Below are 55,762 nucleotides of genomic sequence, written 5' to 3' on the forward strand. Positions count from 1 at the left end.
ACCGGCACCGCCCATGCCCGCGCTGCCGCCGGCACCGCTCGTACCGGTGCTGCCCGTACCGGGGGTGCCCATTCCGGTGCTACCGGTACCGCTGCCGGTACTGCCCATTCCGGTGCTGCCGGTGCCGCCCGTCGCGCCGCCGCCCATGCTGCCGGTCCCCGCGCCGGTCATGCCGCCGGGCTTGCTGCGCACGTCCGGTTGACCGCGCGGACCCGCGCCGCGCGGCGCCTGCATACGGGTCGCGGGCGGCGGCGCGGCCGTGTTGCCGTTCGACAGGTTGCCGCCGCTGCCCTGCGCCGACGTGTCCGGCGGCGACAGGATCGGCGCGCCGGTGCCCTCGTCGGAACGTTGCGAATTCTGTGCCCATGCGGCCGGTGCGGCCGCGACGAGCGCGACGGCCGCGCACGCGAGGATCCGGCGCGCGGCAGATCTCGATTCGGATGCTGGCTTCATGGAGCGCTCTCCCTCAATGGAACCACCGTAGTGGAATGGCCTGCGCCTTCGATTCAGCAAGGCCCGTGCCGCCACCGACAGGCGGCACGCGAATTGCGGCACCACCCGGACACCCAAGACCCGCGATTCCATCCCGATTCCATAGGGAGAGCCCTGCCATGCCTTCAGCTTCCGCTTCCCATCCGCACGGCAAACGCGCGACGCGCCGCCCGGGCCGTGCGCGCAGCAACGATCCGCAGCACCGCAAGCGCTGGTCCGCCGATGTCATGCAAAGAAGCGATGCGCTCGACATCGAGCCCGAGATCTTCAAGTCCGACGACCCGGGCAGGATCGCCGCGTCGCTCAAGCGCTCGGCCGAACACAGCCGCCGCCGCAAGGGGACGCCGTTCCAGTCGGCGATGTCAATGCTGAACTTCTACGTGAACCGCGCGGGCCGCAACCTGCCGAAAACGCGCCGCGCGACGCTCGAACGCGCGAAGCGCAAACTGCGCGAGGCGTTCGGCCGCAAGCCGTGACGGCCCCCGCCGGTTCGCCGTCGACCTGCCCGGCCTGCCCGCATGCATGAAACGCTGTGGTATCTGATCATCGGCGCGGTGCTGATGGGCATGGGCATCGTGACGTCGGCGCTGCGTCATCTGCCGTGCAGCAGCGCGATGATCTATCTCGCTCTCGGTGTCGCGCTCGGCCCGTCCGGCGCCGGGCTCCTGCATCTCGACATCCAGCGCGACGCGCCGCTGCTGCGCGAGATCGTCGAGGTCGCGCTGCTGGTATCGCTGTTCGCGATCGGGCTGCGGCTGCGCGTGCCGCTGTCCGACCCGCTGTGGCGCGTGCCGTGCCGGCTCGGCCTGCTCGCGATGACCGTCACGGTGCCTCTGCTCGCCGGCTGCGCGGTCCTGACGCTCGGGCTCGGCTGGGGCCCCGCGCTGCTGCTCGCGGCGATCCTCGCGCCGACCGACCCGGTGCTCGCGCACGACGTGCAGGTGCATGATCCCGGCGATCGCGACCTGGTGCGCTTCGCGCTGTCCGGCGAAGGCGGTCTGAACGACGGCATCGCGCTGCCGTTCGCGCTCGCGGGCCTCGCGCTGTGCGGCGCGTCCGATGCGCCGCATGGGCCGCCACCGCTGTCGGGCGCGTTCGCGCTGGCCGCGCTGTGGGGCATCGCGGGCGCGGCCGCGATCGGCGGCATGCTCGGCGCGGCGACCACCACCGCGATCGGCTGGCTGCGCACCCGTCATGCGCAGGCACTCGGGTTCGAAGGCTTCTTCGCGCTCGCATTGATCGTGCTGTCGTTCGGTGCCGCGCAGCTCGCGCATACGTTCGGCTTCATCGCGACGTTCGCCGCGGGCGTCGCGATGCGCCGCGTCGAGCATCGCGCGAGCGGTGACCGCCGGCCGCGCGAAGTGATCGGCCGGGTCGATTCGGAAGACGTGGTCGCGACCGAGAAGCACCCGGAGAAAGCGCATGCGTTCATGACCGAATCGGTGCTCGACTTCACGATCGAGCTCGAGCGGATCGCCGAGGCGCTCGTGATGACGATGATCGGCGGCGTGCTCGCCACGCTGACGACGCCGCTCTTCACGTGGGGCTCGGCCGCGCTCGCCGTCGCGCTGTTCGTCGCCGTGCGGCCGCTCGCGGTGCTGCCGGCGCTCGCCGGCTCGCGCGCGACGCCGGCGCAGCGCCGGCTGCTGGCATGGTTCGGGATACGCGGGATCGGCTCGTTCTACTACCTGCTGTTCGCGCTCGAGCACGGGCCGTCCAGCGCGGTGCGGCCGCTCGCGGCGCCGGTGCTGGCCGTCGTGTCGGCGTCGGTGATCGCGCACGGCGTGTCCGCGACGCCGCTGATGGACTGGTATCACCACCTGCAGCAGCGTCGGCGCTGACGACACCGTCACGACATGCCGAGACGCGCACGCATCTGCGCGGTGATCCGCTGCCGCGTGCCGGCATAGTCTTCCCAAGGGTCGCGCTTGAGCCGGTCGAGCCGCTCGTGCAGCGTGTCGATCGTCCATTGCGCGCCGCCCGTGGTGGTTGGCACCTCGTCCCAGCGCAGCGGCACCGACACGCCCAGCCCGGGCCGCGCACGCACCGAATACGCGGCGATTGTGCTCGCACCGCGGCCGTTGCGCAGGTAGTCGATGAAGATCTTGCCGCGCCGGTGACGCGCGCCCATCGTCGCGGTGAAACGGTCGGGCAGCGCGCCCGCGACATGCCGCGCGAGCGCGCGCGAGAAGTCCTTCGCGTCGTCCCAGCCCAGGTGCCGCGCGATCGGCACGACGACGTGCAGCCCCTTGCCGCCGCTCGTCTTGCAGAACGACGCGAGGCCCAGTTCGTCGAGCAGCCCGCGCACGAGCTGCGCGGCGTCGGTCATCGCGCGCCACGGCAGCGCCGGATCGGGATCGAGGTCGAACACGATCCGGTCCGGCCGCTCGATGTTCGACGCGTGCGCGTTCCATGTATGCAGCTCGATCGTGCCCATCTGCGCGGCGCCGAGCAGCGCGTCGACGCTGTCGAGCGACAGCAGCGGACCGTGGCCCGGATCGAGTCCTGCGTGCTGCGTGACGAACGGGATTTCGCGGCGCTCCGCGTGCTTCTGGAAGAACAGCTCGCCCGCGATGTCGCCGGGCGCGCGCACGAGCGCCACGGGCCGGCCCTTCAGGTCCGGCAGCAGCCACGGCGCGACCCATTGCCAGTAATGCGCGAGATCGATCTTGCGCGTGCCGCTCTGCGGATCGAGCACGCGCTCGGGATGGGTGATGCGCACACGGCCGAGCATGTCGGAACCGATATCGTCGCGTGCTGCGTGGGGGGACGGGCGTGAACGTGCGTGGTGCTTGCGATCGCTTGGGTCGTGCTCGGCATGCTCGGCGTGCTCGGCGTGCTCGGCGTGCTCGGCGTGCGACGTATGCGACGTATGCGACGTGCGATCGACGTGCTCCGCGTGCTTGCGTTCGCGCTTTTCGTGATGCGTGGTCTGGCGTCGCTCCATCGCCCCCTCCGTTTCCGGTTGCTTCGGCACTTCGCGGACGATCTGCGACGCCGGCTTGTCCTCGCGCAGCGCGATGAACGCGGCCTGCCGCACGATGCCGTCGCCGGTCCACTCGGCGAATTCGCATTCGGCGACGAGCGTCGGCTCGATCCAGTGCACGCGCGTGCGCGAGCGTTCGCGCGGCGGCGGATCGAACGGCGTCGTATCGCGTTGCTGCTTGCGCAGGATCGGTGCGAGCCGGTCGAGCATCCGCGTGTCGAAGCCGGTGCCGACGCGGCCGACATAGCGCAGCGGCGCAGGCCCGCGCCGCCGCTTGCCGGCCGCTGCCGGCTCGTGCACGCCGAGCAGCAGCGCGCCGAAGCCGTGCCGGCTGCCCGACGGCTCGGTGTAACCGCCGATCACGAACTCCTGCCGGCGCCGGCATTTGAGCTTGATCCACGCGGGCGAGCGACCGCCGCGATAGCGCGATTCCGCGCGCTTGCCGATCAGCCCTTCGAGGCCGGTATCGCAGGCGCTCGCGATCAGCGATGCGACGTCGTCGCCGAGATCCGGCGAAAAGCGCAGCCGCGCGGGGTCGCTGTCGGCGAGCAGCGCTTCGAGCAGACCGCGGCGCGCGGTGAGCGGTGCGTCGCGCAAGTCGTAACCGTCGAGACAAGGCAGGTCGAACACGAACAGCGTGATCGCATCCGAGTGTCCGGCGCCGATCGCGTTCTGCAGCGCCTGGAAGTCGGGGAGACCGTTCCTGCCGAGCACGACGGCCTCGCCGTCGAGCCAGGCGTCGTCGACGTCGAGCGCCGCGAGCGCGTCGCGCTGCGCGCGCAGCTTCGCGGTCCAGTCGCGGCCTTCGCGCGTCATCAGCTTCACGTGTCGGCGGGCGCCCTTGCCCGCAATGCGCGCGAGGATCCGGTAGCCGTCGAATTTCAGTTCGTAGCGCCAGTCGCCCTGCGTCGGCGGGCCGTCGACCAGCGTCGCGAGTTGCGGCGCGACGCGCTCGGGCAGCGGCGCGCGTACCGCACCGTCGATCTCGGACGGATCGGCGGGCCGGCGGGCGCGGCTTTCTCTGCTTTCTCTGCTTTCTCGGCTGTCGCGGCTGTCGCGGCTGTCGCGGCCATGATCGTCATGCGCTGCGGCACGCATGTCGGTCGAGTCGCGCCGGCCGCGTTGCGCTCCGCGCGCGCGCGTCGAGCGGCCCGCGGCATCCGCACGCGTCGCCGACGCCGCCCCGTCATGCACACTCCCCGGCAGTTCGCCGACGACGTCGAATTCGGCCTCGCTGCGCGCGTCGTCGTCGCGCTCCTTGATCAGCAGCCACTGCACCTGCCGCCCCTCCTGCCGTCCGCTGCGCACGAGCGCCCAGCCGCCGTGCAGCTTTTCGCCGTCGAGCCGGAACGTCAGCTTGCCCGCGCGATAGCCGTCGCGTGCCTGCGCGAGGCCGCCGTCGGGCGTCCACGTGCCCTCGTCCCATACGACGACCGCTCCCGCGCCGTAATGCCCGGCCGGAATCTCGCCTTCGAACGACGCGTATTCGAGCGGATGATCCTCGACCTGCACGGCGAGGCGCTTCACCGACGGATCGACGCTCGGCCCCTTCGGCACGGCCCACGACTTCAGCGTGCCGTCGAGTTCGAGCCGGAAGTCGTAATGCAGGCGCCGCGCGTGGTGCTCCTGGATCACGAAGCGCAGCGGGTGGCCGGCACGCCGGGTCGCCCGCCCGGAAGGTGTCGCGTTCGCCTTCGCGCGCCGCCGCCCGTGCGCGCCTTCGGGTTCCGGCGTCGCGTCGAAGCGGCGTTTGCGGCGATAGGGATCGAGCTTGCCGGCCATCGTGTCACCTCGCGTCGCCGCGCATCATGCGGCGTGCTTGCGGCGCGCGGCGGTTTTCTTCGCCGCATGCTCGCCGGTCGCGGCACGTTTCGCGGCCGTCCGCTTCGCCGCCGGCGTCTTCTCGGCGGAGCCCTTCGGCGCGGCCTTCGAAGCCGGCTTGCGGCGCGCGCCGCCGCGCGACGACGCAGAAGAAGACGACGCGGAGGAAGACGACGCTTCCGCCTCCGCGCCCTCGTCGTCGCCCGCATTGCGCGGGCCCGCCGCGCGCGCGCCACCGCCGCCGCCCTTCAGGCTGCGTTTCAGCAGCTCGGTCAGGTCGACCACGTTGGTCGCCGCGCGGCCCGTCTGCGCAGGCCGCTCCTCGATCTCCTCGATCTTGCCCGCGCGCACCTTGCGCTCGACCAGCTCGAGAATGTCGTCGCGAAACGTGTCGTGATACTCGTCCGGCGTCCACTTGCCCGCCATCTCGTCGATCAGCTTCTTCGCCATGCCGAGCTCGCGCGCGGTCACGCCCGCGTGTTTCGCGTCGTCGGCCGGCACCGTCAGTTCGTCGAGCGGCCGCAGTTCTTCCTGCCAGCGCAGCGTGTCGAGCGCGAGCAGCGGCCCGACCGGAATCAGCGCGCCGAGATGCTGGCGGTCGCGCATCACCACGAGCGCAATGCCGATCTTGCCGCTGTCCTTCAGCGCGTCGCGCAGCAGCGCATAGACCTTCTCGCCCTTGCGGTCCGGCACGAGGTAGTACGGCGTGTCGAGATACAGGAACGATACCGCGTCCGCGTCGACGAACGTCAGGATGTCGACGGTTTGCGTCGATTCCGGATTGGCCGCGCGAATCTCCTCGTCGGTCAGCACGACGTAGCGTTCCTTCTCGTACTCGTAGCCGCGCACGATGTCCTCGCGCGCGACCTCCTTGCCGGTGCGCTTGTTGATCTGCCGATAGCCGACCGGGTCCATCGAGCGCTTGTCGAGCAGCCGGAACGACGGCTTCACGGTGCGCGTCGCGGGAAACAGCTGCACGGGCACGTGAACGAGCCCGAAGCTGATCGCGCCTTTCCAGATCATCCGCGATGCCATGCGTGTTCTCCTTTGCCGGGTGCGCGAGCGCGTGGCGGCACACACCAGAAGCCGTCACGGGCAGGGACGCGCCGCACGGCGCGTGTCGCGACGGCAGCTAAAGCGTCGATGCGGGTTGCGTCGGTCAGGGCGCGCGCAACGCGCGGTCGAGTTCGGCGCGCGTCACGTCGAGCGCGACGCTGCATTCGATCTCGGCGTCCTCGACGCGCGGCTTGTGCTCGTCGACCGCGCGCCGCGCGAGGTCGCACAGCTGCGTGCGCACGCGCAGCCGGTCGGCCGCGCCGAGCGACGCATAGCGCGTGAGCACGTCGGGATCGAAGCGCAGGTCGACCGCGCAGCGCCATTGACGCGCGTCTTCATCGGACGGCACGCGCACCCACGACACCTGGATCGTCAGCCGCCCGGACGCGTCGTCCGCATGCACGACGACGGTCGACTGCGACGGAAAGCCGTTCGCGAGCGCATGCTCGATTTCCGCGATGCGCTGCGAACGGTCGGGGGCGGTCGTCATCGCCTGACAACCCCCAGCAGCAGCGTGACCAGGAAGATCACGACGAAGATGTAGAACAGGATCTTCGCGATCTCGGCCGCGCCGGCCGCGATGCCGCCGAAGCCGAACAAGGCGGCGACGAGCGCGATGATGAGGAAGATGATGGCGTAACGAAGCATGAATGCCTCCTGGAGTCCTGAAGAACGGTGATCGCCGATGCGTGTCGCCGTCGATCACGAATCGTGCTTGTGCCTGGGTTTGCCGTGGACCGGCGTCGAAGCCATTTTTTCGAGTTCCTTTTCGCTCATCGACTTGGCCATCGACTTCGCAGGCGGCTTCAGGTCCTTCATTTTCGTGTCGCCGCGCTTGGCCGACAGGGCGGCTCCTGCGGCGCGTTGCTGTGCCTGGGACTTGGCTGGCATGGCTTTCCTCCTCTCGGTGGCGCGCGACGTCCGTGTGGCTCACGGGCGGGCCGCGCGCGGTTCGGACGGTATCGTCATGCGGCGTCGCGCCGGCGCAGGTCGGCCGGCGGAATCTTCATCGCCTGGCGATACTTCGTGACGGTACGACGCGCAAGAAGGATGCCGCGGCCCGCGAGGTTCTGCGCGAGCGCGACGTCGGACAGCGGATCGTTATGGCGCTCGGCGGCGATCATGTCGCGGATCAGCACCTTCGCGGCCGATGCCGAGCACACGCCCTTGCCGGCCGCCTCCAGCTTGCGCGGGAAGAAATGCTTGAACTCGAACGTGCCGTGCGGCGTGGCCATGTACTTGTTGCCCGTCGCGCGCGAGACCGTCGATTCGTGCAGGTCGAGCTCCTCGGCGATGTCGCGCAGCACGAGCGGCTTCATCGCGATCTCGCCGTAGCGGAAGAAGTCGCGCTGCCGGGCGACGATGCATTCGCCGACCCGCTGGATCGTGTCGAAGCGCTTCTGCACGTTGCGGATCAGCCAGCGCGCTTCCTGCAGCTGCTGGCCCAGCGGCGAATCGCGCTCGCCGCTCGACTGCGCGAACAGCGTCGCGTAGCGCTCGTGCAGCCGCGCGCGCGGCAGCACGGCCGGGTTGATCGTCACGATCCATTCGTCGCGCACCTGCCGCACGATCACGTCGGGTATCACGTAGTCGCCGCGCGTGCTGCCGTAGTGATTGCCGGGGCGCGGATCGAGCGCGCGCACCAGCGCGCAGGCGGCCTGCATCGTCGCCTGGTTGCACCCGAGGCGCCGCTGGATCTCCGCCGTCTCGCGGCGCGCGAGCCGTTCGAGATGGTCGCGCGCGATGGCCTTCGCTTCCGCGAGCGCCGGCGTGCCGGCCGGAATCGCGTTGAGCTGGAGCAGCAGGCATTCGGACAGCGAGCGCGCGGCGATGCCCGGCCGGTCCAGCATCTGCACGAGCCGCAGCGCGACCGTGAGATCCTGTTCCGACAGCAGCCGCGCCGGATCGGCCGCGACCAGCAGCTCGCCCAGCTCCTGACGCAGGTAGCCGTCTTCGTCGAGCGCGTCGATCACGATGCGCGCCGCCTCGCGGTCGCGCCGGTTCAGCGGATAGAGCCGCAACGCGTCGTGCAGCTGCTGGTGCAGCGACGGCTCGGCGGCCATCCACTCGCCGGGCGACTGGTCGCCCGCGTCGTCGGCCTGTCGCCCGGTGCCGCGCGTCGTCGGCGCGGCCGTGTACGACACGTCGCCGTCCGGCGGGCGCACTTCCTCGTGCTCGGGTGGCGGCTCGGGCGGTGCGGCTTCGGCCTCGGGCTCGGGCGCGTCGGCGACTTCTTCGTCGCCCTGCCCGTCTTCGAGAAACGGATTCGAGTCGAGCGCCTGTCGCAATTCCTGCTGGAATTCGAGCGAAGACAACTGCAGCAGGCGAAGCGACTGCTGAAGCCTCGGCGTGAGTGCCAGATGCTGTCGCATCTGGAGCGCAAGCGTGACGGACATCGATGCCCTCCTGACGGTGTGCGGAATGCGTTTATGCGAATCCATGCAGCTACCGTGCCAGGGAGGCGAAGCGCCGTCCGGCGGGGCTCTCGCGCGTTCGTACCCCGTCGGCCGCGGCCCCGGGCGCCCCCTTTTTTACAAGCGCCAGCAAGTTAGGGGGCACGGCATTCGCTCCGCGCGGATACGCCGTCGCCGTCGCGCGAATATGTCCTCGCAGGCAGTATCGTTGCGCGGCATCCGTGCAGGGTGCCGCGGTCAGTACTGCATCGGCGGCGGCGTGCCCGGCAGCGTTTGACCGCCCTGCACACCGTTCGGCCCCGGCGGCGGCACGTCGACCGGCTCGCCGCCGGTCGCGCCCGGCGGCAGCGTGTTGTACGGCGACGGGCGCGTGTCGTAACGCGTATTCGCGTCCGGCATCGTCGTGGTCGGCGACGCGCCGTGGCCGTCCGGCGGCGCCGGCGGTGCGCCACGCGTGCCGTAGGGGCCCTGCGGTTGCGTGCATGCGCCCAGCGCGCACGCAGCGGCGAACGCACAGGCGCACACGCGTATCGTCTGGATCGGTTTCATCGGAACCTCCTCCGTGAAGTGCGGTGCGCGGCACCGGGCCGGCCGTGACGGCACGGCTCAGAGCCGGTTGAAATGGAAATCGCCCGCATACGCGTTCGGTGCGCGGCGCGCCATCATCGTGTCGAATTCGGCCGCGACGCGCATCAGTGCGCCGCGTTGCCGCTCGATACCGGCCTGCTCGAGCGCCGCGAACGCGTCGGCGTCGAAGGTCACGGTCAGCGACGCCGGATGACCGTCGACGCGAAAGCCGAAATGCAGCGCGCCGGCCGGCTGCTCCTCGGCATGGAACGGCATCGCGCGCGCCTCGAAATGACGGCCGAGCGTCTCGGCCACGTCGCGCAGCATGCCGGGTTTCACGCTGATGCTCATCGTGGGCTCTCCGTGGGTGGGATGGACGCAATCGGCGGCACGCTGGTCGGCGGCGTGTGGATCGGCGGCGCGTGAATGGGCCGCACAGGAATCGGCGGCGCAAGAATCGGCAGCCCGTGGTTCGGCCGCGCGTGAATCGGCGGCGCCCGCGTCGGCGGCTCGCGCTCCGGCGGCGGATGCCCGGGCGGGTCGCCTTCCGGATCCTGATAAGGTTCCGGCGTGCCGGGCGGCAAGTCATCCGGCGCGGGCGGCTCGGGGTCCGGTTCGACGTCGGGGATCGGCGGTTCGGGCCGGTGCAGCGACTGGGCGGGGTCTCGGTTCATCGGGGGGCATTCGATCGTTGCGTCGTCCTCGCGGGGCCTGATCGATTGGCGCGGCGTGCGCCGCCCGATCGTCCACGAAAGGCAGGGCCGCAAGCTGCGTGCCGTCTGCGTGCCGGCGTGCACGCCGCCTCGCACGCCGCCTTTCCGCGCGCCGGCGCGCGGTCGCGCGCGCCACCCCGCCGTACGCCGTGCCTTCGCTACACCGCGCGCTGCAATTCTTTCAAGGGCAGCGCGCTACGCGTCGTACGCAGCCATCACGAGCCACAGCTCGTGGTCGTCGTCGCGCACCCGCGCGGCGAGCGCATACGGATCGGCCGGCTCGCACGCGCGCTGCAGCGCGAACCGCGCCGGCTCGGTCGAGCCGAACGTCTCGTCGCCGAGCGGCCGCACGTCGGCCTTGCCTTCGAACATCCGGCGATCGGGCCGGTAGATCAGCGGCTCCTGTTTCCACGCGCTGAAATGGCTCTTCACCGACTCGAACCCGCCGCCGCATACGTTGATCTCATAGCGCACCCCTGGCCGCCGTTTGGGAATCGTCATCGTGCCTCCCGCTTGATTTGCGTGTGTGTGTGCGGAGCATTGCACCGCGCGTTGTGGCCGGCATCCTGCGTCGTCGTCCTGCGTAGTCATCCATCGAAGAAGCGGCAAGTCCCGTGCCGCGCGGTCGCGACAGGCACGGCCGTTGCGCGATCACCGCGTCATCGTCACCGCCTCGGAGCCCAGCCATGAAGGAATCGACCCGAACCGGCCGCGACGCGCCGCACCAACCCCAGCGCGATCCGTCGCCGCCGTTGAAGGACCAGGATCAAACGAAGACGCGCCACTCGGAGCGCCATATCGACAAGCAACTCGAGGACACGTTCCCCGCGAGCGATCCGCCCGCGACCGGCGGCGTCACGCGCATCGAGCCCGACACGCCGCCGGGCACGCACGACGACGGCCCGTGGCAGGACCCCGCCCGACGCCGCGACGAATGACGGCCGGCACTCGACGGACCCCGCCGCCGAACGGCACGCCGCTTGCTGCCCCGCTTGTTGCCCCGCACGGCCCGGACTCGCCGACTCACACGGCCCGGATTCAACCCGCAAGGAGGACTTCATGCAACGCGTCAACGAAATCATGTCGCAGGACGTCGTGCGCATCGCGCCGACCGACTCGATCCGTCATGCGGCGCAATTGATGGAGCGCTATGACATCGGCGCGCTGCCCGTATGTGACAACAACCGGCTGATCGGCATGGTCACGGACCGCGATCTCGCGGTGCGCGCGATCTCGGCCGGCAAGCCGCCGGAAACGCGGATCCACGAAGTCGCGTCGGGTCCGATCGAATGGTGTTTCGAGGACGATTCGCTGGAAGAGATCCAGCACTACATGGCCGACGCGCAACTGCGCCGCCTGCCCGTCGTCGATCACGACAAGCGGCTCGTCGGCATGCTGTCGCTCGCGGACATCGCGACGCGCACGGCCGGCCCCGCACGCGACGACGTCGCGAACACGCTCGAAGGCGTGTCGCAACCGAAGCAGACGTGACGGGGCCATTCGCGCCCCGCCCCGACTACCCGCGCGACCCGCAGGGCCCATCCCGGGCACGGTCGCGCTCCACGCAGCCAGGAGGACAACCATGCAGACTCAAGGACAGACCCGCATCGTCGGCAAGGGGGCCGCGACCGCGGCCGGGCCCGGCCCGGACGTGATGGCAGCCGACACGCTGGAAGGCGACAAGGTCTATACGACCGATGGCGACGACGTCGGCAAGATCAAGGACATCATGCTCGATGTGCGCTCGGGCCGCGTCGCGTACGCCGTGCTGTCGAGCGGCGGCCTGCTCGGCATCGGCGACAAGCTGCTTGCGATTCCGTGGAGCGCGCTCACGCTCGATACCGAGCGCAAGTGTTTCCTGCTGTCGGTCTCATCCGAGCGAATCCGCAACGCGCCGGGCTTCGACAAGGATCACTGGCCGGCGATGGCCGACCCGCAATGGGCCGAGCCGCTGCACGAGTACTACGGCAGCACGCCGTACTGGAGCGCGGGCGACGAGCTCGGGCTGACCGATCCGACCGAGGACCTGAACGATCCGCGCGCGCGCGACCAGCATTGATCGCTCTCGATTTGCCGGTGTATTAGCCGACGTGCCCCGCGAAAGCGGGGCTTTTTTTGGGCTTTCTTCGTGACGGATCGCCGGGCCGGCCCGGTGCTGTGAAGCCGGCGTCGCGGCCACCTGCCGGGCGCGCGACAGTCGTGGCGCGCGCCGCCCGATTGATAACCAAACAACATCAATCCTTCCAAAATTCGCACTTAACGTTTCCCCGTCTCCGGGCGAACATTGCCAAAACGACAATCGGTCGCGCCCCGCGCCATTCCCGCATTCTCTGGAGACACCCTGATGCACCCCTCGCCCAGCCTTTCGACCGGACGTTCGAAGGCCGCCGCGGTATTCCGCGTGACGGCCGGCAACTTCCTCGAGCAGTTCGACTTCTTCCTGTTCGGCTTCTACGCGACGCAGATCGCCGCCGTGTTCTTTCCCACCGCGAACGAGTTCGCCTCGCTGATGATGACCTTCGCGGTCTTCGGCGCCGGCTTCCTGATGCGGCCGCTGGGCGCGATCGTGCTGGGCGCGTACATCGACGACGTCGGCCGCCGCAAGGGCCTGATCGTCACGCTCGCGATCATGGCGAGCGGCACCATCCTGATCGCGTTCGTCCCCGGTTATGCGACGATCGGCCTGCTCGCGCCCGCGCTCGTGCTGATCGGGCGACTGCTGCAGGGCTTTTCGGCAGGCGCGGAACTGGGCGGCGTGTCGGTCTACCTCGCCGAAATGGCCACGCCCGGCCGCAAGGGCTTCTTCACGAGCTGGCAGTCGGCCAGCCAGCAGGTCGCGATCGTCGTCGCGGCCGGCCTCGGCTTCGCGCTCAATCAATGGCTGAGCGCATCGGCGATCGCCGCGTGGGGATGGCGCGTGCCGTTCTTCGTCGGCTGCATGATCGTGCCGTTCATCTTCATGCTGCGCCGCAACCTCGAGGAAACGCAGGAGTTCAAGGCGCGCCGGCACCGCCCGAGCATGAAGGAAGTGTTCGGCACGCTGGCGCACAACTGGGGTGTCGTGGTCGCCGGCATGATGCTGGTCGCGATGACGACCACGAGCTTCTACCTGATCACCGTCTACGCGCCGACGTTCGGCAAGACGGTCCTGCACCTGAGCACCGCCGACAGCCTGCTCGTCACGCTGTGCGTCGGCGTGTCGAACTTCGTGTGGCTGCCGATCGGCGGCGCGCTGTCCGATCGCATCGGCCGCCGACCGCTGCTGGTCGGCATGACGGTCCTCGCGATCGCCACCGCGTACCCCGCGCTGTCGCTGCTCGCGCATGCGCCGTCGTTCATCAACATGCTGCTCGTGCTGCTGTGGCTGTCGTTCATGTACGGGATCTACAACGGCGCGATGGTCGTCGCGCTGACGGAAGTGATGCCCGTCGAGGTGCGCGTGGCAGGCTTCTCGCTCGCCTACAGCCTCGCGACGGCCGTGTTCGGCGGCTTCACGCCCGCCATCTCCACGGCGCTGATTCACATGACCGGCGACAAGGCCGCACCCGGTTACTGGATGAGCCTCGCCGCGGTGTGCGCGCTGCTCGCGACGTTCGTACTCTATCGCCGCCATCCGGCGACGCTGACACCGGCGCACTGACGCCGCATTCCGAACCCCTGCCCCGACTTCGCACGACCCAGGCCACGACCACGACCATGAAGAACCTGCTCCTGAAACTGTGCGCGACCGCACTCGTCGCCACCTCCGCAATCGCCGCGAACGTGCAGGCCGCCGAGCTGCACGTGATGAGCTCGGGCGGCTTCACCGCCGCCTACAAGCGGCTCGGCCCGCAGTTCGCGGCCCGCACGGGCAACACGCTCGACACCGCGCTCGGCCCGTCGATGGGCAAGTCGCCCGAAGCGATTCCGAACCGGCTGGCGCGCGGCGAGCCGGCCGACGCGGTGATCATGGTCGGCTACGCGCTCGACGACCTGATCAAGCAAGGCAAGGTGATCCCCGGATCGCGCGTCGAGCTGGCCGATTCGCGGATCGGCATGGTCGTGCGCGACGGCGCGGCGAAACCCGACATCAGCTCGGCCGACGGCCTCAGGGATGTACTGCTGCACGCGAAGTCGATTGCCTACTCGGACAGCGCGAGCGGCGTCTACATCGAGCGGGAATTGTTCAAGAAGCTCGGCATCGAAGACCAGGTGAAATCGAAGGCGAAGATGGTCCCGCGGATCCCGGTCGCCTCCGTGGTCGCGAACGGCGACTACGAAATCGGCTTTCAGCAGGTGAGCGAACTGCTGCCCGTGAAGGGCGCGACCTTCGTCGGCAAGATTCCCGAAGCGCTGCAGTCCGTCACGCGCTTCGCGGCCGGCATCCCGGTCGGCGCGCAGCATCCGGAGGAAGCGAAGGCGCTCCTCGACTATCTCGCGTCGCCCGACGTGCAGGCGGAAGTGAAATCGACCGGGCTGGATTCCGTCTCCGCGCATTGAGCCCGCAAGCCGCGAAGGCGCGCGTCAGACCGCCTTCCCGTCGCGCCCGGCGCCGGCCCCGGCATCGTCGGCGCCATTCGGGCCTTCCGGCCCGGCCGCGTTCAGCACCCGCACGAGACGCGCACGATCGCACGCCCCTTCCCACGACGATACGAAGATCACCGCGCACGCATTGCTGATCACGCTCGTCAGCGCACGCGCCTCGGACATGAAGCGATCGATGCCGACCAGCAGCGCGACCCCCGCAACCGGCAGGTCGGGCATCACGGCAAGCGTCGCGACGAGCGCCACGAGCCCGCTGCCGGACACGCCGGCCGCGCCCTTCGACGTCAGCAGCATGACGGCCAGCATCGCCGCGATCTGCGGCGCGGACAGCGGCACGTCGCACGCCTGCGCAATGAACAATGCCGCGAGCGTCAGATAGATCGCGGTGCCGTCCAGGTTGAACGAGTAGCCGGCCGGCAACACGAGCCCCACCACGCCCTTGTCGCAACCGAGCGACTCCAGCTTGACGATCAGCCGCGGCAACACGGGCTCCGTGGACGAGGTCGCGAGGACGATCAGCAGCTCCTCGCGCAGGTAGCGCAGCAGCCGCCACAACGCGAATCCGTGCAACCGCGCGAGCGGTGCGAGCACCAGCGCGACGAACAGCCCGCAGGCCACGTAGAACGACAACATCAGCCGCGCGAGCGAGCCGACCGAGCCGATGCCGAAGCGGCCCACCGTGAAGGCCATCGCGCCGAATGCGCCGAGCGGGGCGAACCGCATGATCATCGCGAGCACGCGAAAGACGATCTGCGCGACGCCGTCGATCAGCGCCAGCACGGGCCGGCCGGCCTGCGGAGCCGCATTGAGCGAAAAGCCGAACAGCAGCGCCAGCAGCAGCACCGGCAGCACCTCGCCCTGCTGGAACGCGCCGAGCATCGTGTCCGGGATCACGCTCAACGCGAACTCGACCAACCCGCGCGGCGGCGCATGCCGCGTATAGGGCGCAAGGACGCTCGCATCGAGATGGCGCACGTCCACGTGCATGCCGGCGCCCGGCTGCAGCACGAACGCGGCGACGAGCCCGAAGGCGAGCGCTGCGGCGGTCAGCAGATAGAACAGCACCAGCGCGCGGACGATCGTGCGCCCGATGGCGGTCCCGTTCGCCAGCGACGTGATGCCCGACACGATCGTGCAGAACACGACCGGCGCGATCATCATCCGCATGAGGCCGACGAAGGCATCGCCGAGCGGCTTGAGCATCGCGCCCGCCGACGGCCAGAAATGGCCGACGCTTACGCCGAGCACCATCGCCAGCAGAACCTGCACGTAGAGCGAACGAAGCGGTCTTGCCAGCGTCACGATGCGGTCTTGCCCGATGTTCCGGCCGTATTCGCCGCATGCGCCACCTGTTTCGATCCATCGCCGCGCTTCGCATCGACGACCGCCTGGTGGAACGCTTCCGCGGCCGGTGTGAGCGGGCGTCCGCGCCGTTTCACGATGCCCACGCGGCGCTTGACCGCCGGCTCGACGAGCGGCACGCTCGTGAGCAGCGGATGGTCGTGCCCGGGCATCGCCATCGACGGTACCGCGGCGACGCCGAGCCCTGCCTCGACCAGCCCGAGCATGGTCGTCACGTGGCGCGTCTCGCACACGCTCGGCGCCCGCGGCGCGACGCTCGTCAGCGCCTGGTCGAGCAACAGGCGGTTGCCGGACGTCTTGTCCACCGACACATACTCGTACTCGTAAAGCTCGTTCCAGGTCACGCGCTTCTTGCGCGCGAGCGGATGGTCGCGCCGGCACGCGGCGACGAACCGCTCCTGCAGCAGCAGCTTGAATTCGACCTCGGGCTCCTGGCTGCCCATGAAGCTCACGCCGAAATCGGCCTCGCCGCTGATGACGGCGCTCAGCACCTCGTTCGCGCTCGCGTCCAGCAGCTTGACCCTGATGCGCGGAAAGCGGCGGTGATAGCTGGCGATCACGTTCGGCAGAAAGTAGTAGGCGACCGACGGCACGCACGCGATCGTCACGTGACCGAGCCGGCTCGACGAAACGTCGCGAATGCCGAGCAGCGCGACGTCGAGATCGTCCAGCAACTGCTCGGCGCTCGGCGCGAACACGCGGCCGACGGTGGTCAGCGAGACGCTGCGCGTGGTGCGCTCGAACAGACGCACGCCGAGCGCTTCCTCCAGTTTGTCGATCCGGCGGCTCAACGCGGGCTGCGAAATGCTGATCGCCTCGGCGGCCTTCCGGAAGCTGCCCAGCTCCACCACCGCGCGAAACGCCTGCAAATCGGTCAAATCGAAGTTGATTCCCACGGGCCGTGTCTCCGCATCTCGAATGCCCGGTATTTTGCATGATTCGGGCAGCCACACCCAGCCCGGAGACGCCCGGCTCCGCCGCCCCGCTACGCGCGATGCCGCAACGCATCGATCACGATCGAAAACGCGCGCGACGCCTGGCGGCGGCTCGGGTAGTACGCGTGATAGCCGGGAAAGACCGGGCACCAGTCCGGCATCACGATGCGCAGCCTGCCGGCGTGCACGTGGTCGAGCACGATGTCCTCGGTGACGAACGCGATGCCGAATCCGTCGAGCGCCGCCTGCAGCATCTGCGGCTGCGTATTGCAGGTGATCCGCCCGTTCACGCGCGCCTGGATCTCGTTCCTGCCCTTCTTCAGCTCCCATGCATAGATGCCCTTCGCGGTCGCGAGCCGCAGCGTCACGCAATCGTGATCGAGCAGGTCCTGCGGCGTCTTCGGCGGCTTGCGGCCGTCGAAATAGGCCGGCGACGCAACCATCGCCATCCGGATGTCCGGGCTGATGCGCACCGCGATCATGTCCTTCGCGACCTGGTTGCCGTAGCGCACGCCGATGTCGTAGCGCTCCTCGACGATGTTCGACAGCCCGTAGTCGACCGAGAACTCGACGCGGATGTCGGGGTAGTCGGGCAGCACCTTCCTGAGCTTCGGCCAGATGATCGTGTCGATCGGATGCTCGGTGGCCGTGATCCGCACGACGCCGGCCGGCTTGTCGCGGAAATCGGCCACGGCGGCGAGCTTCGTTTCGATCTCGTCGATGCGCGGCGCGACGGTCCGGAACAGTTCCTCGCCCGCTTCGGTCGTCGCCACGCTGCGCGTCGTGCGCGTCAGCAGCCGCACGCCGAGCCGCGCTTCGAAATCGCGCACCGTCTGGCTCAGCGCCGATTGCGACACACCGAGGCGCGCCGCCGCGCGCGTGAAGCTCCGGTCGCGCGCCACCGCGAGAAACGCCAGCAGATCGTTGAGGTTTTCGCGCGGCATGTCGGGCGGCTCCTGTCGAAACGGACGCCCATCCTAGCACCGACGCCGCCGCGCGCCACCCGGTACGGCCTCCGTCGATTCATTAGACTGACTTATAAGTCCAAGCGCAGTGCGCTACTTAATCGATTGATCGTGGGTCGATAGACTGCGAAGCCTTCGGGTCCCCCTGCGGCCGTAGCCGACTTTGGGGATCTCCCCTGCATTCCTTTCCGGAGTCCGTCTCGTGAAATCCGCTCTTCGCCTTCTCGTCGCCGCACTCGCCGTGTCCGGCCCGTTGTTCGCCCATGCGCAGGGCCTGACGCGCGAGCAGGTGCGCGAGGACATGATTCGCTACGAAGCCGCCGGCTTCAATCCGGCACGCGCGAATCCGCGCACGTGGGTGGACGATGCCCAGGCCGCGTCCGTACGCGTCATGGCCGCGCACGATGCCGGCGCCCGCACGCATCTGGCCGATCGCGGCGCGGCCGCCGCGCGCTGCGACTGACCGGCGCCGCCCCTTCGCCCACGATCCGCACCGCTTCGACGATGCAAGCCGTTGCCACTTCCGACCGGCGCCCCGCGCCCGTTCAAACCGCCGCATGGGGCGCCGTCCTCGCGATGGCGCTCGGCGCGTTCGCGCTCGTCGCGTCCGAATTCATGCCGGTCAGCCTGCTGACGCCGATCGCCACCGACCTGCACGTCAGCGAAGGCCAGGCGGGCCAGGCCATTTCCGTGTCCGGCGCCTTCGCGCTCGTGACGAGCCTGTTCATCGCGTCGCTGGCCGGACGGCGCGATCGCAAGCGGCTGCTGCTCGTGCTGACGCTGCTGACGATCGTCTCCGGCACGATCGTTGCGTTCGCACCGAATTACGTTGCCTTCATCGCGGGGCGCGCACTGATCGGTGTTGCGATCGGCGGGTTCTGGTCGATGTCGGCCGCGACCGCGATGCGGCTGGTGCCCGATGCCCAGGTGCCGCGCGCGCTGGCGATCGTGAACGGCGGCAACGCGCTCGCGACCGTCGTCGCGGCGCCGCTCGGCAGCTTTCTCGGCGGCATCGTCGGCTGGCGCTGGGCATTCTTCTGCGTCGTGCCGGTCGCGGCGCTCGCGTTCGGCTGGAAACTCGTCAGCCTGCCGCCGATGAAGGCCACATCGCACGCGGCGCCCGCCAATGCGCTCGCACTGCTCGGCCGCGTGCCGGTCGCGCTCGGCATGGCGGCCGTCAGCCTGCTGTTCATGGGACAGTTCGCGCTGTTCACGTACCTGCGGCCGTTCCTCGAAACGGTGACGCACGTCGGCAATGCCACGCTGTCGCTGATGCTGCTCGCGATCGGCGTGGCCGGGGTCGCGGGGACGATCCTGATCGGTGCGTGCCTGAAGAACGGGCTGTACCGCACGCTCGGCGTCACCCCGCTGCTGATGGCCGCGATCGCCGTCGCGCTCGTGTGGTGCGGCGCGTCGACCGCCGCCACCGCGGGCCTGCTTGCCCTGTGGGGACTGACCGGCACGGCCGCGCCCGTCGGCTGGTGGACTTGGCTCGCGCGCACGCTGTCGCATGACGCGGAAGCCGGCGGCGGCCTGATGGTCGCGGTCGTGCAGCTCGCGATCGCACTCGGCGCGACGACAGGCGGCCTGCTGTACGACCTGCACGGCTATCGCGCGACCTTCGCGATGAGTGCGGCGCTGCTCGTTTGCGCCGGCGTGGCGGCGTTCGCGGCGGGACGCGCCGCCGCGGCGCGCACGGCAGGGGGCTGAGCACCGCACGACGGCGCTCTAGGCCGCTCCGGGCCGCTCGATGCCGTTTTGCAAGTCGTACCGTGCAAGGCGGCTGGAGCATCGCCGGGGGCTGCTTGGACCCCCTGTCCCCCGCCATCACCGGATGCGGCTCCGACACACGACGCGTCCATCGCGACCGCACGCGGCATGCCGGTTGCTGCATCTCGTCGATATCGTCGATACGGGAGCCGCCGATGCACACACTGCCGATGTTCCGCCCCGGCAACGCCTTCGATCGGCCTGTCGCGCCCGCCCGAGCATGCCGCTTCGCGCGCTCGGCGTCGGCCTGCACCGGAGGACTGGCATGAAGCGCGACGCGAGCACGAAACCGGCGGCGGTCCCGGCCGCCGCCGACACACCGGCCACGCTCGACGCCTGCCGCCGCTGCGCATTGTGGGAACATGCGACGCAGCCGGTGCCCGGCGCCGGGCCCGCCGACGCGCGCATCATGCTGGTCGGCGAACAGCCGGGCGACCAGGAGGACCGCGCGGGCATCCCGTTCGTCGGCGCGGCGGGCCGCATGCTCGACCGCGCGCTCGACGAGGCCGGCATCGCACGCACGAGTGTCTACCTGACCAATGCGGTCAAGCACTTCAAATGGGAACCGCGCGGCAAGCGGCGGCTGCACAAGACGCCCGCGCAGCGCGAGGTCGCCGCCTGCCGCTACTGGCTCGAACGCGAGCTCGACGCGGTGAGCCCGCGCGTGATCGTCGCGCTCGGCGCGACGGCGCTGCGCGCGGTGCTGCAGGACAACGACGCGACGGTGGAGCGCACGCGCAAGCCGGTGCGCTCGCCGGACGGCTGTCTCGTCGTCGCGACCTATCACCCGTCCTACGTGCTGCGCACGCGCGGCGCCGATTCGCGCGAGCATGCGTACCGGACGCTCGTCGACGCGCTGCGCACCGCGTCGCGCCTCGCGCGCGGCAACGGCGGCGCGCACGAGGCATCCGGAGACGCCGAATGAGCAACCTGCGCGGCGGCGCGTCGCGCGACACCCCGGCCGCCGCAACCGACCCGGCCGCCACCACCGCCGCGAAGCCCTGGTACCGTCGGCTCGGCCCCGGCCTGCTCGCGGGCGCGTCCGACGCCGATCCGAGCAACGTCGCCGTCTATGCGCAGGCCGGCAGCCAGTTCGGCTTCCACATGCTGTGGATGATCGTGATCACGCTGCCGATGATGGTGGCCGTGCAGCTCGCGGCGGCATTCATCGGGCGCGCCAACCGCGAAGGCCTCGTGGCCGGCATCCGCGAGCAGTTCTCCGTCCGCCTCGCCAAGGCCCTGATCGTCATGGTGGTGATCGTCAACGTCGTGAACGTCGGCGCCGACCTCGCCGCGATGGGTGATGCGACCGCGCTCGTCGCCGGCGGCCGCAGCTACTGGTATGCGCCCGTCTACGGCATCGCGTCGCTCGCGCTGCAGGTGCTGCTGTCCTACGAACGCTACGCGCGCTGGCTCAAATGGATGACGTTCGGCCTGCTCGCCTACGTGCTCGAACTCGGCTTCGTGCACATCGACTGGCGCGGCCTGCTGCACGCGATCGTCCTGCCGCACATCGCGTTCACGCACGACTATGCGACCACGGCGGTCGCGGTGCTCGGCACGACACTGAGCCCGTACCTGTTCGTATGGCAGGCCGCGCTCGAAGTCGAGGAAACCCAGGCCGAGCGCCGCAACGGCGACACCGCGTGCACGCCCGGCGCGCGCCGTGAAACCGGGCGGCGCATCACGTTCGACACCTGGACCGGGATGATCGTCACCAACGCGGTGTCGTTCTGCATCATGGTGATCGGCGCGGCGGTGTTCTTCTCGCACGGCAAGCACGACATCGGCTCCACCGCGCAGGCTGCCGAGGCGCTGCGCCCGATCGCCGGCGAGGCGGCATTCGTCGTGTTCGCGTTCGGCATCGTCGGCTGCGGGCTGCTCGCGATCCCCGCGTTCGCGGGCAGCGCCGCATACGGTTGCGCGGAGGCGTGGCGGTTCCGCGAAGGGCTGAACGAACCGGTGCGGCGCGCACCCGCGTTCTATGCGGTACTGGCCGGCTGCGTGGTCGTCGGCATCGCGATCTGCTTCAGCCCGGTCGATCCGATCAAGGCGTTGTACTGGAGCGCGGTGCTCAACGGCGTCGCGGCGGTGCCGATGCTGGTGCTCGTGATGCTGCTGTCGCAGCGGCGCGATGCGGCCGGCCAGCCGGGCAGCGGCATCGCGTCGAAGGTGTTCGGGTGGCTGGCGGTCGCGCTGATGGCGGCATCGGTGGTCGTGATGGCCGCGAACATGCTGAGCTGATCCGGACGGCATGGTTGCGCCTGCAACCGTTCACGCGTGACGGACGGCGCGGAAAGCGAACGACCCTGAGGGTCGGGTGACAACCGGGCACGCCGCGCGAGCGGCGTCGCCCGGTTGCCCGACCGGCAGCGTCACATCATCTTGCCGCGCGACTTTTCGGCCCGCGCCGCATCGGCCGCCGACTCGACCTTCTTCACTTCCTCCGGCGGCGGCAGCACCGCCTTGAAGCCCATCGAGTCGATCCACATCTCGCGCGCCCAGCCGCGGGTGTGATACAGGTGATGGTCCTCGTCCGCCTCCACCTCATCGTGCGCGGCCTTCAGCGCCTTCGCCGCGTCGCGATCGCGCAACTGCTCGGCCGCATAGCCGATCAGCTCCCAGTTCAGGTGGTCCTTCGTCTCGGCGAGCACCACGCACTCGGCCGCGACGATCTGCGCGACCGCCGGGTCGGCCTGCTTCTTCGCCTGCTCGATCACCTGGACGAGCGACTTGCCGGTCGCCGCCACGGCGGCGCGCCCCGGCGACTGCGTATCGGGATCGAGGCCGAGCGTGTCGAATACCTTGCGCAGCACTTCCTGGTGATGCATCGTTTCGCGGTGGTACTTCTCCCATTCCTTGTGCAGGTCCTCGTCGGTCGCACACTTGAGCGCGGCCTCGTAGATCTTCGCGCCGCCGAGCTCGGTTTCGTATGCCTGGCACATCAACGCCAGGATGCCTTCGTGCTTCGATTGCCGTTGGCCCATGACTGCTTCTCCGAAAAAACGGGCCGCCCGCGCGGCCCTGGGGTTGAACCGGGCACGCGTTACTGCGCGCCCACCTTGCGCTGGAGTGCTTCCGCCATGCTCAGGTGATGCCTGAGCGTCGGCAGCGCCGCGGTCGCGAACGCCCGCAGCTGCGCGTCCTGGCCGCCACGCGCCTCGTCCTCGAACAGCGCGACCGCCTTCTTGTGCGCGTCCGGGCCGGCCGCCGCCACATACGCCGTGTCGAAGTCGTGTCCGCTCTTGCCGCGCAGCGCTTCGACGTCCGGGTCGTGGATCTGCTCGACCTGCGGCTTCATGCCCGCGCGCGCGGCGACCTCGTCGAGCTTCGCGTTCGCCTTGCCGTGGTCGGCCACCATGCGTTGCGCGAACGCGCGCACGTCCGGCGACTGCGCCTGCTTCAACGCGAGCTGGCTCGCCTGCACTTCGGCCTTGCCGGCCAGCGCGGCCTTGTCGACGAATTCCGCATCGCCGCGCTGCGGCGCCTTCGCGATGCCCGGATCGCCCGCGCCGGCGGCGCCCGACGACGGGTTGATCACGCCGCCCGGCACATGCGAATTCGACGCGGGCGGCTCGCTCGGCGCCTGTGCCTGCGCGAGCCCCACCATGGCGAGTACGCCCGCGGCGAGCGCCGCGATCGTCCAGTTGGGTTGTTTCATGCGCTTTCTCCTGGTGTGGCGGGCATCGTCACCCGCCGACGATCGAGCCGCCGTTCGGATGCAAGGTCTGTCCCGTCATGTAGCTCGCGCCGTCCGACGCGAGCAGCACATAGCAGCCGATCAGCTCGTCCGGCTGCCCCGGCCGCTTGAGCGGCACGTTCGAGCCGAACGTCGCGACCTGTTCGGCGGTGAAGGTCGACGGGATCAGCGGCGTCCAGATCGGCCCCGGCGCGACGGCGTTCACGCGAATGTCGCGCTCGGCCAGCTCGATCGACAGCGAACGCGTGAACGCGACGATCGCGCCCTTGGTCGCCGAGTAGTCGGGCAGCTTCGGGCTGCCGTGATACGCGGTCACCGACGCGGTGTTGACGATGCGCCCGCCCGCTTTCATGTGCGGCAGCGCGGCCTGCGTGCAGAAGAACATGCCGTACACGTTCGTGCGGAACGTGCGCTCGAGCTGTTCCTCGGTCACGTCCTCGATGCCCGGCTGCGGATGCTGTTCGCCCGCGTTGTTGACCAGCACGTCGAGGCGCCCCAACCGCTCGACCGTGCGCGCGACGGCGTCGCGCGCCTGCCGGCGGTCGCCGACGTCGCAAGCGATGGCCTCGCAGCGCCGGCCCGCCTGCTCGATCAGGCGCTTCGTGTGCGCGGCATCGTCCGACTCGTTCAGGTAGACGATCGCGACGTCCGCGCCCTCCTTCGCGAAACCGATCGCGACCGCGCGGCCGATCCCGCTGTCGCCGCCCGTCACGAGCGCGACCTTGCCGGCGAGCCTGCCGCTGCCGACGTAGTCGGCCGCCTCGTCGCGCGGCTTCGGATGCATGTCCCGCTCGGTGCCCGGCTGCCGGGCCTGTTCCTGGGGTGGCAGGGTCTTTGCCGTCGTCATGGGTTCCTCCTTGAACGGGTGTCGGCGAGACGTCGCAAGCGGCATGCCGCGCGGCGGCCCGGCCCGATGCACGCGCGATGCCCGCACGCCGCACGCCGCGTTGCAAGCGCGTGCAGAAACGGCATGCTCAGCGCGGCGTGCCCTGCGTCGTGCCGTCCGGCCGGCGCACCGGATCGAAGTCGCGCCATTCGCCGTCCTGCCAGTCGCCTTCGACACGTTCGATCGCTTGCGCGCCGGTCGCACGCAGCACGTCTTCCGCGGTGGCCGCGGTCGTCGACGTCACGCGCGCGGCCAGGATCACGCCGGTTTCGGTCTTCGCGAGCGCGCCCTTGCCTTCGGCCTGCTCGCCGCGCATCCGGCCGAGCGCGCCGCCGAACGCACCGAGATAGGCGCCGGCGAGCGCACCGGCGGCCGGCACGAACCAGTAGCGCACGCCGAACGCATAGACGATCAGCCCGACGATCGCGCCGATCAGCAGCCCGCGCAGCGCGCCGACCAGCGCGCCGCGCCCGCCGGGCTTCGCGGCCGTATCGGCATACACGTCGCCGCCGATCGGAAAACGCGCGTGCTGGCCGCCCGGGTTCAGGAAGAAGATCGACACGTCGTCCGGGCCGAACGCGCGCTCGTAAAGGTGGCGCGCCCCACCTTCCGCTTCATCGAACGTCGTGAAGCGGCCTGCGACGATCATCGCCATGGTCGTGCTCCTCGTGGCCGTAGGGTGCCGCACACGCGAGCGCGGGCGCGACGCGACGCGGGGGCGCTCACATCAGCCGCCCGAGTTCCTTCGATACCGATGCCGGCGTGCCGTATTCGCGATCGGGGATCTGCCTGAGCATGTCGAGTACGCGCGGGTCGGCGTGCGAGCGCTCCGCGCACTCGACCACCTCCGCCTTGCTCGCCGGATAGTCCATCCCCTTCAGCGCCTTCTGCACGTCGACCGGGCTCGGCGCCTTGCCGTGCCCGCTCTGGTGGCCGCCCTTGTCGTGATCCTGCTGCTCGCGCTCGCCTTCATGCGCACGCGCGTGGCTGTATTCGTGGCCCGTATGTTGTCGGGATGACATGGAAACCTCCTTCGAATGAAAAACGGAAAGGCACGCCATTACGTCGGGCTGCGCCGCGACCGCGCGAACGCGGCAACCATCAGCGCCGCCGCGCCCAGCGCGACCGCGCCCGCGACCTTCGGCCGCTGCACCACCGCGTTGTATGCGCAAGCGCGCAGCACGGGCCCGTCCATCCCTTCGCGCTCGTGCAGCGCATGGCGGGACTCGTACAGCGCGTTGTCGTCGCGCGGCCGCGCGGGGCGCACCGTGCGCTGGCCGCGCGAGAACAGCGTGGCCGCGATGCGATCGAACAGGCGCGGCGCGTGATACGCGCCGGCCGACGTGAGCTTCGCGGCACCGCCGACGAACAGCGCGCGGCGCGGGTGCGCCGCCGCGAACAGGATCGCGTCGGCGACGAGCTCCGGGTCGTAGATCGGCGGCGGCAGCCGCGCCTCGACGTTCATGTAGTTCTTCGCGTGCATCACGAACATCGTGTCGATCGCGGCCGGCTTGATCAGCGTGACGGACACCGGCAGGCGATCGGACTCGAGCTCGAGGCGCAGCGAATCGGTGAAACCCTTCACCGCGTGCTTCGATGCCGCATACGCGCTCTGCAGCGGCACCGGCGCGTCGGACGCCTCGCTGCCCATGTTGATGATCGCGCCGCCGTGGAAATCGCTCTTGCGCCGGAAATGGTCCGACGCGACGAGCGAGCCGTGCACGACACCCCAGTAGTTGGTGTCGAACAGCCGGCGCTGATCCTCGAGCGGCACCGCCGCCGCCGTGCCGAAGATCGACACGCCCGCGTTGTTGACCCAGGTGTCGAAGCCGCCATAGGTATCGGCCGCCGTCGCGGCCGCGCGCTGCAGGTCCTCGAGAATGCCGACGTCGCCGGCGACCGGCACCGCGAGGCCGCCGTGCTGGCGGATTTCGTCGCACAGCGTGTTCAGCGCGTCCGCGTTGCGCGCGAACAGCACCAGCTTCGCCCCGCGCCGTGCCGCCTTGCGCGCGGTGACGAGGCCGATGCCGCTGGTGGCGCCCGTGATCACGATCGTCTGCTCGCCGACCGGTTTGAGCATGCAGTTCATCACTGGACTCCTTCTGCGGGGCCGGTTATTTCGGGCGGATGGTCAGCTGGTCGCGCACGTCCTGCACGCCGTCGATCTGCCTGACGACACCGACGGCCTGCGTGCGCTGCTGCTCGTCCGGCACGCTGCCGGTCAGCATCACGACGCCGTGACGCGTCTTCACGTGAATGTCGCCGGCCGACAGGCCGCTCGTGCCGACCAGCTCGGCCTTCGCCTTGGTCGTGATGGTCGCGTCGCGGATCTTCGTGCCGGTGCTCGAATGCGTCATCGACGACGATGACGATGACGACATGGATGACGATGCCGAGCCGTCGTCTCCGGCGGCGAACACGTTCGGCGCGACGGCGATACAGGCGGTGGCCGCGGCGATCGCGACCGCCATGCCGAGACGGCTGGCGGGATGACGGCGGAATCGCGGTGCGCGGGCTTGCAGCGGGAATACCTTCATCGTGACCTCCTATCGTGAGGCCGGCGTGGCCGGCGGACGTCCGGGTGTCGCAAATCGCGTGCCGCGCGCAACCGGCCGCATCCCCGCGCGGCCCGCCGATCGGACGCCCTTTCATCCAACCCGTTGTAATTTTTTCGGCACCTGGGCCGGGCGTGCCGCCCGCAAAGTGACGGGCATGGCGATTGCCGCAGAGGGACGCAACGGGGCTCGCCGGCGCGGCCCCGACCTCGGGAGCAATACCATGCAAAGAATCGCGTTGATCAGTGAACATGCGTCACCGCTGGGGGTGATCGGCGGCGTGGACGCGGGCGGCCAGAACATCTACGTCGCGAACGTCGCGAAGCAGTTGGCCGAGCGCGACCTCGACGTCGACGTCTACACCCGCTGCGACGATCCGCACCTGCCGGAAGTCGTGCAGATCGGCCCGCGCATGCGCGTGATCCACGTACCGGCCGGGCCGCCCGCCGCCGTGCCGAAGGAACGGCTGCTGCCGTACATGGGTGCGTTCGCGGACTACATGACCGCGCGCATGCGGCGCGAGCCCGACCCGGTCGACGTGATGCACGCGAACTTCTTCATGTCGGGCGAGGCCGCGCTGCGCGTGAAGCAGCGTCTCGGGATCCCGCTCGTCATGACGTTCCATGCGCTCGGCCGCGTGCGCCGGCTGCACCAGGGCGCGGCCGACGGCTTCCCCGACGAACGCTTCGCGATCGAGGACACGCTCGCGCGCCGCTCGGACCGGCTGATCGCCGAGTGCCCGCAGGATGCGCTCGACCTGACCACGCACTATCGCGCCGATGCCGCGCGCATCGAGATCGTGCCCTGCGGGTTCGATGCGGGTGAATTCCGGCCGGTGCCGCGCGTCGATGCACGTGCGCGGCTCGGCTGGCCCCACGATGCATTCGTCGTGCTGCAGCTCGGGCGGCTCGTGCCGCGCAAGGGCATCGACACCGTGATCGACGCGCTCGCGCGGATGCCACGCGACCCGAACCGGCCGACGCGGCTCTACATCGTCGGCGGCAGCCACGCGACGCCCGACCCGGCGCGCGATCCGGAACTCGCACGCCTCGCCGCGCTCGCGCACGACGCCGGCATCGCGGAACGCGTGACGTTCGTGGGCCGGCGCGAGCGCGACGCGCTGCACCTGTACTACAGCGCGGCGGACGTCTTCGTGACGACGCCGTGGTACGAGCCGTTCGGCATCACGCCGGTCGAGGCGATGGCATGTGCCGCGCCGGTGATCGGCAGCGACGTCGGCGGCATCCGCACGACGGTCGACGACGGCGTCACCGGCTACCTGGTGCCGCCGCGCGATCCGGCCGCGCTCGCCGGGCGGCTCGTGCAGCTGCGCGCGCAACCGGCGCTGTGCGATGCACTCGGTCGGGCCGGTTATCTGCGCGCCCACCGCTTCTATACGTGGCGCGGCGTGACCGACCGCCTCGTCGACATCTACCGCGACGTCGCGCATCCGCAACGTGCCGGCACGGCGGCCGGCAGCCGCCGCACGCCCGTCGCGACCACGCCGGGCGTACTCGCCCACCGCAAGGAGAATGCATGATGAAGGGCTACGATCGCAAACGGGTACTCGTCACCGGCGGCGCCGGGTTTCTCGGTTCGCATCTGTGCGAACGCCTCGTGACGGCCGGGCACGACGTGCTGTGCGTCGACAATTTCTACACGGGCGCAAAGGACAACATCGCGCACCTGCGCGATGCGCCGAACTTCGAGCTGATGCGGCACGACGTGACGTTTCCGCTGTACGTCGAGGTCGATGAAATCTACAACCTCGCATGCCCGGCGTCCCCCGTGCACTATCAGCGCGACCCGGTGCAGACGACCAAGACCAGCGTGCATGGCGCGATCAACCTGCTCGGCCTCGCGAAGCGCGTGAAGGCGCGCATCCTGCAGGCATCGACGAGCGAAGTGTACGGCGACCCCGACGTGCATCCGCAGGACGAGCGCTACTGCGGCCGCGTGAACCCGATCGGCATCCGCGCGTGCTACGACGAAGGCAAGCGCTGCGCGGAAACGCTGTTCATGGACTATCACCGCCAGTACGGCGTCGACGTGCGGATCGCGCGGATCTTCAACACGTACGGGCCGCGCATGCATCCGGCCGACGGGCGCGTCGTGTCGAACTTCATCACGCAGGCGCTGGCCGGCGAAGCGTTGACCGTCTACGGCGACGGCAGGCAGACGCGCTCGTTCTGCTATGTCGACGACATGGTCGATGCGCTGATCCGGCTGATGGACGAACCCGGCGACGCCTGCGAGCCGGTGAACCTCGGCAGCGACGACGAGATCGCGATGATCGACGTGGCGCGCGAGGTCGTGAGGATCGTCGGCGCGACGGTCGCGATCGAGTTCCGTCCGTTGCCGTCCGACGATCCGCGTCAGCGCCGGCCCGATCTCGACGCCGCGCACCGGCGCCTCGGCTGGCGCGCGACGACGCCGCTCGCGAGCGGGCTCGCGCATACCGCGCGGTATTTCATCCATCGGCAGGTCGCGAATCACACGCCGGGCGATCTCGTGCGCAGCACGCGGATCGCGTCGCACATGCTCGCGCAGATCAGCACACGGAACCGGCCGGGGGCGGCGACGTGAACGGCACGACGTGACACGACGACGCGTCGTCGCGTGCCCGGGGCGACGGTCGTCGCGTATCCGCCGCGTATCACCCGTCGCGCGTCGTCACGCGCGCGATCCGGCGGGCGAGCTCGCGCACGTCGACCGGCTTGCACAGATAACCGTCGAAGCCCGCTTCGAGCGCGCGGCGTTCGTCGCCGAGGCCCGCGTGCGCGGTGACCGCGAGCACGCGCAGGTTGGGCGGGCTGCCGCCGTTCGCGCCGCCGCGGCGCAATGCATCGAGCAGCCAGAAGCCGTCGCCGTCGGACATCGCCAGATCGGACAGCACGACGGTCGGCTTCACGTCCGCGACGATGGCGAGCGCGTCATGGCCCGACGATGCGACCGCGACGACCGCACCGAGCGTCGCCAGCGCGGCGGTCAGGCTCGCACGCGTGGTCGGGTCGTCGTCGACGATCAGGATGCGCTGCGACTCGAGCATCGGCGTACCGCGCGCGACGTCGTCCGGCGTGACACTCCACGCCATCGCCCCCGCCGGCTGCCAGCCGGCCGGCAACGTCACGGTGAACGTGGCGCCGCGATTGCGGCCCGGGCTTGCGACGCTGACCGTGCCGCCGTGCAGCTCGGCGATATGCCGCACGATCGACAGGCCGAGCCCGAGCCCGCGCCGCGACGAGGCAGGCGACTCTTCCGCGCGGCGGAACATGTCGAACACGTACGGGATGAAATCCGGCGCGATGCCTTGCCCGGTATCGGCGACGGTCAGCATCGCGTGCCCGGCGTCGCGCGACAGCGTGACCGTCACCGCGCCGCCGGCCGGCGTGAATTTCAGCGCGTTCGATACGAGGTTCGACAGCATCTGCCGCAAGCGCTCCGCGTCGCCCGACACCACGCATGCGGACGTCGCGCAGTCGAATTCGAGCGCGATGCCGGCCGACGACGCGGCCGTCTGGAACGTGCCCGTCGCATCGGCGAACAGCCGCACCACGTCCACCGGCATCGAATCGATCCGCAGCTTGCCGGTCGCGAGCGACGAGGCGTCGAGGATGTCGCCGACCATGCGCGTGAGCGAACGCGCGCTGCGATCGATCGCGTCGATCGCCTGCTGCTGCAATCCGTCTTCGCGCGAATTGCGCAGCACCTCGACCCAGCCGTAGATCACGTTCAGCGGCGTGCGCAGTTCGTGCGACACGGTCGCGAGCAATTCGTCCTTCAGGCGGTTCGACGTATCGGCCTGGTCGCGCGCGTCGCGCGCGCCCTGCAGCGAGCGGTGCGCGCGCAGGTCGCGGCGGCGCTGCGCGCCGGTCTCGCGCAGCGTCAGCGACAGCGCGACGCTGGCGCGCAGGTCGCCGCGCACCGGGCATGCGGACACCGTTGCGCGAAAGCGCCGGCCGTCGCCGCGCACGCACAGCAGTTCGAGCGGGCCGACCGGTTCGCGCATCGCGTCGAACGTTTCGGCCAACGGATTGCGCTGCAGCCAGCGCATCGCGACGAGCGATTCGAACGGGCGCCCGTAGGCCTCGGACTCGTCGTACCCGAAGATCCGCTGCGCGGCCGGGTTCCAGCTGACGATGCGGCCCTCGCCGTCGACCCCGACGATCGCGTCCGGCGATGCCTCGACGACCGCGAGCTGCAGCCGCGACTTGTCGGCGCGCGCGCGCGCCACGCCGGCATCGCAGAACAGCAGCACCGCGCCGCCGATGTTGCCGTCCGCATCGGCGATCGGCGCCGCCGCCTCGGCGATCGGCACCGGCGTGCTGCCGGCGGCGCCCTGCAGCCAGTGCCGGTCGGACAACGCATGCGCGCCGCCGAGCGCCCGCTCGAGCGGCGTCGCCTGCACGCGCCGGCCGTCGTGATCGAACAGGCGCAGCACGTCGCGCACGGGCCGGCCCGTCGCCTCGTCCACGCCGCAGCCTGCCAGCTCGGCCGCCACCGCATTCAGGTAAGTCACCCGGCCTTTCCCGTCGGTCGCGATCACACCGTGCGGCAGCGACTGCAGCACGGCTTCGAGCTGCCGCCGCGCGGCCGTGTCACGCCGGCGCGCGACGTCGTTCGTGAGCCGCGCGTGGTGCAGCATCGCCGCGCCCGCGCAGACCAGCATGCCGACCAGCAGGAAGACGAAGAGCTGCACGAGCCGGGCCGACAACGGCCCGGTGTACGCGGCCGGATCGGACAGGAACAGCGTCCAGATCAGCAGCCCGCTGACCACGGTCGACACGATCCCGAACAGGAACGACGTCACCCAGGCCGCGCCGGCCAGCATCGGGTAGTACAGGATCAGCGACAGGTTCACGCCGCCGAAGCGGATCGCCAGCGCCTGCAGCACGGTGGCGATCGCGACGAACATCACGGCGGTTGCGTAATTTCCGACCTGCGGCCGTGCAAATTCAAACATCGGACACGCTCCTGCCGACCCACCGGCGGCAGCCGCCCCCGCGCAGCCGGACGGGCACGTCACCTGCTCGGCCGCCTGTGCTGACCTGGGAGACCTTCACACCATGACCGCTCCGACACGCTGGCTCGTCGTCTCGCCGCACCTCGACGACGCCGTATTCAGTTGCGGGCAGCTGCTCGCGCAGGCACCGGGCTCGGTCGTCGTCACGGTGTTCGCGGGCATTCCGGAACACGGTACGGCCGCGCCGCCGTGGGACCGTCGCGCGGGATTCCGCACGGCCGACGACGCGATGCGCACGCGCCGCGACGAGGACCGTCATGCGCTCGCGCTGCTCGATGCGCGGCCCGTCTGGCTCGACTTCCTCGACGACCAGTACGGCACGCCGGCCGCGTCGGCGGCAATCGCCGCGCGCGTGGCCGACGTGATCGACGCGCATCCGGGCTTCGGCGTGCTGGCGCCGGCCGGCCTGTTCCATCGCGATCACCTGCAGGTGCAGCGGGCCGTGCTGGCACTGCTGCGCGATCACGGCCGGGCCGGCGACGCAGCGCGCGTGTGGCGCTTCTACGAGGATGTGCCGTACCGGCGGATCGACGGGTTGATGGCCCGGCGCGTGACCGGCTGGCGCGAGCACGGCTGGATCGGCCGCCCGGTCGGCGCGCCGGCCGGCAACGGCATGGACACGGCGGCTGCGAAGGCCGCCGCCGTCGACGCGTATGCGAGCCAGATTGCGCTGTTGGAGCCTCATATGCGTGCCGATCTCCGTGAACCCGAAACATACTGGCGGCTCGAATGCGACGGCACGTCCGCGTGACGCCCGCGCGTGTCGTGCTGCCGCCGCGCGAACCACGCGTGACCGCGGTGGTGCTGACCTGCCGGCGCTCGCTGGAGCTCGCGCGCACGCTGGCGCGGCTCTCCGCGCTGCCCGACCGGCCGGCGATCGTCGTCGTCGACAACGGCTCGGACGACGCGACCGCGGCGCTCATGCACAGCCGCTTTCCTCATGCGACGCTGGTGCATGCGCCGGCCAATCTCGGGGCCGCCGGCCGCAATCTCGGCGCGGCCGTCGCCCGCACGCGCCACGTCGCGTTCTGCGACGACGACACGTGGTGGGCGCCCGGCTCGCTCGCCGAAGCCGCGAACCTGCTCGATGCTTACCCGCATGTCGCTGCCGTCACTGCGCGCGTGCTGGTCGGCCCCGACCGGCGCGAAGACCCGACCTGCCGGCTGATGGCCGACAGCCCGCTGGATGCGCCCGTCGCGCTGCCGGGCCGCCCGATCCTCGGGCTCTTGGCCGGTGCGAGCGCATTCCGGCGCGACGCGTTCGTGGCCGCGGGCGGCTATCATCCGCGCTACTTCCTCGGCGGCGAGGAAGCGCTGCTCGCGCTCGACCTGTATCGCGCGGGCGCGTGGCTCGTCTATGCACCGCGTCTGACGGTTCATCATTACCCTTCGAAGCAACGCGACGTGCAGACGCGCGCGAGCGTGTCCGCCCGCAACGCGGTGTGGACCGCGTGGCTCAGATGGCCGGCCCGCGCCGCGCTCGCGCATACCGTCCGCATGCTGCCGCGCCTGTGGCGCGAACGCGGCATCGTGCCCGCCTTCGCGGGCCTGCCGTGGATCCTGCGCGAACGGTGCGCGCTGCCGCCGCACGTCGAACGCATGCGCCGCCGGCTCGACGACGACGCGCGTCGCCGCGCGGGCGGGCGCGCATGAGCGCGCCCGGCATGACATCAGGAGTCCGGTTTTTCCGCTTCGTCTTCCAGTTGCGCGAGCCGGTTGTAGATCGTCTTCAGGCTCACGTCCAGCACTTCGGCCGCCTGCGCCTTCACGCCGCCGCATTTCGCGATCGTGCCGAGAATCAGCTTGCGGTCGACTTCCTCGAGCGGCGTGCCGAACGGCACCGTCACGCGATCCTCGTGCGCGTCGACCATGTTCGACAGTTCGTCCATGATCGGCGGCGGCAGCGTGTCGATCACGTCCGCGTCGGCGAAGATGCTCGCGCGCTGCACGAAGTTGCGCAGCTCGCGCACGTTGCCGGGCCATGCGTAGGACTTCAGCGCTTCGCGCGCGGCGGGCGCAAAGCGCAGATTGCGGCCGCTTTCCTCGTTGTAGTGCTGCAGGAACGCGTCGGCGAGCATCGGGATGTCGTCGCCGCGCTCGCTCAGCGACGGCAGCGGAATCGGGAACACGTTGATCCGGTGATAGAGGTCGGGCCGCAGCTTGCCGTCGGCCATCGCGGCTTCCGGATCGCGGTTGGTCGCCGCGACGATGCGCACGTCGACGTCGATCTCGCGCGTCGAGCCGAGCCGCGTGAGCCGCCCGGTTTCCAGCACGCGCAGCAGCTTGACCTGCGATTCGACCGGCATCTCGGTGATTTCGTCGAGGAACAGCGTGCCGCCGTCCGCGCGTTCGAAGAAGCCCTTGTGCTGCCGCTCGGCGCCGGTGAAGCTGCCGCGGTCGTGGCCGAACATCTCGCTCTCGACGAGATTCGCGGCGATCGCGCCGCAGTTCACCGCGAGGAACGGGCCGCGGCGGCGCAGGCTCAGGTCGTGCACCGTCTGCGCGGCGAGTTCCTTGCCGGTGCCCGACTCGCCGGTGAGCAGCACCGACGCCTCGGTGCGCGCGACGCGACCGATCGCATCGTAGACGGCCTGCATCGCGGGCGAGCTGCCGAGCATCCGGCCGAAGCGGCCGAGACGCTTCAGTTCGGAGCGCAGTTCGGCGATTTCCTCATGCAGTGCGGTGGTGCGCGGCACGCGCGCGAAGATGCTGTTCAGCCGCTGCATGTTGATCGGCTTCACCAGATAGTCGGTCGCGCCGCGCCGCAATGCGTCGATCGCGGTTTCGAGGCTCGCGTGACCGGTGGTCAGCACCATTTCGCAATGCGCGCGCTTCGGCAACGCGTCGAACAGATCCATGCCGTTGCCGTCCGGCAGCACGAGATCGCACAACACGAGATCGGGAGTGTGCGTCGAGACGAGCGTGCGCGCTTCTTCGAGCGTCGCGGCCGTGTCGCATGCAAGCTGCTGCGCTTGCGCGAGGGTCGCGAGCATCGTTCGCGTATCGGCGTCGTCTTCGACGATCAGGACATAAGGCATCGAAGCTCCTGGTGGGTGCGGCCCGGGCGCAACGCGTCGGCCGAAACCGCGGCGGGCGTGCGATGCGGGGTACGACGCCGGAACCCGGCGGCACATCCGCACCGCACACGAATGAGCAAATTAGCTGTCCTGCAGTGACAAACGCGTGCCTAGAAGTATAGAAGAAGTGCGTCGTGCCTTCGCCGATCATCGAATAAATCTATCTGTCGTCGACCACCGCATTGCCAGATTCAATCCGGCGAATCGGGCATAAAAGGTATGCTTTCCACATGAAAAAATGATGCGTGGCGGTCATTTTTTCGCCTGCTCCTCGACGGTTTCGGTCAATACTTCCAACTCGATACACTCATGTCGAAATCCGACGATGACGGCGCGCGGCTGTTCGGCCGCTCGCCAACGATTCAAGACCTGCTGCTGAAGGTAGCGCGTGTCGCCGCGACGCGCGTCAGCGTCCTGGTGGTCGGCGAGAGCGGCGCCGGCAAGGACATCGTCGCGCGGCTCATCCACGACATGAGCCCGCGCCGGCGCGGGCCGTTCGTGCCCGTCAACTGCGGGGCGATTCCGAAGGACATCGCGGAATCCCATTTGTTCGGACATGAAAAAGGCAGCTTCACCGGCGCGATCGCGCAACATGTGGGCATGTTCGAAGCCGCGCGCGGCGGCACGCTGTTTCTCGACGAAATCGCGGAAATGCCGGCGGAATTGCAGGTGAAACTGCTGCGCACGCTGGAGACGAACACGATCGTGCGCGTCGGCGGTCACGAAGCGATTCCGCTCGACGTACGGATCGTCGCGGCCACCCATCACGATCCGGTCGAGGCCGTGCGCAGCGGCCGGCTGCGCGAGGATCTGTTCTACCGGATCGCGACGATCGCGCTGCACGTGCCCGCGCTGCGGCAGCGCGAGGACGACGTCGGCGACATCGCGCTGCAGATCGTCGAGCGGCTGAATGCGCGGCATCGCACGCGCAAGCGTCTGTCGCTGCAGGCGATGAAGGCGCTGCGCGCCTATACGTGGCCCGGCAACGTGCGCGAGCTGCGCAACGCGCTGGAGCGCGCGTTCATTCTCGCCGACGAGCAGATCGAACTGCAACTGCCGCGCCGCCAGCCGCCGCGCGAGGAGGTACGTCACAACGCGATGACGCTCCATATCGGCACGACGCTCGCGCATACGCAGCAGCGCTTCATCGTCGCGTCGCTGCGCCATTTCAACGGCGACAAGCCGCGCACCGCGAAGGCGCTCGGCATCAGCCTGAAGACGCTGTACAACCGGCTCGCGCTGTTGCCCGAACACGAGCGCAACGCGGCGAGCGGCGCGGCTGCGCCGACGCCCGCCGCGGGCAGCGCAAGCGGCGCCAGCGGCACCGCCGGTGCCGACGGTGCGGCCGTCAGCCCGAGCGCTGGTATGCCGCCGGGCGCAACGAACCCGTAACCGGGCCGCGACGGCAGCCGCCCGGTCTACGCCGCGACGTCGCACAACGCGCTGTCCCACTCGCGCACGAACCGCTCGATCCCGAACCGCTCGCACGCGTCGCGCTTCGCCGCCGCGCCCCACTCGCGCGCGAGATCCGGATCGCGGAGCAGCATGCGCATCGCGTCGATCAACACGGCAGGCCGCGTATCGGCGACCCCGTTGCAGCCGCTCCTCACGAGCTGCGCCATCTCCGTCGTTGCGAGCGCAACGATCGGCAGCCCGATCATCATCGCCTCGATCACCGCGAGCCCGAGGCTCGTGTAGCGGATCGGATTGAAGAAGAAGCGGTAGTGCGACAGGAACTGCGGCAGCGCCGGATTCGGCACCTCGCCGATGCCGCCGAGCTCGGCCGAGCCCATCCCGACCAGATCGAGCGGCACGCTGTGACGCACGGTCTCGAACAGGTCGGCGCCGAGACGCCGCCCGCGTCGCGCGAGGTGGTTCACGACCGTCACGCCCTTGGGCAGCGTGCCGCGATACTCGACACCGTCGGGCAGCAGCACGCCGTGCTCGATCACGCGCGTCGGCGTGACGCCGCTGTCCCACATCAGCGCGTTGAACGGCGTCACGTGCACCAGCAACACGTTCGGGTCCTGCACGGGGTGCAGCGTGTCGGTCGGGTGCTCGCGCGGCGGATCGTGTTCGACGAACAGCGCCGGCAGCGCACGCTGCGCGTCGCTCAGGAGCCGCAACCGGTCGTGCGCGTAGTGATTGTGATGCTGGTACAGCACGCAGTCGAACTCGGTGTCGCGCACGCACTCGACGGGCACCTCGTACACGTTGTCGCCCCACGGCAGGTGCCCGACCCGACCCGCGTAACCGGGCGGATGCTGCGGCTTCGTCACGATGTAGAAATCGTGCGGCACCTGCGACAGGTAATACAGATAGTTGCCATGCACGTGCCAGGTGAGCACGCGCAAGCGCTTACGTGACATGACGTCTCTCCTCCGCGAGCAGCTTGCCCGCCCGCTCCATCACGTCGTCGACGCCGATCGCCGTCGCGCACTCGTGCCCGTACGGGCAGGTGTCGAACGCGCACGGCCGGCAGGCCGGATAGTGCGCGAGCACGCGATGGCGTTCGGCGTCGAGCGGCGCCCAGCGGGCCGTGTCGCTGCCGCATGCGACGACGATGCTCGGCGTGCCGAACGCCGCCGCGACATGCGACACGCCCGTGTCGTTGCACAGCACGAGCCGCGCGCGGCCAATCAGCGCGGCCAGCGCGCCGAGCGGCGTGCGCCCGCACAGGTTCACGCACGGCCGCGCGAGATGTTCGACGAACGTGCCGGCCAGCGCGAGTTCCGCGCGCGTGCCGGTCAACACGATCTGCCAGCCGTCGTCCGCGAGCTGGCGTGCCGCGCTCGCGAAACGCTCGACCGGCCAGCGCCGCGACGCCATCCGCGCGCCCGGATGAACGATCACGTAGCGGCCCGGATCGAGCGCATGCTCGTCGCACAGCACGTGCCACAGCGCATAGTCGAGGCCGCCCAGCGGAAATTCCAGGTAGTCGCCCCAGTCCGGATAGCCGAGCTTGCGGGTCAGCGCCAGGTAGCGCGTGACCTCGGGCTCGCCGTCGCGCCACACGAGCTCACAGTCGAGCGCGGTCGTGCCGCCGTCGGGCGGCACGAAACCGGCGGTGCGCGTCGCACCGAGCGACGCGACGATCGCGTTGGTCTGCACGCCGCTGCCGTGCAGCTGGATCGCGAGATCGAAGTCGCGCGCGCGGCATTCCGCGACGAACGCCTCGCGCGCGGCCGGCTCGGCGTCCGGCTGCTCGCCGAGGCCGGGCGCGCCGGGAAACGCGATGAAGTTGTCGATGTAGTCCGAGAAGCGCGATGCGAACTCGCGCGCCCACGGCAAGCCGATCAGCGTGATGCGCGCATCCGGCTCGCCGCGCCGCAGCGCGCGCAGCGCCGGCACCGCGCACAGCATGTCGCCGAGCTGCAGCGCGCGGAACACCGCGATGCGCATCGGACCGGACGACGAAACGGATTCGAGCATCATAGGAAGAACACCCGGAAGTGGAGCGCACCGCGCACGCGCCAGTACAGCGACACGGGCGGAATCGCGATCGACGTGACGATCATCTCGGCGACATGCGACGGCGTGAGCCGCGTGCCGCGCAGCCGCTTCGCGCAGAATGCGGCCGTGATCACGGCCCAGGCCGCCGCGCACGCGATGCCCGGCACGCGCCATCCGGCCGCGAAACAGCCGAGCGCGCCGAGCGCGAACAACACGGCCGCGTAGTAATTCCACGGCGGCATCGCGCGGATATGACGCCGGTAGGTCGCGCGATGCTTCTTGTACAGCAGCGCGTCGAAATACACCTTCGACTGCTGGCCGATGCTCGCGCCCCAGCGCGCGGGACGCACTGGATGCACGATCCGCGCGGCATCGACGCCGACGATCGGCCCCGCATGCTCGCGCAGCGCGAACATCAGGTCGGCGTCCTCGCGCCATGCGCGCGTGAAGCGCTCGTCGAATCCGCCGACGCGCTCCAGCGCCGCGCGCCGCACGAAGCAGTTCGCGGTCGCGAATTCCGCATGCGCGAGGCCGGCCGCGTCGCGCTCGTGGTCGGTCGGGCGCGCTCGCAGCGGCACGTCGATGCGCCCCGCCGCGGCCGCCGCCGACGGTTCGGCCAGCAGCGCGGCCGCGCCGTGGCGCAGCCAGGTCGGATCGGGAATCGTGTCGTCGTCGGTGAACGCGATCAGCGCGCCGCGCGCGCTGCGCCAGCCGACGTTGCGCGCGCCCGCCGGCCCCTGCGTATCGCGCGCGGTCATGTAGCGGATCACCGGCACGTCGGTCATCCGCGCACGACACGCGTCGACGGTTTCCCATGCGCTGCCGGCCGGGTCGTCGTCGACGACGACAATCTCGTAGGTGGTCGGATCGAACACCTGCGCGCACAGCGCGTCGAGGCAGCGTTCGAGCAGGCGGGGCCGCCGGTACGTCGGCACGACGACCGACACGACCGGCGGCAGTTGCGTGTCGCGCATGTTCATCTCGGCTTCTCCAGCAGGAACGAACCGATCACGAGCGCGTCGAGCGGCGAAGTCCAGAAGCACTCGAGCGCGTCGCGCGGCGTGCAGACGATCGGTTCGCCGCGCGTGTTGAACGACGTGTTGACGAGCACCGGCACGCCGGTCAGCGCGTCGAACTCGGACAGCAGCGCATGCAGCAGCGGATGCTGGTGTGCGTCGACGGTCTGCACGCGCGCGGTGCCGTCGATGTGGCGCACCGCCGGAATCGTCGCCTCGGCGCCGGGCGCGATGTCGTACACGAACAGCATGAACGGCGCGCGCAGCGGCGTGCGCCGCCCGCCGTTGAACCAGTGGTGTGCGTGGCTTTCGAGCACGACCGGCGCAACCGGCCGGAAGTCCTCGCGATCCTTGATCCGGTTCAGCTTGCGCTGCATGTCCGGATCGATCGGCGACGCGAGGATCGAGCGCGCACCGAGCGCGCGCGGCCCGAACTCCATGCGGCCCTGGAACCAGCCGATCACGCGGTTTGCCGCGAGCAGCGCGGCCGTCTGGCTGGCGACGTCCGCGAGCCGCCGGTACGGCAGCCGCGCTTCCTTCAGGAACGCCTCGATCGCTTCGTCGCCGTACGACGGCCCGAGATACGCGTGATCCATCCGCCAGTCGCCGCGCATCCCGCGCATCCGGAAATCGGTCCACAGCGCGGCGCCGAGCGCGGTGCCCGCGTCGCCTGCCGCCGGTTGCACCCACACGTCGTCGAACGGGCCGCGATCGCGGATCTTCGCGTTCATCACGCAGTTCAGCGCGACGCCGCCCGCCATCGCGAGCTGCTGCTCGCCGCTCTCGGACGCGAGCCAGTCGACCGCCTGCAGCGTCGTTTCCTCGAGCACCAGCTGCAGCGCATGCGCGATGTCGCAGTGATGCGGCTCGATCGGTCCGCCGCGCTCGCGCGGCGCGCCGAACAGCGCGACGAGATCGCCGTCGGCAACCTCGTAGCGCCCGTCGCCGTTGTAGCTCACCAGCTTGCGCATCGCGTCCGCGAACACCGGCTTGCCGTACGACGCGAGCGCCATTACCTTGTACTCGTCCGACGAATGCAGGAAGCCGAGGTAGCGCGTCACGCGCTCGTACAGCAGGCCGAGCGAATGCGGCAGGTTGACCTGGCCGAGCCGCCGGTACGACTGGCCGTCGAACACGCCGTAGCTCGTCGTCGCGCGTTCGCCGCGCCCGTCCATCGTCATCACCGCGCAGTGCTCGTACGGCGCCGCGAGAAACGCGCTCGCCTCGTGCGCGAGATGGTGCTCGATGAAATGCCAGCGAAACGGCCCGTCGTGCGCGACGCCGCGAAAGCGCCGCTGCAGGTGGTGCGGCGCGCCGCCCGCAAGCTGGCGCGGCGCGTTCACGATCGACGACAGGAACAACGGATGCCACGGCGATGGGCCGTCGGCACGCCGCGCATGCGCGGACGGTGCGAGCGGCAGCGTCAGCTCGGGCGCGTCGCCGTGACGGTCCAGTTCGAGCCACGGATCGTACGAATACGCGACATGGTCGACGTCCGCGAGCGCGATGCCCGCTTCCGCCAGACAATAGTCGATCGCGTGAAACGGCAGCTCCCAAGTCGAGAACGGCACCGGCCGCTTCGCGTGCTTCACGTGCGTGAAGCGTTCGTCCTCGGCCGCCGCGATCACCGCGCCGTCGCGCACGAGGCATGCGGCGCTGTCGTGAAAGGCGGCATTGATGCCGAGCGTATAGGTCGGAGCAGGCATGCGTCAGGTCCTCGTGATGACTTGCGCGAACGGAATCACGTTCGACCCGCTCGACGCGTTCGCCGCGACCGGCTCGGCAGCGTGCAAGGTGGCGCGCGCGGCCGCGTGTTGCGCATGGCGCGCGCTGCGGCGCAACAAGCCGTGCGTCGCCTCGACGACATCGTCGACGCTCACGCCGAGCAGGCACGGATGGCCGGGCTGGTTGCAGACGCTGCGGTAGCAGTTGCGGCACGGTACGTCGACGTTCAACGCGCGGTGCGGCACACGCCACGGCGTGTGCTGCGGATTGGTCAGCGCGTACAGATCGACGACCGGCGTGCCGAGCGCGGCCGCGAGATGCACGGGGCCGCTGTTGTTCGTCAGCAGCAGGTCGGCCGTCTCGATCAGCGCGCCGAGCTCGCCGAGCGGCAGCACGCCGGCGAGCGGCACGGCGCGCGGCCCCGCGCGTTCGCACACGGCATCGACGAGCGCGCGCTCGTCGGCGCCGCCCGTCACCGCGATGCCGTCGAACAGCGGCGCGAGCCGCGCGGCCACGTCGCCGAAGCGCTCGGCCGGCCAGCGCCGCGACGCCGCGCTCGCGCCCGGATGCACGACCAGCCAGCGCGTGTGCGCCGGCGCCGGCCGGCGCGGGCCGCCGATGCGCAGCAGCGCCGCGCGCAAGCGCGAGTGCAGCGCGCGTCGCGCCGCATCGCCCGGCTCGAACGCCATGCGCCAGTCGCACGTCTTCGCGCCGATCGCGCGGACCAGCGCAAGCTGGCGCGCGACTTCGTGGCGCACGCGCGAATCCGGCTCGGTCTCGGGCACGCGATCGGTCAGCAGTTCGTAGGGGTTCTCGCGGCAATGCGCGAGCCGCAGCGGGATGCCCGCGAGCCAGCACATCATCGCGGCCGGCAACGGGCTCTGGCTGTACACGGTGAAGATCACGGCCGCATCGAAGCGGCCGGCCAGCAGCCGGTCGATCATGTCGAGATCGACGACCGGATCGCCGCGCACGTCCGGATGCTTGACCCACGGCGCGTCGTACGTCCACACGTCGTCTACCATCGGCAGGTGTTTAGCCAGCGCGGCGCCGGTGCGCGACGTCAGCAGCGTAAGCCGGCGGCCGCGCCCGCTCTCCTTTAGCGCGCGCAGCGCGGGGGTCGTCATCAGCACGTCGCCGAGGCTGTCCAGGCGCACGCACAGAATGCGTCGCGCGCGATCCCAGGCGGCGCTCATCGCCGCACCCACGAGCCGTGGCGGCGCACGGCCTCGCGCGCGACGAGGTCGGCGGCGAGGTCGAGCCGGTCGACCACATGGTGCGGCGTGCGCGCGGCATCGAGCCGCCATTGCGTCTCGTTGCCGCGGTCGACGAGTATCGTGCCGCAGCGCGCGGCGCGGCCGGCCTCGACGTCGTCGAGAATGTCGCCGATCATCCAGCTCCACTCGGCGACCGCGCCGAGCGTGGCGATCGCGCGGCGCACCATCCCCGGGCGCGGCTTGCGGCAGATGCAGTCGCAGGTGTAGCGCGGCACGCTGCCCGCCGGGTGATGCGGGCAATAAAAAAAGTCCGCCAGCACCGCGCCGTTCGCTTCGAACAATTCGGCGAGACGCTGACGGACCGCGCCAAGCTTCGATTCGGCAAAGTAGCCGAGCGCGACGCCCGGCTGGTTCGACACGACCGCGATCGGCATGCCGGTCGCGCCGAGCGTGCGCAATGCGCGCGCGGCGCCCGGCGCAAGCTGCATCCGCGCGGGGTCGACGTTGTACGGAAGGTCCTCCAGCAGCGTGCCGTCCTTGTCGAGCAGCACCGCGCCGGGCAGCCGTCGCGCGCGACTCACGGCCATGACGTCTCCTTCATCGGCAGCACCATCAGTTCCGGCACGACGGTGCCCGGCGGCTGCGTCAGCACGAAACGCACGGCCGCCGCGACGTGTTCCGGCGGCTGCAGCGTGTCCACGTCGATGTCGGGGAAGCGATCGAGCAGGAACGGCGTGCGCATCCCGCCCGCGACGATCGCCGACACGCTCACGCCGGCCGGCCGAAGCTCCGCATGCAGCGCATGCGACAACCCGAGCAGCCCCCACTTCGTCGCGTGATACGCGGACGCATTCGGCCATGCGCGCTTCGATGCGGTCGACGCGATGTTGACGATGTGGCCGCTGCCGCGGGCCTTCATCATCGGCACGACCGCGTGGCACATCAGGTACGGGCCGAACAGGTTGGTCATCATCACCTGCTGCCAGGCGGCGACGCTGACGTCGTCGATCGGCGCGGTCACGTCGATCGCCGCGTTGTTGACGATCACGTCGACGTCGCCGAGCGCCTCGCGCGCGTCGTGCATGACCTGCAGCACCGACGCCTCGTCGCGCACGTCGAGCGGCCGTCCGACCGCGCGGCCGCCATGCCGCTCGAGGCGCTGCGCGACGGCCGCCGCGCGATCGCCGTCGAGATCGGCAACGATCACGTGTGCGCCGTGTTGCGCCAGTTCCTCGCAGATGGCCTCGCCCAGGCCGCGACCGCCGCCCGTCACGAGCGCGGTGCGACCGGCGAGCGACGCTCGCGCTGGATCGTGAGTCGCGTTCAACATGCACCTCCTGTAAGCGTCCGGAATATCGAGGCGTTGACACTTGTCGTGACAAACGTCGTACCAGAGGTACAGCGAAAACCGTGCCATTGCGCGAACGCCCGCGCCACATCGCGCTCCCCCCGCGCGCCCGCTGGCTTTTTTATAACCGGCTGTAAAAACGGGCCCGCTCGCCCTGCGCTCAGATCGCGAGCGCGTCCGGCGTCGCCTGCGCGCGGTGTTTCGCGAGCGCACGCAGGCAGTGCGCGATGCAGCCCGCGAACGCCTCGTCGAACCAGGGCTGCGCGCCCGACACGCCGACCACGATGCCGTGCTGTGCGACGCCGCCCCACAGGTTCGTGTCGCCCGCGCGCAGCCGGTACGGCTCGAGCGCCTGCACGACGTGGCCGTCGCGGCCGGTTTCCCACGACAGCCGCGCCTTCGCGCGGGCGTACGCACGATAATCGGCATCCCAGTCCTTCGGATCGGGCAGCGAGAACTCGTACAGGATCGCATCCTCGAACGCCGCGTCGCGCGGCCCGAGCGCCGGATCCATGATCACGACGTGCAGGCAGCCGCTGTCGCCGACGAAGTCGCTCTGCAACGCGGCCGACAACGTCGGCAGCAGCAGCTCGACGGCGGCGACCGCGGCCTGGCGGTCGGCGAACGCGCTACCGGCGCGGCGCTCGGTCAGGGTTTCGGGGGGCGTCGGATTCGAAAGGTTCGGCATGGATATCTCCGGAGGAAAGCGCGAGCGCCCGCAGCGTCGCGATCAGGTCGGCCGCTGCCGCGGGCTTGGTCAGATAGGCGTGGAAACCCGCTTCGACCGCGCGCGTGCGGTCGCGCTCGCGGGCATGGCCCGACAACGCGAGCGCTTCGAGCGGCGCCCGGCCGTCGCGCGCACGCTCGGCGTCGAGCTGGCGCACGCGGCGCATCACCGTGTAGCCGTCTTCCTCGTCGGCGCCAAGGTCGATGTCGCATACCAGGAGCGCCGGCCAGTCCTCGCGGCGCGTGTTACGCATCTCGTCGAGCAGCGCGTGGCCGGACGCGAACACGCGCACCTCCGCACCGGCGACCTGCAGCAGCGCGGCAAGCGCTTCGCGCGCCTCGTCGTGATCGTCGACGCACGCGATGCGCACGCCGTCGAGCGGTTTCGCGTCCGCGGCCGCAACGGCGCCCGGCCCGGAATTCGGCGCGGCGGCGTCGGCCGGTTGCAGCGACGCCGGCGCGACCGCGCACAGCGGTAGCGACAGGTGCAACGTCACGCCGACGTCGTCGCGCTCGCGAACGACGTAGCCGCCCGCGTCCTCGATCGCGCCCTGCAGCCGTTCGAGATCGGCCAGCGACAGCTCCGGCGCGTCGACGCCGGTGCACGTGATCGTGATCCGCGCGTCGGGGTCGTGCCGCGCGGTCCGCACCTCGACCCGCCCGCCGCCGCTCGTATCGATCCCGCCGCGGCACAGCTCCCACACGAAGCGCCGCAGTGCGGCCGGATCGGCCTTGACGACCAGATCCTCGTTCGACAGCTCGCGGAACACCGGCACGCCGCGGCGCGCGGCGGCTTCCGCCAGCGCATCGAGCACCTGCGCCACCAGCGGGTTGATCCGCACCGGCTGCAGCGCGAACTTCGCCTCGGTGCGCTCCAGTTCGCGCTGCTTCGCCTGCAGCGACCACATCTGCGCATACACGCCGTCGCTCGCCAGCAGTTCGTCGTGGGTGCCCTGCTCGACGAGCCGGCCATGCTCCATCACGAGGATCCGGTCCGCATCGACGATCGTCGACAGCCGGTGCGCGATGACGAGACTCGTGCGGTGCCGCGCGACGCGCATCAGTTCCTGCTGGATCGCGCGCTCCGAGCGCGTGTCGAGCGCCGACGTCGCCTCGTCGAACACGACGATCGGCGGCGCCTTCAGCAGCGCGCGCGCGATCGCGACACGCTGCCGCTCGCCGCCGGACAGCCGCACGCCGCGCTCGCCGACACGCGTGTCGTACGCATCGGGCAGCCGCTCGATGAACGCGTCGAGTTGCGCGCCGCGCGCGGCCGCGATCACTTCGCCGCGCGTCGCGTCGCGCTTGCCGTACGCGATGTTGTAGGCCAGCGTGTCGTTGAACAGGATCGTGTCCTGCGGCACGATACCGAGCGCATCGCGCAGGCTGCGCTCGGTCACGAGGCGCAGGTCCTGGCCGTCGATCCGGATCGTCCCCGCATCGGGCTGGTACAGCCGGAACAGCAGCCGCGCGAGCGTCGACTTCCCCGAGCCGCTCCCGCCCACCACCGCGACCGACTGTCCCGGCTCGACGCGAAACGACACGTCCCACAGAATCTGCCGGCTCGGCTCGTAGCCGAAGTCGACGTGCTCGAACTCGATCGCGCCGCCGCGCACCGCGAGCGGCTGCGCGCCCGGCGCGTCGCCCTCCTCTCCCGGCTTGCCGCGGGCGTCGAGCAGGCCGAACAATCGTTCGATGTTCGTCATCGCGTCGTGCGCCTCGCGGAACACGAAGCCGAGCGCATTCAGCGGCAGGCTGATCTGGATGATGTACGCGTTGATCAGCACCAGATCGCCGACCGTCATCGTGCCGCGCGCGACATGCTGGCCGGCGAGCAGCATCACCGCCGCGATGCCCGCGCCGATGCATGCGCTCTGCCCGATATGCAGCGTCGACAGCGCGTACTGGTTGTCGACGCCGGCGTCGCGCCATGCGTCGAGCACGCGTTCGAGCCGGCTGCGCTCGACGTCCTCGCGCGCGAAGTACTTGACCGTATCGACGTTGAGCAGGCTGTCGACCACGCGCGCGTTCGATTCGGCCTCGAGCACGTTCACGCGACGCTGGTAGCGCATCCGCCGGCGCGTGAAGACGGTCGTGTAGCCCGCATAGACGGCGAACGTGACGAGGATGATCGCGGTGAAGCCGCCGCCGTACTTGCCGATCACGATCACCAGCACCGAGCCGATCTCGATCGCGGTCGGCACGACGGTAAACACCGCGACGCCGAGCAGGTAGCCGATCCCGGCCGTGCCTTTCTCGAGGTCGCGCACGACCGCGCCGGTCTCGCGCTGCGAATGAAAGCGCGCGCCGAGCCGGTGCAGATGACCGAACGTGCGGACCGTAAACGACGCGACCGCGTGCTGCGTGACCTGCACGAACGTCATGTCGCGCACTTCGTTCAGCGCGTTCGCCGCGAAGCGCACGACCGCATACGCGAACAGCAGCAGAACCGGCAGCGCGACCGGCTGGCCGGCCGCGCGGCCCAGCCCGTCGACGATGTCCTTCAGCAGCAGCGGCACCGAGACGGCCGCCGCCTTCGCGAGCAGCAACAGCGCCAGCGCGGCCAGCACGCGCGCGCGGTAATGCCGGATCGCGCGCCACAGCTCGACCGCGATGCGCGCGCGCAGGCCACGTGCGTCGCGGCCACGACCGTCGCGCGGCGCGCTGGCGCTCGAGTCGCGATCGTCGCGAATGTCGCCGTCGTCACGCGGTCCGTCGTCAGAGCCGGTCGTCATGCGCGCATCGGCTGTGTCCGTGGCCTTGGCCGGGTCGTCCCGCGCATCGGCCGTCAACGGCGCGGATCGCGCTCGCGACCGGCGCCGCTACCCGGTTCGGGATCGCGCGCCGCAGGCTGTGTCGGCGTGACCGTGCGTTGGGACGGATGCAGCACCATGCCCGTATCGGGTTGTTCGCCGTCGCGGCGCACGCGCACGCGGTTCTCGACGTCGCGCACGCCCATGCAGCCGTCGGCGATGTCCTCGATGTCGTGCTTCATCCAGCGCTGCGGCACGGTGCCGTCGAGTTCGACGCGGCCGTCGCGCACCTGCACGGAGACATCGCTCACGTCGATGTCGAGCGCATGCGCGAGCCGCTCGCAGACGTCCTCGCGAATCCGCTCGTCCGAACGCGTATAGCCTTTCGGGCCGCGCCGATGCCGCATGGCCTCGCGTTGCGCGGCGTCGCCGAAGCGCGACAGGCCGGACGCATCGCCGCGGCGCTGGTCGCGCCCGTTGTAGGCGTCGTAGTCGCCCTCGCCGCCATGCCAGCCCGTCCGGTGCTGCCCGCGGAACCGCGGCTGGTCGGCATGGGCCCCTTCACGTCCCTGGCCGCCTTCCGCTGTGCGGCCGCGGTTGCCGTAGCCGCGCCCGGACTCCCACGCCGGATCACGCGAACCGCCGGGGCCGCCCGGCCCGCCCGGCGCACCACGCCAGTCGGCGCCGGCGTCTGCGCCGCGCTGTTCGGCCGACGAGCGGGCCGAGCGCTCGCTCCATTCGCTGCCCCAGTCTTCCGGGCCGACGTCCTCGCTCGCGAAGCGCCGGTACGCGGATTCGTAGTCGGCATCGTGGCGCCGGGATTCGTCCCCGCGAAAATCGCGCTCGCCGGTGTCCCGGTACGCGCGTTCGCCGCGCTCCTGCCAGTCGGGCGGGCCGCTCCGTTCGGCTTGCCGTCCGGGAGATCGTCGTTGCATCGTGTCCCTCCTTGATCGCGCCTGTGCTGATCGCGCCTGTGCCGCGTGCGGACCGGACCCATGTCGCGTCGCGGCGCACGTCGGTCAGGTCGATGCAAGTCGCGTGCCGCCCGTTGGCCAGCACACCGCGGGGGCGCGGCGAAGCCCAGGGCGGCACGCCCGCGCCGACGATCGCGGTCCACGTCGCGATCGCCGCGCAGCGCGCTGACGGGGGCAATGCGGATCGTCGCGCTTCGGCGGGTATCCCTGGCAGGGCGCACCTGGCCGGGCGCCTCTGGCCGGGCGCACCTGGCCGGGCACCATTTGCCCGGCGCGCCCTGGCCGGACGCCCCTATCTGCAACGCAATTGCAGTTTTTGCGCGAATGGTCGCCGTGCGGCGACCCTATGCGCCGCCCGCACCCGGTTCGTCCGGCGCATCCGAATCCTCGGCGCCGCCGGGCTCGCTCAGCCGTTCCGTGCGATCCGGCTCGATATCGGCGCCTTCCTCGAGCCCCGCGTCGCCATCCGCCGACGCGCGCTCGCCGGTGCCCGCGCGATCCGTATCGCTGTCGAGGGCCGCGTCGCCGCGCTCCAGCGCGTGCTCGTCGAGCGGCGAATCGACGTCGAACGGATGGCGCCGCGCGCCGGCCGTGTCGCTGCCGCTGTCGGACGAATCGCTCGGACCCAGCGCGCGGCCGTCGCGGCCGCGCCGTACGTTGTCGTCGTCCGGGCCGGCCGGTTCGTTGTCGGGGTTCAGGGTGCTGTTCATGTCGATGCCCTCGGGTAGCCGTGAAGCGGCGCGCCGCCGCCGGAGGCCGGCTTTCGCGCCGGGCCGGCCGCGGCGTGCGGACCGGAGGGCGACGCAATCGGCATGCCGCGCCACCGTCGCCGGGCCGCCACCGGCAGGATTTCGCACTGCGGGCGCGACGCGGCACAGGCCATGCGCCCCCATTGATCAGGCGATTCGACCTCCCTTATGCTTTCGGGGTGTCAATCCGATTTGAATGGCCGCAGCCGGCGCGTCCGGCCGCGGCGGGGCGGCGTTCCTCCGCCCGCATCCGACTTGCCGTTCCGATGAAGAAAGACGACGCCATTTCCGATCTCCACCCGCCGCTCGGGCCCGCCGATGCACGCGACCTGCTGCACCGCTTCGCCGAGTTCCGTTTCGAGACCGTCGTCGGGGCGATCACCGACTATGCGGTGTTCATGCTCGACGCGCACGGTAACGTCGCGACGTGGAACGCGGGCGCGGAGCGCATCAAGGGCTATCGCACGGCCGACATCGTCGGCCACCATTTCTCGCGTTTCTATCCGCCCGATGCGATCGCCGCCGGGCGGCCCGCATTCGGGCTCCGCGAAGCCGTCGCGCGCGGCCGCTTCGAGGACGAAGGCTGGCGCGTGCGCAAGGACGGTTCGCTGTTCTGGGCCAGCGTGACGATCACGGCCGTGCACGACCATGCGGGCCAGCTGGCCGGCTTCATCAAGATCACGCGCGACATGACCGAGCGCAAGCGGCTCGCCGAACTCGAGGTGTCGACGCACCGGCTCAGCGTGTTCATCGCGATGCTCGCGCACGAGCTGCGCAACCATCTCGCGCCGCTGCGCAATTCGGTCGGCGTGCTGCAGAGCCTGCCCGATCCGGCGCCCGCGCTCGCGCAATGCCGCGACGCCGTGCATCGCCAGGTCGGACAGCTGACGCGGCTGGTCGACGACCTGCTCGACGTCGGGCGCATCACCGCCGGCAAGGTCCAACTCGACCACGCGCCGGTGACCGTGCGCGACGTGGTCTGCCGCGGCGTGGAAAGCATCCAGCCGAAGCTGGCCGCACGCGAGCAGAACATTCGCGTCGACCTGCCGGCCGATCCGCTGGTGGTGCGCGGCGACGCCGCGCGACTCGTGCAGGTGCTGCACAACCTGCTCGACAACGCGTCGAAATTCTCGCCGCAGGGCGCGCGCATCGACGTCAGCGCGAGCGCCGAAGGGTCGGTCGTCGCGATTCGCATCACCGATCACGGCGTCGGCATCGCGCCGGGTTCGCTCGAATCGATCTTCGACCTGTTCGAACAGGAAAGCGTGCCGGGCCGGCGCGCGTCGGACGGCTTCGGGCTCGGCCTCGCGATCTGCCGGTCATTCGTCGAGCTGCATGGCGGAAGGATCGCCGCGGAAAGCGCCGGCCCCGGCCATGGCGCGACGTTCACGGTACGGCTGCCGCTCGAGCGCGCGATGCGCCCGACGCCCGGCGACGCGCCGGCGCCGGCGCCGCGCACGACCGAGCCGCCGGCCGGCGCGCCGCTGCGCATCGTCATCGTCGACGACAACCGCGACTCCGCCGACACGCTCGCCGTGCTGCTGCGGATCAAGGGCCACGCGCCGCGCGTCGCGTACCACGCGGACGACGCGCTGGCGCTCGCGCGCGACATCGTTCCGCACCTGATGCTCGTCGACCTGTCGATGCCCGATGTCGACGGCTTCACGCTGCTGCGCGAACTGCGCGCGATCGATGCGCTGGCCGGCACGACCTGCGTCGCGTTGTCCGGCCATGCGAGCCCGGCCGATCTCGCGCGCACCGCGAGCGAGGGCTTCGACGATCACCTCGTGAAGCCCGTCGAGATGGCGGTGCTCGACGCGCTGCTGGAGCGCGTCGCGCGCAAGGTCCACGGCGCGCCGTAGCCGCTCATGCCATCGCGCGGCACATCGCCGCGCACGCATCGCATGCCAGCGCGCAGCGCCGGCAATGGTCGTGCGCATGCAGCAGGCATTCGGCCGCGCACACCTCGCACGCACGCGCGCACAGGGCGCACACCTGCGGCGCGAGCACGCTGTCGCGCGCCATCGCGGCCGAGGCAAGGCGGCACAGCTGCGCGCACTCGATGTCGAGCGCGATGCAAGCGGCCAGCGCGTGCGTGTCGGGGTCCGCCAGGCACCCCGCCGTACACGCGTCGCATGCATGCGCGCACGCGTCACACGCGGCCATGCAGTTGTCGTAGAGATCATGGAACCCATTCATGGCAGCACTCCTCGTTGCGGTTCGCAGCGTCATGGCGTCAGCTTCACTTTCAGCCAGCCCGGCTCGCGCACGTCGAACGCGCGATACGCGTCGATCGCGTTCGTCAGCGGCTCGCAGCGCGTCAGCACGGACGCCGGGTCGAACGCACCGCTGCGCACGAGCTCGATCAGGTGCGGCGTGACGGTCCGGTGATTGCAGTTGCCCATCTTGATCGTGAGGTTCCGGTTCATCGCCTCGCCGACCGGAAACACGCGCGCCTGCGGCGGATACACGCCGATCACCGCGACCGTGCCCGCCTTCGCGACCGCGCGCACCGCCCATTGCAGTACCTGCGACGGCCCGTCGCCGGGCGTCCAGTAGCGGCCGTCGGGCTTGCGGCGCGGCGCGACGGCGTCGACTTCCGCATCGAACGCACGCGCCGCGTCGTGGTCGGCGGCGGCCGGCCCATGCGTCGCGCGCATCGCGTCGACGCCCACCGCATCGATCGCACGATCCACCCCGATCCCGCCGGTGAGCCGCAGCACCGTGTCGACGGGGTCTTCCTCGGAGAAGTCGATGGTCTCGGCGCCTTGCGCGCAGGCCATCTCGAGCCGCGACGCGATGCGGTCGATCGCGATCACGCGCCCGGCGCCCATCAGCTTCGCGCTCGCGATCGCGAACTGGCCGACCGGCCCGGCGCCGAACACGGCCACCGTGTCGCCCGGCTTCACTTCCGCGAGCTGCGCGCCGAAGTAGCCGGTCGGAAAAATATCGGACATCAGGATCGCCCGGTCGTCGTCGATCGCGTCCGGCAACCGGATCAGGCTCGCGTTCGCGAGCGGCGTGCGCGCGTACTCGGCCTGCAGCCCGTCGAACGGCCCCGTGTCGGCCGGGCCGCCGTAGAACGCGGTGCCCGCGCGCGGCCCGCCCGGGTTCGCGACGTCGCATTGCGCGGTGTAGCCCGCGCGGCAGTACACGCAGCTGCCGCACGCGATCGTCGACGGAATCAGCACGCGATCGCCGCGCTTCAGGTTGCGCACGTCGCGCCCGACCGTCTCGACGATGCCGACACCCTCATGCCCGAGGATCGTGCCCGGCTTCATCCCGCCGAGCGTGCCGCGCACCATGTGCAGGTCGGTGCCGCAGATCGCGCTGGCCGTCAGGCGCACGACCGCATCGGTCACGTCGACGACTTGCGGGTCGGGTACCGTATCGATGCGAATGTCGCCGATGCCGTGAAATACGACTGCTTTCATGTCAGGCCCTCCTTGTCGAAAGCGGTAACGGTGCAAGTACCGTCGCACTGTTCGAGCAAGGCGCGCGCCCGTGCGCGCAGGGGTCGGTGCGGTGCGTGGTCAGCCGGCCGGTGCGTCGTCGTCGATCGACATGCCGATCGCGGCCGGCAGCGCGGCCGTGCGGCGCATCGTGTCGACTGCACCTCCATGTCGGCACCGGAAATGCCGGATTGTTCGCGCTCGGGTTCACGATCACGAACAGCGCCGCGATCACCTCGGTCGAGAAACCGCAGTCGAAAGTCACGGGAGTCTGTCCGGCTCGGCGGTCTCTGCGCAAGCCGCGACGATGCGATGACAGTTGTGTACGCAACTCTTTTTTTCAGAGCGCGTACCGGTCAGCGCACAGTCGGCAGCCCGTTCACGCGCGCGTCGTCCCCTGCTGCTCGAGCGCCGCTTCCGCGCGCAGGCAGTCGAGATCGCGGCCGATCGTCGCGACCGCCAGCCGTGCGTTGCCGCGCCAGAACGCGACCGAAGCGTCATGCGCGCGCAGGTCGCCGTCGATCTCGACGCGGTCCCATTGCTCCGCATGTCCGACATAACGGACCGTCAGGTCGTAGTGCTGGCTCCAGAAGAACGGCACCGCGTCGAACGGCCGCTGCTGGCCGAGCATGTTGCGCGCCGCGGCGATGCCCTGCCGCTCAGCAACGACCCAGTGCTCGACGCGTATGCGTTCGCCCGTCAACGGATCGGGCCAGCGCGCGATGTCGCCGGCCGCGTAGATGTCCGGTGCGCTCGTCCGCAGGAAACGGTCGACCGTCACGCCGCGATCGACGGCCAGCCCCGCATCCTGCGCGAGCGCGAGGTCCGGATGCACGCCGATGCCGACCACCACCACATCGGCCGGCAGCGCGTCGCCGTTCGACAGCGTCACGCGCTCCGGCGCGATCTGCGTGGGCGTCGCGCCGAGATGGAACCCCACGCCGTGCGCTTCGTGCAGCGCGCGGATCGTGTCGCCGAGCGCTTCGCCGAGCACGCGCGCCATCGGATGCGCGTCGGGCGCGACCACCTGCACGTCGAGCCCGCGCGTGCGCAGCGCGGCGGCCGCTTCGAGGCCGATGAAGCTCGCGCCGACCACGACGCAGCGCCGCGCCGTCTTCAACTTGCCGATCAGCGCATCGCAATCGGCGCGCGAACGCAGCACGCACACGTGCGGCAGATCCGCACCCGGCACGGTCAACCGGTTCGGCTCGGCGCCGGTGGCCAGCAGCAGCGCGCCGTAGCCGACGCGGCTGCCGTCCGCGAGCTCGGCCGCATGCTGCGCGGGATCGATCCGCGTGACGCGCGTGCCGCAGCGCACGTCGATGCGCTGCTCGGTATAGAACGACGCACCGCGCAGCGGCAGCCAGTCGGCTTCGGCCGTGCCGGCCAGATAGTCCTTCGACAGGTTCGGCCGGTCGTACGGCGGCTCGCTGTCCGCGCTCAGCAGCGTGATCGCATGCGGATAGCCTTCCTGGCGCAGCGTCACGGCCGCCGCGATCGCGGCCGCACCGCCGCCGACGATCACCACCGACGCGGGCAGCCCCGCCGCATTCAGCGCGGGCGGCGATGCGGCTGGCCGCGCATCGAGCACGACCGCGCGGCCGTCGCGCCGCTCGACGCGCCAGCACGTCAGGCCGTCGAGCGCCGGCGCGCGTAGCAGTGCGCCGGTGCGCAGGCAGAACGCCGCGTGATGCCACGGACAGCGGATCGTATCGCCGACCAGCAGCCCGTCGGCGAGCGGCGCGCCGTAGTGCGGGCATTGCGCGCCCACGGCAAACAGTTCGTCGGCGCGGCGCACCAGCAGCACCGTGGCGTCGCCGACCTGGCCCTCGATCATCGCGCCGTCGGCGAGGTCGTCGAGCGCGATCCCCTGCGCGAGATCGGGACGTGAAGACGAGGCGTCGCTTCCGGACATGGCGTGGCTCCCGGAGTGTGGGGTAACGATCCCATTATCGGCGTCCTTCCCGAAAAGAACAGGTACAGACGACCCCGCAGCGCACGCAAACACGGACTGTGGCTTGTACGCGATCCGCGACCGGCGTGGAACGTCATCGACGCTGCGGCGCAACACGCCGGATGCGCGTGCGCGGGGGGCCGGCGAGCCGAGCAATCCGCGTACCGCCGCGCCTTCATCCCGTCACGAGGAGCGACCCGATGGCGACCGTTCTGTGCGTGCTCTATCCCGACCCGGTCGACGGCTATCCGCCGCATCACGTGCGCGACGCGATTCAGGTCATAACGCGAGCTTGCCGACCGTGACGATCGCGCGTTCGATGTCCGGCGACCACGGGCTGCTGTAGTTGAGCCGGATGAAATTGCGGTAGGTGTCCGCGATCGAGAACATGTAGCCGGGCCCGATCGTGATCCCCTGCTCCAGCGCGAGCTGGTACAGCCGCATCGCATCGACCTGCGCCGGCAACTCGACCCACAGCACGTAGCCGCCCGCCGGGCTCGAGATGCGCGTGCCTTCCGGAAAGAACCGCGACACCATCGCGCGCATCAGGTTCGCCTGCTGCGCATACGCCTTGCGAATCCGCCGCAGGTGATGCTCGTAACCGTCGCGTTCGAGGAACTCGGCGATCGCCAGCTGCGGCAGCGACGGCGTCGCCAGCGTGTTCAGGAACTTCAGCTTCTCGACCTGTTCGCGATAACGGCCCGGCAACGCCCAGCCGATCCGGTACGCGGCCGTCAGGCTTTTCGAGAACGACGCGCAGTGCAGCACGATCCCGTTGCGGTCGAACGCCTTCAGCGCACTCGGGTGCGCATTGCCGAAATACAGTTCGTTGTACACGCCGTTCTCGATGATCGGCATGTCGATTTTAGTTGCGAACTCAACCAGTTCGCGCTTGCGCTCGTCGGGCATCTGGAAGCCGAGCGGATTCTGGAAGTTCGGCATCACCATGCACGCGGCGATCGGCTGAGACTTCGCGATCGCCGCCAGCGCCGCAATGTCGATTCCGTATTCCGGATGCGTCGCCACCTCGATCGCCTTCATCCCCATCCGTTCGATCGCGTGCAGCATCGCGTAGAACGTCGGCGACTCCACCGCGATCGTGTCGCCCGGTTTCGCGACCGCCTGCAGGCACAGGTTGATCGCCTCCGTCGCGCCGACCGTCACGATGATCTCGTTCGGGTCGACCGACATCCCGTTTTCCAGGTAGCGTCGTGCGATCTGCCGGATCAGGCGCGGATGGCCCGGCGGCAGCCCGTCGGTCACGCCCCACAGCGACTTGTCGCGGCCGGCCGCATACGCATAGCGGTTCAGCTTCTCGAACGGAAACAGGCTCGGGTCCGGGTACGGCGAGCCGAGCGGCACCGCGTCGTCGGTGCCGATCGCGCGCAGCGTGGACAGCACGAGCCGGCTCACGTCGACCGACGACGAGATCGCGATCGGCTTCGACGGCCGCAGCTCGCGCACCGGCGCGTGCCCGTCGTCGTTGCGCAGGTTGACAAAGTACCCCGACTGCGGACGGCTTTCCAGCAGCCCGCGGCTTTCGAGCAGC

Annotated in this window: 55 protein-coding genes (2 of these 55 running past the window's edge); 17 read left to right on the forward strand and 38 right to left on the reverse strand. The window is 70.3% G+C overall.

From position 1 onward, the window contains the following. Positions 1 to 453 carry the 5' portion of a hypothetical protein gene (locus U4012_RS07685; protein WP_321797435.1) on the reverse strand. Its footprint begins 105 nt before the window's first position, so 453 of the gene's 558 nt are visible here — the first part of the coding sequence; the start codon lies at positions 451 to 453; its stop codon lies off the left edge, out of view. Between the two features lie 158 nt (positions 454 to 611). Here U4012_RS07685 and U4012_RS07690 point away from each other — a divergent pair, with 158 nt between their 5' ends. Further along, entirely contained in the window at positions 612 to 968 is a 357-nt protein-coding gene (locus U4012_RS07690) for a DUF3175 domain-containing protein (protein WP_124485802.1), read from the forward strand. A gap of 42 nt (positions 969 to 1,010) precedes the next feature. Further along, positions 1,011 to 2,333: a cation:proton antiporter gene (locus tag U4012_RS07695; protein ID WP_321797438.1), complete on the forward strand. Its 1,323-nt coding sequence runs from the start codon at positions 1,011 to 1,013 to the stop codon at positions 2,331 to 2,333. An 8-nt stretch (positions 2,334 to 2,341) separates the two neighbouring features. On the opposite strand, the gene ligD is transcribed toward U4012_RS07695, so the two are convergent. The 10 genes from ligD to U4012_RS07745 form a co-directional block, all read right to left on the reverse strand. Further along, positions 2,342 to 5,260, reverse strand: a complete 2,919-nt coding sequence (gene ligD / locus U4012_RS07700) for a DNA ligase D (protein ID WP_321797440.1) — start codon at positions 5,258 to 5,260, stop codon at positions 2,342 to 2,344. Positions 5,261 to 5,284: 24 nt separating this feature from the next. Further along, positions 5,285 to 6,334, reverse strand: a complete 1,050-nt coding sequence (locus U4012_RS07705; RefSeq protein WP_321797442.1) for a Ku protein — start codon at positions 6,332 to 6,334, stop codon at positions 5,285 to 5,287. A gap of 124 nt (positions 6,335 to 6,458) precedes the next feature. Next, positions 6,459 to 6,845, reverse strand: a complete 387-nt coding sequence (locus U4012_RS07710; RefSeq protein WP_044843388.1) for a DUF3022 domain-containing protein — start codon at positions 6,843 to 6,845, stop codon at positions 6,459 to 6,461. Continuing rightward, positions 6,842 to 7,003, reverse strand: coding sequence for a DUF1328 domain-containing protein (locus tag U4012_RS07715; RefSeq protein WP_044843387.1), 162 nt, complete (start codon positions 7,001 to 7,003; stop codon positions 6,842 to 6,844). Before U4012_RS07715 ends, U4012_RS07710 begins: the two co-directional genes overlap by 4 nt. A 54-nt stretch (positions 7,004 to 7,057) precedes the next feature. After that, positions 7,058 to 7,246, reverse strand: a complete 189-nt coding sequence (locus tag U4012_RS07720) for a DUF3008 family protein (RefSeq protein WP_044843386.1) — start codon at positions 7,244 to 7,246, stop codon at positions 7,058 to 7,060. Between the two features lie 74 nt (positions 7,247 to 7,320). Next, entirely contained in the window at positions 7,321 to 8,751 is a 1,431-nt protein-coding gene (locus tag U4012_RS07725; protein WP_321797447.1) for an RNA polymerase factor sigma-54, read from the reverse strand. 255 nt (positions 8,752 to 9,006) lie between these two features. Further along, positions 9,007 to 9,318, reverse strand: a complete 312-nt coding sequence (locus U4012_RS07730) for a hypothetical protein (RefSeq protein WP_124485798.1) — start codon at positions 9,316 to 9,318, stop codon at positions 9,007 to 9,009. Between the two features lie 57 nt (positions 9,319 to 9,375). Continuing rightward, positions 9,376 to 9,687 (reverse strand): hypothetical protein, encoded by a 312-nt coding sequence (locus U4012_RS07735; protein WP_044843383.1) that lies wholly within the window; start codon positions 9,685 to 9,687, stop codon positions 9,376 to 9,378. After that, the gene (locus U4012_RS07740) at positions 9,684 to 10,010 is read right to left on the reverse strand and encodes a hypothetical protein (RefSeq protein ID WP_321797450.1); all 327 of its coding nucleotides are present in this window, start codon (positions 10,008 to 10,010) and stop codon (positions 9,684 to 9,686) included. Before U4012_RS07740 ends, U4012_RS07735 begins: the two co-directional genes overlap by 4 nt. Positions 10,011 to 10,244: 234 nt before the next feature. Beyond that, entirely contained in the window at positions 10,245 to 10,550 is a 306-nt protein-coding gene (locus U4012_RS07745) for a hypothetical protein (RefSeq protein WP_044843382.1), read from the reverse strand. 185 nt (positions 10,551 to 10,735) lie between these two features. On the opposite strand from U4012_RS07745, the gene U4012_RS07750 reads away from it, so the two are divergent. From U4012_RS07750 to U4012_RS07770, 5 genes are all read left to right on the forward strand, one after another. Further along, positions 10,736 to 10,987: a hypothetical protein gene (locus U4012_RS07750; RefSeq protein ID WP_124521710.1), complete on the forward strand. Its 252-nt coding sequence runs from the start codon at positions 10,736 to 10,738 to the stop codon at positions 10,985 to 10,987. A 121-nt stretch (positions 10,988 to 11,108) separates the two neighbouring features. Continuing rightward, on the forward strand, positions 11,109 to 11,540 hold the full coding sequence (locus U4012_RS07755; protein WP_044843380.1) for a CBS domain-containing protein: 432 nt from the start codon (positions 11,109 to 11,111) through the stop codon (positions 11,538 to 11,540). A gap of 91 nt (positions 11,541 to 11,631) precedes the next feature. Next, positions 11,632 to 12,108: a PRC-barrel domain-containing protein gene (locus tag U4012_RS07760; protein ID WP_044843379.1), complete on the forward strand. Its 477-nt coding sequence runs from the start codon at positions 11,632 to 11,634 to the stop codon at positions 12,106 to 12,108. Between the two features lie 285 nt (positions 12,109 to 12,393). After that, positions 12,394 to 13,689 carry an MFS transporter gene (locus tag U4012_RS07765; RefSeq protein ID WP_321797456.1) on the forward strand — a complete coding sequence of 432 codons (1,296 nt, stop codon included), beginning with the start codon at positions 12,394 to 12,396 and terminating at the stop codon, positions 13,687 to 13,689. 56 nt (positions 13,690 to 13,745) lie between these two features. Beyond that, positions 13,746 to 14,528: a substrate-binding domain-containing protein gene (locus U4012_RS07770; protein ID WP_321797458.1), complete on the forward strand. Its 783-nt coding sequence runs from the start codon at positions 13,746 to 13,748 to the stop codon at positions 14,526 to 14,528. Between the two features lie 24 nt (positions 14,529 to 14,552). Here U4012_RS07770 and dctA read toward each other — a convergent pair whose 3' ends face one another. From dctA to U4012_RS07785, 3 genes are all read right to left on the reverse strand, one after another. Next, entirely contained in the window at positions 14,553 to 15,875 is a 1,323-nt protein-coding gene (dctA, locus tag U4012_RS07775; RefSeq protein WP_321797459.1) for a C4-dicarboxylate transporter DctA, read from the reverse strand. Then, positions 15,872 to 16,831, reverse strand: coding sequence for a LysR family transcriptional regulator (locus U4012_RS07780; protein WP_044843375.1), 960 nt, complete (start codon positions 16,829 to 16,831; stop codon positions 15,872 to 15,874). Before U4012_RS07780 ends, dctA begins: the two co-directional genes overlap by 4 nt. An 89-nt stretch (positions 16,832 to 16,920) precedes the next feature. Then, positions 16,921 to 17,814: a LysR family transcriptional regulator gene (locus tag U4012_RS07785; RefSeq protein WP_124528740.1), complete on the reverse strand. Its 894-nt coding sequence runs from the start codon at positions 17,812 to 17,814 to the stop codon at positions 16,921 to 16,923. A 223-nt stretch (positions 17,815 to 18,037) separates the two neighbouring features. Here U4012_RS07785 and U4012_RS07790 point away from each other — a divergent pair, with 223 nt between their 5' ends. The 4 genes from U4012_RS07790 (at position 18,038) to U4012_RS07805 (ending at position 21,849) form a co-directional block, all read left to right on the forward strand. Beyond that, the gene (locus U4012_RS07790) at positions 18,038 to 18,298 is read left to right on the forward strand and encodes a DUF4148 domain-containing protein (protein ID WP_124521700.1); all 261 of its coding nucleotides are present in this window, start codon (positions 18,038 to 18,040) and stop codon (positions 18,296 to 18,298) included. A gap of 41 nt (positions 18,299 to 18,339) precedes the next feature. Beyond that, complete coding sequence (locus U4012_RS07795) at positions 18,340 to 19,545, forward strand: MFS transporter (RefSeq protein WP_321797461.1); 1,206 nt, start codon at positions 18,340 to 18,342, stop codon at positions 19,543 to 19,545. 325 nt (positions 19,546 to 19,870) lie between these two features. Beyond that, positions 19,871 to 20,530 carry a UdgX family uracil-DNA binding protein gene (locus U4012_RS07800; protein ID WP_321797463.1) on the forward strand — a complete coding sequence of 220 codons (660 nt, stop codon included), beginning with the start codon at positions 19,871 to 19,873 and terminating at the stop codon, positions 20,528 to 20,530. Beyond that, positions 20,527 to 21,849 (forward strand): divalent metal cation transporter, encoded by a 1,323-nt coding sequence (locus U4012_RS07805; protein ID WP_321797465.1) that lies wholly within the window; start codon positions 20,527 to 20,529, stop codon positions 21,847 to 21,849. The genes U4012_RS07800 and U4012_RS07805 overlap by 4 nt, the downstream gene beginning before the upstream one ends. 131 nt (positions 21,850 to 21,980) lie before the next feature. Here U4012_RS07805 and U4012_RS07810 read toward each other — a convergent pair whose 3' ends face one another. The 7 genes from U4012_RS07810 to U4012_RS07840 all read right to left on the reverse strand — a co-directional run bounded on the left by U4012_RS07810 (position 21,981) and on the right by U4012_RS07840 (position 26,728). Further along, on the reverse strand, positions 21,981 to 22,592 hold the full coding sequence (locus U4012_RS07810; protein ID WP_321797467.1) for a DUF892 family protein: 612 nt from the start codon (positions 22,590 to 22,592) through the stop codon (positions 21,981 to 21,983). A 59-nt stretch (positions 22,593 to 22,651) separates the two neighbouring features. After that, positions 22,652 to 23,266: a DUF4142 domain-containing protein gene (locus tag U4012_RS07815; RefSeq protein WP_321797469.1), complete on the reverse strand. Its 615-nt coding sequence runs from the start codon at positions 23,264 to 23,266 to the stop codon at positions 22,652 to 22,654. A gap of 28 nt (positions 23,267 to 23,294) precedes the next feature. Further along, positions 23,295 to 24,152: an SDR family oxidoreductase gene (locus U4012_RS07820; RefSeq protein ID WP_044843368.1), complete on the reverse strand. Its 858-nt coding sequence runs from the start codon at positions 24,150 to 24,152 to the stop codon at positions 23,295 to 23,297. A 127-nt stretch (positions 24,153 to 24,279) separates the two neighbouring features. Next, entirely contained in the window at positions 24,280 to 24,846 is a 567-nt protein-coding gene (locus U4012_RS07825; RefSeq protein ID WP_124485785.1) for a hypothetical protein, read from the reverse strand. Positions 24,847 to 24,913: 67 nt separating this feature from the next. Then, positions 24,914 to 25,213, reverse strand: a complete 300-nt coding sequence (locus U4012_RS07830; protein WP_044843366.1) for a DUF2795 domain-containing protein — start codon at positions 25,211 to 25,213, stop codon at positions 24,914 to 24,916. Positions 25,214 to 25,251: 38 nt separating this feature from the next. Further along, positions 25,252 to 26,280 (reverse strand): SDR family oxidoreductase, encoded by a 1,029-nt coding sequence (locus U4012_RS07835; RefSeq protein WP_044843365.1) that lies wholly within the window; start codon positions 26,278 to 26,280, stop codon positions 25,252 to 25,254. Between the two features lie 25 nt (positions 26,281 to 26,305). Next, positions 26,306 to 26,728 (reverse strand): BON domain-containing protein, encoded by a 423-nt coding sequence (locus U4012_RS07840; RefSeq protein ID WP_044843364.1) that lies wholly within the window; start codon positions 26,726 to 26,728, stop codon positions 26,306 to 26,308. Positions 26,729 to 26,969: 241 nt separating this feature from the next. Here U4012_RS07840 and U4012_RS07845 point away from each other — a divergent pair, with 241 nt between their 5' ends. Both U4012_RS07845 and U4012_RS07850 read left to right on the forward strand, forming a co-directional pair. Further along, positions 26,970 to 28,286 carry a glycosyltransferase family 4 protein gene (locus tag U4012_RS07845; protein ID WP_044843363.1) on the forward strand — a complete coding sequence of 439 codons (1,317 nt, stop codon included), beginning with the start codon at positions 26,970 to 26,972 and terminating at the stop codon, positions 28,284 to 28,286. Further along, positions 28,286 to 29,332 (forward strand): UDP-glucuronic acid decarboxylase family protein, encoded by a 1,047-nt coding sequence (locus U4012_RS07850; RefSeq protein WP_044843362.1) that lies wholly within the window; start codon positions 28,286 to 28,288, stop codon positions 29,330 to 29,332. Before U4012_RS07845 ends, U4012_RS07850 begins: the two co-directional genes overlap by 1 nt. Before the next feature lie 70 nt (positions 29,333 to 29,402). On the opposite strand, the gene U4012_RS07855 is transcribed toward U4012_RS07850, so the two are convergent. Then, positions 29,403 to 31,709: an ATP-binding protein gene (locus tag U4012_RS07855; RefSeq protein ID WP_321797474.1), complete on the reverse strand. Its 2,307-nt coding sequence runs from the start codon at positions 31,707 to 31,709 to the stop codon at positions 29,403 to 29,405. A 103-nt stretch (positions 31,710 to 31,812) separates the two neighbouring features. On the opposite strand from U4012_RS07855, the gene U4012_RS07860 reads away from it, so the two are divergent. Both U4012_RS07860 and U4012_RS07865 read left to right on the forward strand, forming a co-directional pair. Beyond that, positions 31,813 to 32,520 (forward strand): PIG-L deacetylase family protein, encoded by a 708-nt coding sequence (locus U4012_RS07860; RefSeq protein WP_321797476.1) that lies wholly within the window; start codon positions 31,813 to 31,815, stop codon positions 32,518 to 32,520. Next, positions 32,499 to 33,422 (forward strand): glycosyltransferase family 2 protein, encoded by a 924-nt coding sequence (locus U4012_RS07865; RefSeq protein WP_044843359.1) that lies wholly within the window; start codon positions 32,499 to 32,501, stop codon positions 33,420 to 33,422. Before U4012_RS07860 ends, U4012_RS07865 begins: the two co-directional genes overlap by 22 nt. A 17-nt stretch (positions 33,423 to 33,439) precedes the next feature. Here the strand turns inward: U4012_RS07865 and U4012_RS07870 are convergent, their stop codons facing one another. Then, the gene (locus tag U4012_RS07870; RefSeq protein ID WP_044843358.1) at positions 33,440 to 34,807 is read right to left on the reverse strand and encodes a sigma-54-dependent transcriptional regulator; all 1,368 of its coding nucleotides are present in this window, start codon (positions 34,805 to 34,807) and stop codon (positions 33,440 to 33,442) included. A 348-nt stretch (positions 34,808 to 35,155) separates the two neighbouring features. On the opposite strand from U4012_RS07870, the gene U4012_RS07875 reads away from it, so the two are divergent. Next, entirely contained in the window at positions 35,156 to 36,238 is a 1,083-nt protein-coding gene (locus U4012_RS07875) for a sigma-54 dependent transcriptional regulator (protein WP_321797481.1), read from the forward strand. A gap of 26 nt (positions 36,239 to 36,264) precedes the next feature. Here U4012_RS07875 and U4012_RS07880 read toward each other — a convergent pair whose 3' ends face one another. The 11 genes from U4012_RS07880 to U4012_RS07930 form a co-directional block, all read right to left on the reverse strand. Further along, positions 36,265 to 37,215 carry a glycosyltransferase gene (locus U4012_RS07880; RefSeq protein ID WP_124666130.1) on the reverse strand — a complete coding sequence of 317 codons (951 nt, stop codon included), beginning with the start codon at positions 37,213 to 37,215 and terminating at the stop codon, positions 36,265 to 36,267. Next, positions 37,205 to 38,281, reverse strand: coding sequence for a glycosyltransferase family 9 protein (locus tag U4012_RS07885; RefSeq protein WP_321797484.1), 1,077 nt, complete (start codon positions 38,279 to 38,281; stop codon positions 37,205 to 37,207). Before U4012_RS07885 ends, U4012_RS07880 begins: the two co-directional genes overlap by 11 nt. Beyond that, positions 38,278 to 39,279, reverse strand: coding sequence for a glycosyltransferase family 2 protein (locus tag U4012_RS07890; RefSeq protein WP_321797486.1), 1,002 nt, complete (start codon positions 39,277 to 39,279; stop codon positions 38,278 to 38,280). Before U4012_RS07890 ends, U4012_RS07885 begins: the two co-directional genes overlap by 4 nt. Beyond that, on the reverse strand, positions 39,276 to 41,021 hold the full coding sequence (locus U4012_RS07895; RefSeq protein WP_321797488.1) for a carbamoyltransferase: 1,746 nt from the start codon (positions 41,019 to 41,021) through the stop codon (positions 39,276 to 39,278). Before U4012_RS07895 ends, U4012_RS07890 begins: the two co-directional genes overlap by 4 nt. A 3-nt stretch (positions 41,022 to 41,024) precedes the next feature. Then, a complete protein-coding gene (locus U4012_RS07900) occupies positions 41,025 to 42,236 on the reverse strand; it encodes a glycosyltransferase family 9 protein (RefSeq protein WP_321797490.1) in 1,212 nt (403 codons plus the stop codon). Beyond that, on the reverse strand, positions 42,233 to 42,844 hold the full coding sequence (locus U4012_RS07905; RefSeq protein ID WP_044848165.1) for a D-glycero-alpha-D-manno-heptose-1,7-bisphosphate 7-phosphatase: 612 nt from the start codon (positions 42,842 to 42,844) through the stop codon (positions 42,233 to 42,235). Before U4012_RS07905 ends, U4012_RS07900 begins: the two co-directional genes overlap by 4 nt. Then, the gene (locus tag U4012_RS07910; RefSeq protein WP_321797493.1) at positions 42,835 to 43,587 is read right to left on the reverse strand and encodes an SDR family oxidoreductase; all 753 of its coding nucleotides are present in this window, start codon (positions 43,585 to 43,587) and stop codon (positions 42,835 to 42,837) included. Before U4012_RS07910 ends, U4012_RS07905 begins: the two co-directional genes overlap by 10 nt. 178 nt (positions 43,588 to 43,765) lie before the next feature. Next, positions 43,766 to 44,293, reverse strand: a complete 528-nt coding sequence (locus U4012_RS07915; RefSeq protein WP_321797496.1) for a hypothetical protein — start codon at positions 44,291 to 44,293, stop codon at positions 43,766 to 43,768. Next, on the reverse strand, positions 44,235 to 47,066 hold the full coding sequence (locus U4012_RS07920; RefSeq protein ID WP_321797498.1) for an ABC transporter transmembrane domain-containing protein: 2,832 nt from the start codon (positions 47,064 to 47,066) through the stop codon (positions 44,235 to 44,237). Before U4012_RS07920 ends, U4012_RS07915 begins: the two co-directional genes overlap by 59 nt. Positions 47,067 to 47,119: 53 nt before the next feature. Continuing rightward, positions 47,120 to 48,019 carry a BON domain-containing protein gene (locus tag U4012_RS07925; protein ID WP_321797500.1) on the reverse strand — a complete coding sequence of 300 codons (900 nt, stop codon included), beginning with the start codon at positions 48,017 to 48,019 and terminating at the stop codon, positions 47,120 to 47,122. A 383-nt stretch (positions 48,020 to 48,402) separates the two neighbouring features. Beyond that, on the reverse strand, positions 48,403 to 48,768 hold the full coding sequence (locus tag U4012_RS07930) for a chemotaxis protein (RefSeq protein WP_321797503.1): 366 nt from the start codon (positions 48,766 to 48,768) through the stop codon (positions 48,403 to 48,405). Between the two features lie 305 nt (positions 48,769 to 49,073). On the opposite strand from U4012_RS07930, the gene U4012_RS07935 reads away from it, so the two are divergent. Then, positions 49,074 to 50,669, forward strand: coding sequence for an ATP-binding protein (locus U4012_RS07935; protein WP_321797505.1), 1,596 nt, complete (start codon positions 49,074 to 49,076; stop codon positions 50,667 to 50,669). Between the two features lie 4 nt (positions 50,670 to 50,673). On the opposite strand, the gene U4012_RS07940 is transcribed toward U4012_RS07935, so the two are convergent. From U4012_RS07940 to U4012_RS07955, 4 genes are all read right to left on the reverse strand, one after another. Beyond that, positions 50,674 to 51,006, reverse strand: coding sequence for a ferredoxin (locus U4012_RS07940; RefSeq protein WP_044848162.1), 333 nt, complete (start codon positions 51,004 to 51,006; stop codon positions 50,674 to 50,676). A gap of 29 nt (positions 51,007 to 51,035) precedes the next feature. After that, the gene (locus tag U4012_RS07945) at positions 51,036 to 52,241 is read right to left on the reverse strand and encodes a zinc-dependent alcohol dehydrogenase (RefSeq protein WP_044848161.1); all 1,206 of its coding nucleotides are present in this window, start codon (positions 52,239 to 52,241) and stop codon (positions 51,036 to 51,038) included. A gap of 397 nt (positions 52,242 to 52,638) precedes the next feature. Continuing rightward, entirely contained in the window at positions 52,639 to 54,174 is a 1,536-nt protein-coding gene (locus U4012_RS07950; protein WP_321797508.1) for an FAD-dependent oxidoreductase, read from the reverse strand. A 318-nt stretch (positions 54,175 to 54,492) separates the two neighbouring features. Beyond that, positions 54,493 to 55,762, reverse strand: the 3' portion of a protein-coding gene (locus U4012_RS07955; RefSeq protein WP_321797510.1) for a PLP-dependent aminotransferase family protein. Its footprint extends 143 nt past the window's final position; 1,270 of the gene's 1,413 nt are visible here — the last part of the coding sequence; the start codon falls outside the window, past its right edge; its stop codon occupies positions 54,493 to 54,495.

This window comes from Burkholderia sp. BCC1988 (genome assembly GCF_905339895.1).
Lineage (GTDB): Bacteria > Pseudomonadota > Gammaproteobacteria > Burkholderiales > Burkholderiaceae > Burkholderia.

Coding starts and splice junctions, on each gene's coding strand:
- U4012_RS07690 (WP_124485802.1), top strand. CDS start 612: ATGCCTTCAGCTTCCGCTTCCCATCCGCACGGCAAACGCGCGACGCGC.
- U4012_RS07695 (WP_321797438.1), top strand. CDS start 1,011: ATGCATGAAACGCTGTGGTATCTGATCATCGGCGCGGTGCTGATGGGC.
- ligD (WP_321797440.1), bottom strand. CDS start 5,260: ATGGCCGGCAAGCTCGATCCCTATCGCCGCAAACGCCGCTTCGACGCG.
- U4012_RS07705 (WP_321797442.1), bottom strand. CDS start 6,334: ATGGCATCGCGGATGATCTGGAAAGGCGCGATCAGCTTCGGGCTCGTT.
- U4012_RS07710 (WP_044843388.1), bottom strand. CDS start 6,845: ATGACGACCGCCCCCGACCGTTCGCAGCGCATCGCGGAAATCGAGCAT.
- U4012_RS07715 (WP_044843387.1), bottom strand. CDS start 7,003: ATGCTTCGTTACGCCATCATCTTCCTCATCATCGCGCTCGTCGCCGCC.
- U4012_RS07720 (WP_044843386.1), bottom strand. CDS start 7,246: ATGCCAGCCAAGTCCCAGGCACAGCAACGCGCCGCAGGAGCCGCCCTG.
- U4012_RS07725 (WP_321797447.1), bottom strand. CDS start 8,751: ATGTCCGTCACGCTTGCGCTCCAGATGCGACAGCATCTGGCACTCACG.
- U4012_RS07730 (WP_124485798.1), bottom strand. CDS start 9,318: ATGAAACCGATCCAGACGATACGCGTGTGCGCCTGTGCGTTCGCCGCT.
- U4012_RS07735 (WP_044843383.1), bottom strand. CDS start 9,687: ATGAGCATCAGCGTGAAACCCGGCATGCTGCGCGACGTGGCCGAGACG.
- U4012_RS07740 (WP_321797450.1), bottom strand. CDS start 10,010: ATGAACCGAGACCCCGCCCAGTCGCTGCACCGGCCCGAACCGCCGATC.
- U4012_RS07745 (WP_044843382.1), bottom strand. CDS start 10,550: ATGACGATTCCCAAACGGCGGCCAGGGGTGCGCTATGAGATCAACGTA.
- U4012_RS07750 (WP_124521710.1), top strand. CDS start 10,736: ATGAAGGAATCGACCCGAACCGGCCGCGACGCGCCGCACCAACCCCAG.
- U4012_RS07755 (WP_044843380.1), top strand. CDS start 11,109: ATGCAACGCGTCAACGAAATCATGTCGCAGGACGTCGTGCGCATCGCG.
- U4012_RS07760 (WP_044843379.1), top strand. CDS start 11,632: ATGCAGACTCAAGGACAGACCCGCATCGTCGGCAAGGGGGCCGCGACC.
- U4012_RS07765 (WP_321797456.1), top strand. CDS start 12,394: ATGCACCCCTCGCCCAGCCTTTCGACCGGACGTTCGAAGGCCGCCGCG.
- U4012_RS07770 (WP_321797458.1), top strand. CDS start 13,746: ATGAAGAACCTGCTCCTGAAACTGTGCGCGACCGCACTCGTCGCCACC.
- U4012_RS07785 (WP_124528740.1), bottom strand. CDS start 17,814: ATGCCGCGCGAAAACCTCAACGATCTGCTGGCGTTTCTCGCGGTGGCG.
- U4012_RS07795 (WP_321797461.1), top strand. CDS start 18,340: ATGCAAGCCGTTGCCACTTCCGACCGGCGCCCCGCGCCCGTTCAAACC.
- U4012_RS07800 (WP_321797463.1), top strand. CDS start 19,871: ATGAAGCGCGACGCGAGCACGAAACCGGCGGCGGTCCCGGCCGCCGCC.
- U4012_RS07805 (WP_321797465.1), top strand. CDS start 20,527: ATGAGCAACCTGCGCGGCGGCGCGTCGCGCGACACCCCGGCCGCCGCA.
- U4012_RS07810 (WP_321797467.1), bottom strand. CDS start 22,592: ATGGGCCAACGGCAATCGAAGCACGAAGGCATCCTGGCGTTGATGTGC.
- U4012_RS07815 (WP_321797469.1), bottom strand. CDS start 23,266: ATGAAACAACCCAACTGGACGATCGCGGCGCTCGCCGCGGGCGTACTC.
- U4012_RS07820 (WP_044843368.1), bottom strand. CDS start 24,152: ATGACGACGGCAAAGACCCTGCCACCCCAGGAACAGGCCCGGCAGCCG.
- U4012_RS07825 (WP_124485785.1), bottom strand. CDS start 24,846: ATGGCGATGATCGTCGCAGGCCGCTTCACGACGTTCGATGAAGCGGAA.
- U4012_RS07830 (WP_044843366.1), bottom strand. CDS start 25,213: ATGTCATCCCGACAACATACGGGCCACGAATACAGCCACGCGCGTGCG.
- U4012_RS07835 (WP_044843365.1), bottom strand. CDS start 26,280: ATGAACTGCATGCTCAAACCGGTCGGCGAGCAGACGATCGTGATCACG.
- U4012_RS07840 (WP_044843364.1), bottom strand. CDS start 26,728: ATGAAGGTATTCCCGCTGCAAGCCCGCGCACCGCGATTCCGCCGTCAT.
- U4012_RS07845 (WP_044843363.1), top strand. CDS start 26,970: ATGCAAAGAATCGCGTTGATCAGTGAACATGCGTCACCGCTGGGGGTG.
- U4012_RS07850 (WP_044843362.1), top strand. CDS start 28,286: ATGAAGGGCTACGATCGCAAACGGGTACTCGTCACCGGCGGCGCCGGG.
- U4012_RS07855 (WP_321797474.1), bottom strand. CDS start 31,709: ATGTTTGAATTTGCACGGCCGCAGGTCGGAAATTACGCAACCGCCGTG.
- U4012_RS07860 (WP_321797476.1), top strand. CDS start 31,813: ATGACCGCTCCGACACGCTGGCTCGTCGTCTCGCCGCACCTCGACGAC.
- U4012_RS07865 (WP_044843359.1), top strand. CDS start 32,499: ATGCGACGGCACGTCCGCGTGACGCCCGCGCGTGTCGTGCTGCCGCCG.
- U4012_RS07870 (WP_044843358.1), bottom strand. CDS start 34,807: ATGCCTTATGTCCTGATCGTCGAAGACGACGCCGATACGCGAACGATG.
- U4012_RS07875 (WP_321797481.1), top strand. CDS start 35,156: ATGTCGAAATCCGACGATGACGGCGCGCGGCTGTTCGGCCGCTCGCCA.
- U4012_RS07880 (WP_124666130.1), bottom strand. CDS start 37,215: ATGTCACGTAAGCGCTTGCGCGTGCTCACCTGGCACGTGCATGGCAAC.
- U4012_RS07885 (WP_321797484.1), bottom strand. CDS start 38,281: ATGATGCTCGAATCCGTTTCGTCGTCCGGTCCGATGCGCATCGCGGTG.
- U4012_RS07890 (WP_321797486.1), bottom strand. CDS start 39,279: ATGAACATGCGCGACACGCAACTGCCGCCGGTCGTGTCGGTCGTCGTG.
- U4012_RS07895 (WP_321797488.1), bottom strand. CDS start 41,021: ATGCCTGCTCCGACCTATACGCTCGGCATCAATGCCGCCTTTCACGAC.
- U4012_RS07900 (WP_321797490.1), bottom strand. CDS start 42,236: ATGAGCGCCGCCTGGGATCGCGCGCGACGCATTCTGTGCGTGCGCCTG.
- U4012_RS07905 (WP_044848165.1), bottom strand. CDS start 42,844: ATGGCCGTGAGTCGCGCGCGACGGCTGCCCGGCGCGGTGCTGCTCGAC.
- U4012_RS07910 (WP_321797493.1), bottom strand. CDS start 43,587: ATGTTGAACGCGACTCACGATCCAGCGCGAGCGTCGCTCGCCGGTCGC.
- U4012_RS07915 (WP_321797496.1), bottom strand. CDS start 44,293: ATGCCGAACCTTTCGAATCCGACGCCCCCCGAAACCCTGACCGAGCGC.
- U4012_RS07920 (WP_321797498.1), bottom strand. CDS start 47,066: ATGACGACCGGCTCTGACGACGGACCGCGTGACGACGGCGACATTCGC.
- U4012_RS07925 (WP_321797500.1), bottom strand. CDS start 48,019: ATGCAACGACGATCTCCCGGACGGCAAGCCGAACGGAGCGGCCCGCCC.
- U4012_RS07930 (WP_321797503.1), bottom strand. CDS start 48,768: ATGAACAGCACCCTGAACCCCGACAACGAACCGGCCGGCCCGGACGAC.
- U4012_RS07935 (WP_321797505.1), top strand. CDS start 49,074: ATGAAGAAAGACGACGCCATTTCCGATCTCCACCCGCCGCTCGGGCCC.
- U4012_RS07940 (WP_044848162.1), bottom strand. CDS start 51,006: ATGAATGGGTTCCATGATCTCTACGACAACTGCATGGCCGCGTGTGAC.
- U4012_RS07945 (WP_044848161.1), bottom strand. CDS start 52,241: ATGAAAGCAGTCGTATTTCACGGCATCGGCGACATTCGCATCGATACG.
- U4012_RS07950 (WP_321797508.1), bottom strand. CDS start 54,174: ATGTCCGGAAGCGACGCCTCGTCTTCACGTCCCGATCTCGCGCAGGGG.